At 66.1% G+C, this 55,303-nt stretch carries 56 protein-coding genes, 1 tRNA gene and 1 riboswitch; of the genes, 40 read left to right on the forward strand and 17 right to left on the reverse strand.

Annotation, left to right across the window (positions count from 1 at the left end; genetic code table 11):
- The 7 genes from AC3WRR_RS16255 to AC3WRR_RS16285 all read left to right on the forward strand — a co-directional run.
- Positions 1-491, forward strand: a 491-nt coding sequence (locus AC3WRR_RS16255) for an RDD family protein (RefSeq protein WP_492297451.1), incomplete at its 5' end; no start/stop codon positions are given.
- Positions 488-1,468 (forward strand): esterase/lipase family protein, encoded by a 981-nt coding sequence (locus AC3WRR_RS16260; RefSeq protein WP_492297453.1) that lies wholly within the window; start codon positions 488-490, stop codon positions 1,466-1,468. The genes AC3WRR_RS16255 and AC3WRR_RS16260, both read left to right, overlap by 4 nt.
- 119 nt (positions 1,469-1,587) lie before the next feature.
- Positions 1,588-2,562 (forward strand): UDP-2,3-diacylglucosamine diphosphatase, encoded by a 975-nt coding sequence (locus tag AC3WRR_RS16265; RefSeq protein WP_011614848.1) that lies wholly within the window; start codon positions 1,588-1,590, stop codon positions 2,560-2,562.
- Between the two features lie 61 nt (positions 2,563-2,623).
- A complete protein-coding gene (locus tag AC3WRR_RS16270; RefSeq protein WP_439671469.1) occupies positions 2,624-3,745 on the forward strand; it encodes a glycosyltransferase family 4 protein in 1,122 nt (373 codons plus the stop codon).
- Complete coding sequence (locus AC3WRR_RS16275; RefSeq protein ID WP_010809153.1) at positions 3,672-4,157, forward strand: diacylglycerol kinase; 486 nt, start codon at positions 3,672-3,674, stop codon at positions 4,155-4,157. Before AC3WRR_RS16270 ends, AC3WRR_RS16275 begins: the two co-directional genes overlap by 74 nt.
- Positions 4,158-4,258: 101 nt before the next feature.
- Positions 4,259-4,960 carry a TetR/AcrR family transcriptional regulator gene (locus AC3WRR_RS16280; RefSeq protein ID WP_454749328.1) on the forward strand — a complete coding sequence of 234 codons (702 nt, stop codon included), beginning with the start codon at positions 4,259-4,261 and terminating at the stop codon, positions 4,958-4,960.
- Entirely contained in the window at positions 4,957-5,541 is a 585-nt protein-coding gene (locus tag AC3WRR_RS16285) for an LOG family protein (protein WP_010809155.1), read from the forward strand. Before AC3WRR_RS16280 ends, AC3WRR_RS16285 begins: the two co-directional genes overlap by 4 nt.
- Before the next feature lie 24 nt (positions 5,542-5,565).
- Here AC3WRR_RS16285 and AC3WRR_RS16290 read toward each other — a convergent pair whose 3' ends face one another.
- The 5 genes from AC3WRR_RS16290 to AC3WRR_RS16310 all read right to left on the reverse strand — a co-directional run bounded on the left by AC3WRR_RS16290 (position 5,566) and on the right by AC3WRR_RS16310 (position 11,152).
- Complete coding sequence (locus tag AC3WRR_RS16290; protein WP_454749327.1) at positions 5,566-6,162, reverse strand: DUF924 family protein; 597 nt, start codon at positions 6,160-6,162, stop codon at positions 5,566-5,568.
- Between the two features lie 44 nt (positions 6,163-6,206).
- Complete coding sequence (locus tag AC3WRR_RS16295) at positions 6,207-6,623, reverse strand: group II truncated hemoglobin (protein ID WP_010809157.1); 417 nt, start codon at positions 6,621-6,623, stop codon at positions 6,207-6,209.
- A gap of 24 nt (positions 6,624-6,647) precedes the next feature.
- Positions 6,648-9,254 (reverse strand): ABC transporter permease, encoded by a 2,607-nt coding sequence (locus tag AC3WRR_RS16300; protein WP_492297456.1) that lies wholly within the window; start codon positions 9,252-9,254, stop codon positions 6,648-6,650.
- Between the two features lie 75 nt (positions 9,255-9,329).
- Positions 9,330-9,932 (reverse strand): DUF4126 domain-containing protein, encoded by a 603-nt coding sequence (locus tag AC3WRR_RS16305; protein ID WP_492297458.1) that lies wholly within the window; start codon positions 9,930-9,932, stop codon positions 9,330-9,332.
- Between the two features lie 122 nt (positions 9,933-10,054).
- On the reverse strand, positions 10,055-11,152 hold the full coding sequence (locus AC3WRR_RS16310) for a substrate-binding domain-containing protein (protein WP_492297460.1): 1,098 nt from the start codon (positions 11,150-11,152) through the stop codon (positions 10,055-10,057).
- A 144-nt stretch (positions 11,153-11,296) separates the two neighbouring features.
- On the opposite strand from AC3WRR_RS16310, the gene AC3WRR_RS16315 reads away from it, so the two are divergent.
- Positions 11,297-12,130, forward strand: a complete 834-nt coding sequence (locus tag AC3WRR_RS16315; RefSeq protein ID WP_010809161.1) for an ABC transporter substrate-binding protein — start codon at positions 11,297-11,299, stop codon at positions 12,128-12,130.
- 26 nt (positions 12,131-12,156) lie between these two features.
- On the opposite strand, the gene AC3WRR_RS16320 is transcribed toward AC3WRR_RS16315, so the two are convergent.
- Complete coding sequence (locus tag AC3WRR_RS16320) at positions 12,157-13,104, reverse strand: LysR substrate-binding domain-containing protein (RefSeq protein ID WP_010809162.1); 948 nt, start codon at positions 13,102-13,104, stop codon at positions 12,157-12,159.
- Positions 13,105-13,335: 231 nt separating this feature from the next.
- Here AC3WRR_RS16320 and xdhA point away from each other — a divergent pair, with 231 nt between their 5' ends.
- The 7 genes from xdhA (at position 13,336) to AC3WRR_RS16355 (ending at position 23,151) form a co-directional block, all read left to right on the forward strand.
- Positions 13,336-14,838: a xanthine dehydrogenase small subunit gene (gene xdhA, locus AC3WRR_RS16325; RefSeq protein WP_492297462.1), complete on the forward strand. Its 1,503-nt coding sequence runs from the start codon at positions 13,336-13,338 to the stop codon at positions 14,836-14,838.
- A 25-nt stretch (positions 14,839-14,863) separates the two neighbouring features.
- Positions 14,864-17,212, forward strand: coding sequence for a xanthine dehydrogenase molybdopterin binding subunit (xdhB, locus tag AC3WRR_RS16330; protein WP_010809164.1), 2,349 nt, complete (start codon positions 14,864-14,866; stop codon positions 17,210-17,212).
- Between the two features lie 181 nt (positions 17,213-17,393).
- On the forward strand, positions 17,394-18,383 hold the full coding sequence (xdhC, locus tag AC3WRR_RS16335) for a xanthine dehydrogenase accessory protein XdhC (protein ID WP_454749366.1): 990 nt from the start codon (positions 17,394-17,396) through the stop codon (positions 18,381-18,383).
- A 55-nt stretch (positions 18,384-18,438) separates the two neighbouring features.
- Positions 18,439-19,494: an adenosine deaminase gene (locus AC3WRR_RS16340; RefSeq protein WP_010809166.1), complete on the forward strand. Its 1,056-nt coding sequence runs from the start codon at positions 18,439-18,441 to the stop codon at positions 19,492-19,494.
- A gap of 76 nt (positions 19,495-19,570) precedes the next feature.
- Positions 19,571-20,893 carry a guanine deaminase gene (gene guaD, locus AC3WRR_RS16345; RefSeq protein WP_011614840.1) on the forward strand — a complete coding sequence of 441 codons (1,323 nt, stop codon included), beginning with the start codon at positions 19,571-19,573 and terminating at the stop codon, positions 20,891-20,893.
- Positions 20,894-21,078: 185 nt separating this feature from the next.
- Positions 21,079-22,254, forward strand: a complete 1,176-nt coding sequence (locus AC3WRR_RS16350; RefSeq protein WP_010809168.1) for a fatty acid desaturase — start codon at positions 21,079-21,081, stop codon at positions 22,252-22,254.
- 59 nt (positions 22,255-22,313) lie between these two features.
- Positions 22,314-22,461, forward strand: a riboswitch (yybP-ykoY riboswitch).
- 114 nt (positions 22,462-22,575) lie between these two features.
- Positions 22,576-23,151 (forward strand): TMEM165/GDT1 family protein, encoded by a 576-nt coding sequence (locus AC3WRR_RS16355; RefSeq protein WP_010809169.1) that lies wholly within the window; start codon positions 22,576-22,578, stop codon positions 23,149-23,151.
- Positions 23,152-23,313: 162 nt separating this feature from the next.
- On the opposite strand, the gene AC3WRR_RS16360 is transcribed toward AC3WRR_RS16355, so the two are convergent.
- On the reverse strand, positions 23,314-24,522 hold the full coding sequence (locus tag AC3WRR_RS16360; protein ID WP_010809170.1) for a urate hydroxylase PuuD: 1,209 nt from the start codon (positions 24,520-24,522) through the stop codon (positions 23,314-23,316).
- Positions 24,523-24,553: 31 nt separating this feature from the next.
- A complete protein-coding gene (uraH, locus tag AC3WRR_RS16365) occupies positions 24,554-24,907 on the reverse strand; it encodes a hydroxyisourate hydrolase (protein WP_010809171.1) in 354 nt (117 codons plus the stop codon).
- Positions 24,908-25,204: 297 nt separating this feature from the next.
- On the opposite strand from uraH, the gene AC3WRR_RS16370 reads away from it, so the two are divergent.
- The 6 genes from AC3WRR_RS16370 (at position 25,205) to AC3WRR_RS16395 (ending at position 30,885) form a co-directional block, all read left to right on the forward strand.
- Complete coding sequence (locus AC3WRR_RS16370) at positions 25,205-25,975, forward strand: GntR family transcriptional regulator (RefSeq protein ID WP_011614838.1); 771 nt, start codon at positions 25,205-25,207, stop codon at positions 25,973-25,975.
- A gap of 179 nt (positions 25,976-26,154) precedes the next feature.
- Complete coding sequence (locus AC3WRR_RS16375) at positions 26,155-27,561, forward strand: nucleobase:cation symporter-2 family protein (protein ID WP_010809173.1); 1,407 nt, start codon at positions 26,155-26,157, stop codon at positions 27,559-27,561.
- 125 nt (positions 27,562-27,686) lie between these two features.
- Positions 27,687-28,637 (forward strand): allantoinase PuuE, encoded by a 951-nt coding sequence (puuE, locus tag AC3WRR_RS16380; protein WP_010809175.1) that lies wholly within the window; start codon positions 27,687-27,689, stop codon positions 28,635-28,637.
- A complete protein-coding gene (gene uraD / locus AC3WRR_RS16385; RefSeq protein ID WP_010809176.1) occupies positions 28,634-29,152 on the forward strand; it encodes a 2-oxo-4-hydroxy-4-carboxy-5-ureidoimidazoline decarboxylase in 519 nt (172 codons plus the stop codon). The genes puuE and uraD overlap by 4 nt, the downstream gene beginning before the upstream one ends.
- A gap of 179 nt (positions 29,153-29,331) precedes the next feature.
- Positions 29,332-30,399: a porin gene (locus tag AC3WRR_RS16390; protein ID WP_011614837.1), complete on the forward strand. Its 1,068-nt coding sequence runs from the start codon at positions 29,332-29,334 to the stop codon at positions 30,397-30,399.
- Positions 30,400-30,639: 240 nt separating this feature from the next.
- Positions 30,640-30,885, forward strand: coding sequence for a hypothetical protein (locus AC3WRR_RS16395; RefSeq protein WP_010809178.1), 246 nt, complete (start codon positions 30,640-30,642; stop codon positions 30,883-30,885).
- Positions 30,886-30,991: 106 nt separating this feature from the next.
- Here AC3WRR_RS16395 and AC3WRR_RS16400 read toward each other — a convergent pair whose 3' ends face one another.
- Both AC3WRR_RS16400 and AC3WRR_RS16405 read right to left on the reverse strand, forming a co-directional pair.
- The gene (locus tag AC3WRR_RS16400; RefSeq protein ID WP_010809179.1) at positions 30,992-33,313 is read right to left on the reverse strand and encodes an NADP-dependent malic enzyme; all 2,322 of its coding nucleotides are present in this window, start codon (positions 33,311-33,313) and stop codon (positions 30,992-30,994) included.
- Between the two features lie 342 nt (positions 33,314-33,655).
- Positions 33,656-34,279, reverse strand: a complete 624-nt coding sequence (locus AC3WRR_RS16405) for a DUF4136 domain-containing protein (RefSeq protein WP_010809180.1) — start codon at positions 34,277-34,279, stop codon at positions 33,656-33,658.
- A 282-nt stretch (positions 34,280-34,561) separates the two neighbouring features.
- Between AC3WRR_RS16405 and pepN the strand changes: the two genes are divergently transcribed.
- From pepN to AC3WRR_RS16495, 18 genes are all read left to right on the forward strand, one after another.
- A complete protein-coding gene (pepN, locus tag AC3WRR_RS16410) occupies positions 34,562-37,258 on the forward strand; it encodes an aminopeptidase N (protein WP_010809181.1) in 2,697 nt (898 codons plus the stop codon).
- 97 nt (positions 37,259-37,355) lie between these two features.
- On the forward strand, positions 37,356-38,372 hold the full coding sequence (locus AC3WRR_RS16415) for a class 1 fructose-bisphosphatase (RefSeq protein WP_011614834.1): 1,017 nt from the start codon (positions 37,356-37,358) through the stop codon (positions 38,370-38,372).
- A 150-nt stretch (positions 38,373-38,522) separates the two neighbouring features.
- Positions 38,523-38,598: transfer RNA gene (locus AC3WRR_RS16420), tRNA-Thr, on the forward strand.
- Between the two features lie 58 nt (positions 38,599-38,656).
- Positions 38,657-39,673, forward strand: a complete 1,017-nt coding sequence (locus AC3WRR_RS16425; protein WP_492297465.1) for a tyrosine-type recombinase/integrase — start codon at positions 38,657-38,659, stop codon at positions 39,671-39,673.
- On the forward strand, positions 39,670-40,179 hold the full coding sequence (locus tag AC3WRR_RS16430; RefSeq protein ID WP_492297467.1) for a hypothetical protein: 510 nt from the start codon (positions 39,670-39,672) through the stop codon (positions 40,177-40,179). The genes AC3WRR_RS16425 and AC3WRR_RS16430 overlap by 4 nt, the downstream gene beginning before the upstream one ends.
- A gap of 120 nt (positions 40,180-40,299) precedes the next feature.
- Positions 40,300-40,611 carry a hypothetical protein gene (locus AC3WRR_RS16435; RefSeq protein ID WP_492297469.1) on the forward strand — a complete coding sequence of 104 codons (312 nt, stop codon included), beginning with the start codon at positions 40,300-40,302 and terminating at the stop codon, positions 40,609-40,611.
- Positions 40,612-40,751: 140 nt separating this feature from the next.
- Positions 40,752-41,048, forward strand: coding sequence for a hypothetical protein (locus AC3WRR_RS16440; protein WP_492297471.1), 297 nt, complete (start codon positions 40,752-40,754; stop codon positions 41,046-41,048).
- On the forward strand, positions 41,048-41,707 hold the full coding sequence (locus tag AC3WRR_RS16445) for a YdaU family protein (RefSeq protein WP_492297473.1): 660 nt from the start codon (positions 41,048-41,050) through the stop codon (positions 41,705-41,707). The genes AC3WRR_RS16440 and AC3WRR_RS16445 overlap by 1 nt, the downstream gene beginning before the upstream one ends.
- Before the next feature lie 454 nt (positions 41,708-42,161).
- Positions 42,162-42,551: a hypothetical protein gene (locus tag AC3WRR_RS16450; RefSeq protein ID WP_492297474.1), complete on the forward strand. Its 390-nt coding sequence runs from the start codon at positions 42,162-42,164 to the stop codon at positions 42,549-42,551.
- Between the two features lie 20 nt (positions 42,552-42,571).
- Entirely contained in the window at positions 42,572-43,060 is a 489-nt protein-coding gene (locus AC3WRR_RS16455; RefSeq protein WP_492297476.1) for a hypothetical protein, read from the forward strand.
- A 70-nt stretch (positions 43,061-43,130) separates the two neighbouring features.
- Positions 43,131-43,349, forward strand: a complete 219-nt coding sequence (locus AC3WRR_RS16460) for a hypothetical protein (RefSeq protein WP_492297478.1) — start codon at positions 43,131-43,133, stop codon at positions 43,347-43,349.
- Positions 43,346-43,654, forward strand: coding sequence for a hypothetical protein (locus tag AC3WRR_RS16465; RefSeq protein WP_492297479.1), 309 nt, complete (start codon positions 43,346-43,348; stop codon positions 43,652-43,654). Before AC3WRR_RS16460 ends, AC3WRR_RS16465 begins: the two co-directional genes overlap by 4 nt.
- A 27-nt stretch (positions 43,655-43,681) precedes the next feature.
- Positions 43,682-44,665 (forward strand): phage major capsid family protein, encoded by a 984-nt coding sequence (locus AC3WRR_RS16470; protein WP_492297481.1) that lies wholly within the window; start codon positions 43,682-43,684, stop codon positions 44,663-44,665.
- Positions 44,666-44,675: 10 nt separating this feature from the next.
- Positions 44,676-44,960, forward strand: a complete 285-nt coding sequence (locus AC3WRR_RS16475; RefSeq protein WP_492297483.1) for a hypothetical protein — start codon at positions 44,676-44,678, stop codon at positions 44,958-44,960.
- A complete protein-coding gene (locus tag AC3WRR_RS16480) occupies positions 44,909-45,115 on the forward strand; it encodes a hypothetical protein (protein WP_492297485.1) in 207 nt (68 codons plus the stop codon). Before AC3WRR_RS16475 ends, AC3WRR_RS16480 begins: the two co-directional genes overlap by 52 nt.
- Before the next feature lie 3 nt (positions 45,116-45,118).
- Complete coding sequence (locus tag AC3WRR_RS16485) at positions 45,119-45,511, forward strand: hypothetical protein (RefSeq protein WP_492297486.1); 393 nt, start codon at positions 45,119-45,121, stop codon at positions 45,509-45,511.
- 1 nt (position 45,512) lies between these two features.
- A complete protein-coding gene (locus AC3WRR_RS16490) occupies positions 45,513-45,770 on the forward strand; it encodes an HNH endonuclease (RefSeq protein WP_492297488.1) in 258 nt (85 codons plus the stop codon).
- An 827-nt stretch (positions 45,771-46,597) separates the two neighbouring features.
- A complete protein-coding gene (locus tag AC3WRR_RS16495; RefSeq protein WP_492297489.1) occupies positions 46,598-46,900 on the forward strand; it encodes a hypothetical protein in 303 nt (100 codons plus the stop codon).
- Between the two features lie 99 nt (positions 46,901-46,999).
- Here the strand turns inward: AC3WRR_RS16495 and AC3WRR_RS16500 are convergent, their stop codons facing one another.
- From AC3WRR_RS16500 to AC3WRR_RS16520, 5 genes are all read right to left on the reverse strand, one after another.
- Positions 47,000-47,467 carry a hypothetical protein gene (locus AC3WRR_RS16500; protein WP_492297491.1) on the reverse strand — a complete coding sequence of 156 codons (468 nt, stop codon included), beginning with the start codon at positions 47,465-47,467 and terminating at the stop codon, positions 47,000-47,002.
- A 25-nt stretch (positions 47,468-47,492) separates the two neighbouring features.
- Entirely contained in the window at positions 47,493-47,915 is a 423-nt protein-coding gene (locus AC3WRR_RS16505) for a hypothetical protein (RefSeq protein ID WP_492297492.1), read from the reverse strand.
- A gap of 119 nt (positions 47,916-48,034) precedes the next feature.
- Entirely contained in the window at positions 48,035-48,559 is a 525-nt protein-coding gene (locus AC3WRR_RS16510) for a hypothetical protein (protein ID WP_492297494.1), read from the reverse strand.
- Between the two features lie 756 nt (positions 48,560-49,315).
- A complete protein-coding gene (ppk2, locus tag AC3WRR_RS16515) occupies positions 49,316-50,233 on the reverse strand; it encodes a polyphosphate kinase 2 (RefSeq protein WP_439671441.1) in 918 nt (305 codons plus the stop codon).
- A gap of 130 nt (positions 50,234-50,363) precedes the next feature.
- The gene (locus tag AC3WRR_RS16520) at positions 50,364-51,752 is read right to left on the reverse strand and encodes an FAD-binding oxidoreductase (RefSeq protein WP_010809184.1); all 1,389 of its coding nucleotides are present in this window, start codon (positions 51,750-51,752) and stop codon (positions 50,364-50,366) included.
- A gap of 245 nt (positions 51,753-51,997) precedes the next feature.
- On the opposite strand from AC3WRR_RS16520, the gene AC3WRR_RS16525 reads away from it, so the two are divergent.
- Positions 51,998-53,110: a CapA family protein gene (locus AC3WRR_RS16525; protein WP_167686574.1), complete on the forward strand. Its 1,113-nt coding sequence runs from the start codon at positions 51,998-52,000 to the stop codon at positions 53,108-53,110.
- A 61-nt stretch (positions 53,111-53,171) separates the two neighbouring features.
- Here the strand turns inward: AC3WRR_RS16525 and AC3WRR_RS16530 are convergent, their stop codons facing one another.
- A complete protein-coding gene (locus AC3WRR_RS16530; protein ID WP_010809186.1) occupies positions 53,172-53,327 on the reverse strand; it encodes a hypothetical protein in 156 nt (51 codons plus the stop codon).
- A 255-nt stretch (positions 53,328-53,582) separates the two neighbouring features.
- Complete coding sequence (locus AC3WRR_RS16535; protein WP_010809187.1) at positions 53,583-55,196, reverse strand: flagellar assembly protein A; 1,614 nt, start codon at positions 55,194-55,196, stop codon at positions 53,583-53,585.
- Positions 55,197-55,303 lie beyond the last annotated feature (107 nt).

Genomic DNA, 55,303 nt, shown 5'->3' on the forward strand with positions numbered 1-55,303 from the left:
CCGCCGCCCCGCCCTTGCGCCGACGCATCGCCTGCATGCTCTATGAGGGCGTGCTGCTGTTCGGCGTGCTGAGCGCCTCGACCGCTGCCTACCTGCTGGTGCAACCGCTGCTGCAGAAGCTTGGTGTGGACGGGCCGCTCGTGATCCAGGTGTGGAGCTTCCTGGTGATGGGCCTGTATTTCACCTGGTTCTGGCAACGCAACGGCCAGACCCTGGCCATGCAGACCTGGCGCATGCGCGTCGAGAACGCCGCCGGCGTGCCGCCGCGCTGGCGGCAGGCGGCGCTGCGCTACGTGCTGGCATGGCTGTGGCTGCCGCCATCGGCGGCAGTCGGCCATATGCTGGGGCTGGTCAAGGGGCCGTTTGTAGCGGTGCTGTGCGCCGGCCTGCTGGTCTGGGTCCTGCTGGCGTGGCTGGATCCGCGCCGCCAGTTCCTGCATGACCGCCTGGCCGGCACGCGGCTGACCGACCTGCGCCCGCCCAAGCCATGAGCCTGTCGGCCGCCGGCATCCGCCGCCTTGCGGTGACCTTGCAGGCAGCCGCCGCGCTGGGCATCGCCGCCGGGCTGGTGCAACTGGCCGGATGGCCATGGCCCGGCGCGGTCGCCGCCGGTGTGGCGGCCATCCTCGGCAGCTTCGCCAGCGGCATTGCCTTCGCTTTCGCCCTGAGCGGGCGCGGCCTGTGGGTCGGGCGCGGCAATCACCCGCCCGCACCACCGCTTGAACTCGCCGCCACGCGCCGTCCGCTGCGCCTGCCTGAGGCGTTGCGCTGCTTTGCGGCCGAGTGCGTGGCCGTGCTGCGCATGTTCGACTGGCTGCAGCCATTCCGCGCGCACGCGCCCTTTGCCGCACCGCTCGATGCCCTGCCCGGCCGCGACGCCCCGCCGGTGCTGCTGGTGCACGGCTACGCCTGCGGGCAGGCCATCTGGCTCGACATGCAGCCGGCACTGGCCGCCGCTGGCTACCGCTGCGAGGGGATCGAGCTCAAGCCGGTGTTCGGCGACATCGACGACTACGCGCGCACGCTGCTGGCCGCCATGCGGCGCATCACAGCCGAGGCCGGACGCCCGCCGCTGCTGGTCTGCCACAGCATGGGCGGGCTGGCCGCGCGCGCCGCGCTGCAGCTGGCGGGCGACGAAGACGTCTGCGCCGGCGTGGTGACGCTGGGCAGCCCCCACCACGGCAGCGCGCTGGCGCGCTTTGGCGGCGGCCCCAATGCGCGCCAGATGCGTTGCGGCAGCCCCTGGCTGCGCGCGCTGGCCGCCGCGGAAACCCCGCGCCGCCGCGCGCGCATGATCTCGATCTTCAGCTGGCATGACTCGATCGCCGGGCCGCCCTGCACCGGCTGGCTCGATGGCGCCGGGCATATCCCGCTGGCCGGCATCGGCCACGTCACGCTGCTGCGCCATCCCGCCGCCGTGCGTGCGGTACTCGACGCCCTTGCGGAGCTGTCCGCTCGCGGGCACTGACACCGGCGCCAGCCCGGGCTGTTCCACTTCCGCCACGTTTCATATGTCAGTCATTTCTCCGTCACGGCACCGTCATCGCGGGCTGGCTGAATGCAGCCATCGCCGCAACCGGGACTGCCATGGTGCAAGCAATCCGATCTGCCCGCGGGTATTTGTCGAAGACCGCGCAACTGACGCAATGGCTGCGCCGCAGCCCTGACAGCGACAGCGCCGCGCCGCTGACCGCCTTCATGGCGCCGGCCCTGGATGCCGCGCTGGCACCCCAGCGCGAACAGCAGCAGACCTACCCGCCCGAGCCGCACCCGATCCAGCGCTACCGCGCCATCTGGCTGTCGGACATCCACCTGGGCACGCCCGGCTGCCAGGCCAACTACCTGCTGGACTTCCTCAAGCACAACGAATCCGACCAGCTCTACCTGGTCGGCGACATCATCGACGGCTGGCAGCTGCGCCGCGGCTGGTACTGGCCGCAAAGCCACAACGACGTGGTGCAGAAGCTGCTGCGCAAGGCGCGCAAGGGCACTGAAGTGATCTACGTTCCCGGCAACCACGACGAGGCCGCGCGCCAGTTCGACGGCATGGCCTTCGGCGACATCACCGTGCGCGAAGAGGCGGTGCATGTCACCGCCTCCGGGCGCCGGCTGTGGGTGGTGCACGGCGACCTGTTCGACGGCGTGGTGCAGCACGCGCGCTGGCTGGCCTACCTCGGCGATTCGCTGTACACGGTGATCCTGGCGCTGAACCGCCACTTCAACCGGCTGCGCGCGCGCCTGGGCTTCCCGTACTGGTCGCTGTCGCAGTTCCTCAAGCACCAGGTCAAGAACGCCGTCAACTACATCGGCGCCTTCGAGAGCGCGATGGTCGATGAAGCGCGCCGCCGCGGCTGCGATGGCGTGGTCTGCGGCCATATCCACAAGGCCGAGATCCGCGAGGTCAATGGCCAGCTCTACTGCAACGACGGCGACTGGGTCGAAAGCCTGTCGGCACTGGTCGAGACCATGGAAGGCGAGCTGAAGATCGTCTACTGGACCACGCTGCTGGACGCGCCGGCCCCGGCCACGCGCCGCCGTCGCCGCGCCGCCGTGGCGGGCTGATCCCGGCCTGCCACCGTTTGCCCCAACCACATTGCCCTTCCACCGCGCCCGAGGAGGCTGCATGAAGATCCTGATCGTCACCGATGCCTGGGAACCGCAGGTCAACGGCGTGGTGCGCACGCTCAAGTCCACGCGCCGCGAACTCGAGGCCATGGGCCACACGGTCGACATGATCACGCCGCTGGAATTCCGCACCGTGCCGTGCCCGACCTACCCCGAGATCCGCCTGTCGCTGTTCCCGGCGGCGCGCGTGCAGCGCCGCATCGAGGCCTTCGCTCCGGACGCCCTGCATATCGCCACCGAAGGGCCGCTGGGCCTGGCCGCGCGGCGCCACGCGCTCCGCCGCCGGCTGCCCTTCACCACCGCCTACCACACGCGCTTTCCGGAATACGTGCAGGCGCGCTTCGGCATCCCGCTGGCATGGACGTACCGCTTCCTGCGCTGGTTCCACGGCCCGGCCCAGGCGGTGATGGCGCCCACCCCGGTGGTGCTGGACGACCTGCGGCGCTATGGCATCACCAACGCCGTGCTGTGGACGCGCGGCGTGGACCTGGACGTGTTCACGCTGCAGCGCCCCAACGTGCTCAACACCGCCCACCCGATCTTCCTGTACGTGGGCCGCGTGGCGGTGGAAAAGAACGTCGAGGCCTTCCTGGCGCTGGACCTGCCCGGCTCCAAGTGGGTGGTCGGCGACGGCCCGGCGCTGCCGGCGCTGCGCGCGCGCTATCCGGGCGCCAACTACCTGGGCGTGCTGAGCCAGCCCGAGCTGGCCCGGGTGTATGCTTCGGCTGATGTGTTCGTGTTCCCGAGCCGTACCGACACCTTCGGGCTGGTGCTGCTGGAAGCGCTGGCCAGCGGGCTGCCCGTGGCCGCCTATCCGGTCACCGGCCCGATCGATGTGCTGGGCGACAGCCCCGCCGGCGCGATGCACGAAGACCTGCGCGAAGCCTGCCTGGAAGCGCTGCGCATCGACCGCGCCACGGCACGTGCCCACGCCGAGCGGTTCTCGTGGCGCGCCGCCTCCGAGCAGTTCCTGGCCCATCTTCGGCCGTTCGCTGCCGGCAAGCCAGGCCGCGACAGCGCAGCGGCCCAACCCGCCCCGCAAAACCATGCCCAAACCCCATCCGGAACTGCCGTCCGACCCGCCTCTGCAGAGGCCGCCGCAGGCAGTCCAGAGCGCTGACTATTCGATCGAGCAGAACCCCCACAAGGCCAACCGCGGCCTGACGCGCGCCTGGCATGCGGCCATCAATTCGCTGTCGGGGCTGCGCTATGCGGTGCTCGAGGAAAGCGCGTTCCGCCAGGAGCTGACGCTGGTGGCAATCCTGGCGCCGTGGGCATTCCTGCTGCCGGTGGACGTGGTCGAGCGCATCCTGCTGCTGGGCACGCTGCTGGTGGTGCTGATCGTCGAGTTGCTCAATTCCAGCGTCGAGGCGGCAATCGACCGCATTTCGCTGGAGCGGCACAGCCTGTCCAAGCGTGCCAAGGATTTCGGCAGCGCCGCGGTAATGCTGGCGCTGGTGCTGTGCGGCGGCACCTGGGTCGCCATCGCCGGGCCGCACGTGGTGCGCTGGGTGCGGACGCTGGCGGGCTGATCCGTCACTCGCCGGGGATGCCGGATGGGGTGGCCGGGCCGATTGCTTATAATCGCTACCCTGCCCCCGACTTACTGATCGCACCGATCGCCCGGACGCCCATGGAACCGAAACCGCAAACCGGCCCCCGCCGCACCAGGGACCGCATCCTCGACGTCTCGCTGCGCCTGTTCAACGAAGTCGGCGAACCCAACGTCACCACCACGACGATTGCGGAAGCCATGGAGATCAGCCCCGGCAATCTCTACTACCACTTCCGCAACAAGGACGACATCATCAACTCCATCTTCGTGCGCTTCGAGCAGGAGATGGAGCGGCGCCTGAAGATGCCGGACGACCACAAGGCCACGCTGGACGAAAGCTGGGGCTACCTGCAGTACATGTCCGAGTTCCTGTGGAACTACCGCTTCCTGTACCGCGACATCAACGACCTGCTGGCGCGCAACCGGATGCTGGAGACCAACTTCAAGCGCATCGTCGAGCAGAAGAAGCGCTTTGCGCACGAGATCTGCCGCCAGTTCATCGACGACGGCGAGATGGAAGCCACGGCCGAGCAGGTCGAGGCCATCTGCACCAACATGGTGGTGATCGCCACCTACTGGCTGTCGTTCCAGTTCGTGCAGCATCCGCGCCAGTACAACGACCCCGAGCAGATTCGCGGCTACCTGCACGGATCGAGCTACCACATCTTCTCGATCCTGGCGCCCTACCTGCGCGGCCGGGCCCGGGACGCATTCGACCAGCTGGCGCGCGACTACGCGGCAGCCAAGGCCGCAGCCGACGCGGCAAAGGAAGCAAAGTGAAATCGGTCTGCGTGTATTGCGGCTCCAGCCCCGGCAACCGTCCTGAATACGCCGAAGGCGCGCGCCTGCTAGGCCGCACGCTGGCCGAAAGCGGCCTGGCGCTGGTGTACGGCGGCGGCAAGGTGGGCCTGATGGGCATCGTCGCCGACGCCGTGATGGAACATGGCGGCAGCGCCATCGGCATCATCCCCGACGCGCTGATGCAGAAGGAAGTGGGCCACCGCGGCCTGACCGAGCTGCACGTGGTGCGCAACATGCACGAGCGCAAGCAGATGATGGCGGACCGTGCCGACGCCTTTATCGCCATGCCGGGCGGCGTGGGCACCTTCGAAGAGCTGTTCGAGACCTTCACCTGGCTGCAGCTGGGCTACCACGACAAGCCGGTGGGCCTGCTGAATGTCAACGGGTTCTACGACGGCCTGCTGGGTTTCCTTGCGCACGCAGTGCGGGAAGGCTTCATGAAGCAGGTGCATGCCGACCTGCTGCATGTGGCAGACACGCCCGCCGGCCTGCTGGGCCAGCTGGCGGCCGCTCCGCGCGTGCGCGTCGACAAGTGGCAACAGGCGCGCGACAAGACCTGAGCGCGCCCCTGCTGCCGGCCCGGTTCAGAACGACGAGCCCGGCTGCCGCAGGAACGCCAGTTCCTGCTCTGTGCTCTGCCTGCCCAGCACCGCATTGCGGTGCGGGAAGCGGCCGAAGCGCGCGATGATCGCGCGGTGCTTTTCGGCCCACTCCACCACATCCACCACGCCGCCGCTGGCCTCGCGCAGCTGCGTCATCAGACGCACTGCCTCGTCCTGGTCCTCCAGCGCCTCGGAATGCTCGAACGGCATGTAGCAGAACATGCGGTGGTAGTCCGTCGGCAGCTTGCGGTCCATGCCGGTGGCGACGATGCGCCTGGCCAGTGCCAGCGCCAGCGTATCGCTGCCGAAGCTGCGCGGATCGTTGCGGAACATGTTGCGCGGGAACTGGTCCAGCAGCACCACGCGCGCGCAGGCGCCTTCGGGCGTGACCGACCAGTCGTCCGGGGCCCCGTCGCAGGCGACCTGCCAGTCGGACAGGAAGTTGGTGCGGATCTGCGCATCGAAGGCGTCCGACTTGGTGAACCATTGCGGGCGCTCGGTATTCCAGGCGGCAGAACCGGGCTGGCCGAACCACAAATCGAGCAAACGCACGGCGTCTTCAGGCAGTTGGTCTGTCATGAACTTGCGAAACCTTTCGGTTGAAAGAAGGGAGCGGCGGCGCCTCAGCGCGCCACGTTGCGCATCCAGTCGGCGGTCTGGAAGAACGCCTGCATCAGGCGCAGCTGCAGGTCTTCGGACAGGCCGATGTCCTGCATTGCCAGCGCCATGCAGCGCATCCACTGGTCGCGCTCGCTCACGCCGATCTCGAACGGCATATGGCGCGCGCGCAGGCGCGGGTGGCCGAAGCGCTCGATAAAGTGGTTGGGACCGCCCAGCCAGCCGCACAGGAACCAGAACAGCTTGTCGCGCGAGCCCTCCAGCGAGGGCGGGTGCAGCGCGCGCAGCCCGGCGAACTGGGTCTCCAGGTCCATCAGGTCGTAGAAGCGGTCGACCAGCTCGCGCACGCGCGCTTCGCCGCCCACCAGCTCAAATGCAGTCACCTCGGCCGTGCCGGGCTTGTCGTTGGATTCAGTACTCATCACACACTCAAACAGCGCAGCCACTCAGGCATCACGCAAGGTCGCCAGCGCGGGCTGGCGCAGCACTTCGCGCAGGCCCAGCCAGCCGCCGGCAAAAGCGCACAGCATGCCAGAAACCACGCCCACCGGCACGATCCAGGCATTGAAGCGGTACGGGAAATCGAAGACGAACTGCGACAGGCCCCAGCCCACCGCGATCGCGCCCAGGCTGGCCAGGAATCCGGCCAGGCCGCCCACCACCAGGAACTCGGCGTACTGGGTCTGGCGCACCAGCGCGGCCGAGGCGCCCAGCGCCTTGAGCAGGCCCGCGTCGCGCATGCGCTCGTCACGCGCGCCGGACAGCGCCGCGTACAGCACGGTCACGCCGGCGGCCAGCGTGAACACGAAGAGGAACTCCACCGCCGCGATCACCTGGTCCAGGATGTCCTGGATCTGGCGCAGGATCAGGTCGGTATTGACCACGGTGATGTTGGGGAAGGCCGCGATCAGCCGGTTGCCCAGCGCCGTGCTGGCGGGCGGCAGGTGGAACGACGTGATGTAGGTCTCGGGCAGCCCCTGCATCGCCTGCGGCGGCAGGATCACGAAGAAATTGACCCGCATCGAGCCCCAGTCCAGCTTGCGCAGCGAGGTCACGCGGGCCTGCACCGCCTGGCCGGCCACGTCAAAACGCAGCGTGTCGCCAAGCCGGATGCCCAGCGTCTTGGCGATGCCCTCTTCCACCGAGGCGCCGGCGTCCGGGCCGTTGGACCAGCGCCCGGCAATCACGCGGTTGCCCTCGGGCAGCGCATCGGTATAGGACAGGTTGAATTCGCGCTCGACCAGGTTGCGCGCGCGCCCGTCCTCGAAGCTGTCGCCGCGGATGGCGCGCTCGCCGATATGGGTCAGGCGCCCGCGCACCATCGGGTAGAGCAGGTCGTTGATGCCGGCGCCGGCCAGCATCTGGCGCAACGGTTCGCGCTGGTCCGGCTGGATATTGATGATGAAGCGGTTGGGCGCGTCGGCCGGCGTGGCCTGGCGCCACGAATCGACCAGGTCGTTGCGGGTCATGCCGAGCAGCAGCAGCGCCATCAGCCCCACCGCCAGCGCCACGGTCTGCAGCACCGTGACCGCGCGGCGGCGTTCCAGCACCGCCAGCGCAAAGCGCCAGCCCATCGCCGCGCGCCCGCGCAGGCGCCCGCGCAGCAGGCGCGACAGCAGCGTCAGCAGCCCCAGCGCCAGCACCGCGAAGACCACGCCCGCGGCGACAAAGCCGCCCGCGGTGGTCAGCCCCAGCCGCAGGTCGCGCGCCGCCACCAGCAGCAGCGCGACAAAGGCGCCCAGGCCCAGTGCATAGGCCACCCAGGCCGACACCGGCGGCAACCCGATATCGCGGCGCAGCACCCGCAGCGGCGCCACCCGTGTCAGCGCCAGCAGCGGCGGCAGCGCGAACCCGGCCAGCAGCACCAGCCCCGCCAGCACGCCCACCAGTGCCGGCAGCAGCGACGGCTGCGGCAGCGACACCCGCAGCAGCCCGCCCAGCGACAGCAGCAGGCCATAGTGCGCCAGGTACCCGAGCAGCACCCCGGCGAGCGCGCCCGCGGCCCCCACCAGCAGGAACTCCAGGCCGAAGGCGCGCAGGATCTGCCCGCGCGACAGCCCCAGGCACTTGTAGACCGCGCAGGCATCGGTGTGGCGCTGCATATAGCGGCGCGCCGACATGGCGATGGCCACCGCCGCGATCATCGACGACAGCACTGCCACCAGCGACAGGAAGCGCTCGGCGCGGTCCAGCGTGGCACGCATCTGCGGCTGGCCCGACTCCAGCGACTCGACCCGGGTATTGCGCAGCTTGCGGCGTCCGATCTCGTCCTGCGCCCATTTCTGGAAGGCAGCGCCGGCGGCGTCGGGGCCGGCCACCAGCAGCCGGTAGGTCACGCGGCTGCCCCAGCCGATCAGCCCGGTGCTGTCCAGGTCCGACAGCGGCATCAGCACGCGCGGCGCGAAGTTCATGAAGCCGGTGCCGCGATCAAGCTCCTGCGTGATGATGCGGTCGATGCGGAAGCTGCGGCTGCCCAGTTGCAGGGTGTCGCCCACGGCAACCCCCAGGGCGCCCAGCAGCGCCTCGTCGACCCATACCGTGCCCGGCGCGGGAATGCCTTCGGCGGGCGCATCCGGCGCCCCCGCCGCACTGGCCACCTTGAGCTTGCCCCGCAGCGGATAGCCGTCGGTCACCGCCTTGAGCGCGGCCAGCTGGCTGGGCGCGTCGCCGCCGGCCGGCGCCTTGCCGTTGGCAGTCGCCATGCTCGGGAAGGTGACGGTCTGGGCCACGGCCAGCCCCGCCGCTTGCGCACGCTGCGCGAAGGCGGCATCGAAAGGCTGGTCAGCCACCAGCAGTACGTCGGACGCGATCATCTGGCGCGCGTCGCGCTCCAGGCCCAGCCGCATGCGGTCGGCCATGAAGCCCACGCTGGTCAGCGCGGCCACGGCCAGCACCAGCGCAAACAGCAGCAGGTAGAGCTCGCCGGCAATCCAGTCGCGCCGCGCCATGCGCAGCGCCTGGCCCCAGGCGGAGAAGCGACCGCCATGCGCGGGGCGCGTGCCGGCGGGGTTGGCGGCCGTGGCCGGGGCTTCGATGGCGGACTCGGGAGGCATCGGTTGCTTTGGTTCTTGGTTTCTGGCGGCGGCGCGCCTCGGGTCAGTCGAAAAAAAACGGGAATGGCCGGGAAGCTAGCGGGGTGTGCCAGGCCGCTCGGTCCTGCCGCGCAGGCTCGCATGCAGCCGGCGCACGCCGCGCCACAATTTCGGCAGCAGCCACACCGACACCAGCAGGAAGACCACCAGCAAGACCAGGAACACCACCGGCAGGAAGAACGCCAGCAGCAGGCTGCCGGTCGCGGTCAGGTCTTCAGTGAATGAGGCCGTCCAATTGGAGAACGGTTCCGGCGACACATTGATCAGCGCGCGCGTGCCCGCCTTGACCGCATGCGCGGTGCCGGCCAGCGTGCCGCCGATCAGCCCTGCCGCCACCATCCACTGCGGATCCAGCTGGCCGAAGGCGGCGGCGGCCAGGATCGCGCCGGCGGGAATGCGGATAAAGGTATGGATGCCGTCCCAGACGGTATCGAACGCGGGCACCTTGTCGGCGACGAATTCGGCCACGGCCAGCACGGCGGCCACGCTGATGACCCACCAGGATTCCAGCGGCTGCAGCCCGGGCGGCAGGTCCAGCCAGCCCAGGCGCGCCAGCACGCCGGCGGCCAGCACCGCAAGGTAGAGGCGAAAGCCGCTGGCCCAGGACATGCCCGCGGCCAGCGCGGCGGTTTCCAGCATGGCGCTCCTTGCAAGGGTCTGGCGCAAGCCGATGCAAAACCGCGGTGCGCCTGGCAGGGAGTGTAATACGGACCGGGCCGCGCAGCCGCGCGCCCGTCGGCGTCATGCCGCCCGGCTCGCCCTCAGGCGTCCTCCTTGCCGCCCGGCCCGAACCACGGCAACGCCTCCTGCGGGGTCAGGATGCCGGCCGGCTCGGCCATGTTGTAGCCGGGCAGCGTTTCGATGCGCCGGGCAAAGGCCGGGTCGGCCAGCAGCGCCAGCAGTGCTGCCATCCAGCCGGCGGTCTGGTCGTTCTTGCGCAGCGCCAGGTAGTAGGCCTCGCGCGTCAACGGCACAAAGGCCAGCCCATGGGCCTCGGCATTCATGCGCAGCCCGAAGCCCACCTGCGCGCGGCCGCCGTGCACGGCCTCGGCCACCTTCTCGTTGCTGAACTCGGTCTCGTCGTAGCCGGCGATCTGGTCGGGGTACAGGCCCTGCGCGGCCAGCAGCTGGTCGAACAGCATGCGCGTGCCCGAACTGCGCTGCCGGTTGACGAAGCGCGCCTGGGTGCGCGCCAGATCGCGCAGGTCATGCACCTCGCGCGCCACCTCCGGCGCCAGGATCAGGCCCTGCTCGCGCCAAGCCAGCCGCAGCAGCCGCACCGCGGCCGGCCGCAGCCACTTGCGCAGCGTCACATGCGCGACCGAGCCCGCGGTCTGCACCGGCGAGACATAGAAGCCGGCCAGTTCCGACTGCCGCTCCTGCAGGCAAATCAGCCCCTCCACGCTGCCGCAAAACACCGTATCGAGCTGCAGCGAGGTTCCTGCCTCGCCCAGTGCGGCGGCCAGCACCTCCACCGCCGGGTCATGGCTGCCGGTGAAATGCACCTGCGACTGCGGCTGCTGGGCATCGTCCAGCTCGGCAATGAAGTCCGCCATGGCCTTCTGCACCACCGGGTCGACCGATTCGCGCAGGCGCAGCTCGGCGCGCAGCAGGCGTTCGCCGAAGCGGGTCAGCGAGGCACCGCGGCCGCGCTCCATATCGAGCACGCTGCGCCCGAGCATTTCCTCCCAGGTCCGCATCACGCCCCAGGCATGGCGGTACGACAAGCCGATCTCGCGCGCGGCGCGGTGCAGCGACCCGGTTTCGCGCACGGCCTTGAGCAGCTGGAACACCTTGCCATTCGCGCGCGGATTGTCGTCTGGCGCGATCACCGGAAACAGGTCAAAGCGGAAGATCATATGTCCTCCGCAGCATATTTACTTGTCGATCTCGGCTGGACCACAATGAATACCCCATTCTTATGTTCTTTTGCCGCATTCTCCATGAGATCGAAAGGCAAAAGCAATTATGTCTGGAAAAACATAATACAAAGGAGCCACCGCATGTCGCCTCGCCTTGCCCAACGCCTGCGCCGCCCAGCGCGCCATCTCGTTGCGATGGCCTGCGCAGGCCTGCTGTCGGCGGCCCATGCCGGGGAACTGAAGCTGGCCACCACCACCAGCACCGAGAACTCGGGCCTGCTGAAATACCTGCTGCCGCGCTTCGAGCAAAAGGCGGGCGTCACCGTGAAGGTGATCGCGGTCGGCTCGGGCAAGGCCATGAAGATGGGCGAGATGGGCGACGTCGACGTGCTGCTGGTGCACGCGCGCAAGGTGGAAGACGCCTTTGTCGCGGCCGGCTACGGCGTGAACCGCCGCGACGTGATGTACAACGACTTCATCGTGGTCGGCCCGGCCAGCGACCCGGCAGGCGTCAAGGGCGGCAAGGACGTGCTGGCGGGGTTCCGCAAGCTCGCAGGCAGCAGCAGCAAGTTCATCTCGCGCGGCGACAACTCCGGCACCGACGTGATGGAGAAGGACTACTGGAAGCAGCTCGGCATCGAGCCCAAGGGCCAGCCGTGGTACGTCAACGCCGGCCTGGGCATGGGCGAGGTGCTGACCATGGCCGCGCAGATGCCGGCCTATACGCTGTCGGACCGCGCCACCTACGGCGCCTATCGCGCCAAGACCGGCCTGGCCATCGCCATCGAAGGCGATCCGAAGATGTTCAACCCGTACGGAATCATCGCGGTCAACCCCGCCAGGCATGCGGGTATCAACCACACGGATGCGATCAAGCTGGTGGAGTGGATCACGTCAAAGGAAGGACAGGACGCGATTGCCGGGTACAAGGTGGAAGGCGAGCAGTTGTTCTTCCCGAGCTACAAGGCAAAGTAAGCCCCCTCGCCTGCTGCCCGGCCCGCTCAGCCGGCCTCTGCCTCCAGCCGCGGCAACTGCGGCAGGTCCGCCGCCACCTCGGCGATCATGCGCCGGATCCACATCACATCCGGCGCCGCATGGCAGCGCTCGTGCCACAGCTGGTAGAAGCGCATGCGCGGGAACGACACCGGCGAGGGCACCATGCGGATCGGCAGGTACTGCGCGTAGTGCGCAGCAAACTGGCGGCCGGTGGTAAAGACCATATCCGTCTTCATCAGCACATACGGCACCAGGCCGAAATACGGCAGCGTGACCTGGATATTGCGCTTGTAGCCCTGCTCGGCCAGCGCCTGGTCGATCATGCTGCGCTGCATCGACGCATACGGCGCCGGGGCCAGGTGCGGCATCTCCAGGTAGTGCTTGAGCGTCAGCCCCTTGCGCGCCAGCGGATGCTGCGCGCCCAGCATGCACACCACCTCGTCGTCGAACAGCGGCGAGATATGCAGGTGCTCAGGCGGCGACAGCCAGTTGCCGACCACGATATCGAGCTGCCCCTGCTCCAGGTCGTCCAGGAAGTCCGACGACGACGTCATCGGATGCACGAACAGCTTGGCGCCCGGCGCCAGCCGGCGCACGCGCTCGACGATATTGGGCAGGAAGAACGCGTCCAGGTAGTCCGGCGCGCCCAGGTGGAAGGTGCGCGTGGTGGTGGCCGGGTCGAACTGCTGCGGCGGGCGCGCGATGCGGTCCATCGCCGCCAGGCTCTGCTCGGCCAGCGCCAGCAGTTCGCGGCCGCGCTCGGTCGGCACCATGCCGTTTTTGCCCCGCACCAAAATGGCATCGCCGGTGATCTCCCGCAGGCGCTTCAGGGTATTGCTGATGGCGGGCTGGGACTGGCCCAGGCGCACGGCCGTGCGGGTCACGCTCTGCTCGGTCAGCAGGGTGTGAAGCACCCGCAGCAAATATGTATCGAGATGGTCGCGTCCGTGCATGGCGATGGCGGCCCTCCGGCGGGGGCCAGATGGGTGGCGTGGGGGATGGGAACGGCGCATAGTGTATGACAGGCGCCCCACAAACGGTCAAATCACCTCCTCCAGGGGGGCGCCTGGCGGTGCGGCGGGGCACCAATCGGGCCGCCCGCTGATGGGGCATATCACCTGGGCCGAATATTGCATGAAAGGCCAGGGTGCTATGTTTCCGCCATCACCAAGAGAGAGAAGACCATGGAGACGCAAACCATCCGCTTTTTCCACCGCGGCCAGGTCAAGGAAGTATCCGACGCCCCCATTACCCGCACCGTGCTGCAGTACCTGCGTGAAGACGCGCGCTGCACCGGCACCAAGGAAGGCTGCGCCGAAGGCGACTGCGGCGCCTGCACCGTCGTGGTCGGCGAGCTGCAGGACGGCGGCGATGTCGAATTCAAGGCGGTCAACGCCTGCATCCAGTTCCTGCCCACGCTCGACGGCAAGGCCCTGATCACCGTCGAGGACCTGCGCCAGGCCGACGGCAACCTGCACCCGGTGCAGGAAGCCATGGTCGAGTGCCACGGCTCGCAGTGCGGCTTCTGCACTCCCGGCTTCGTGATGTCGCTGTGGGCGCTGTACCAGCAGCACACCCCGGGCGGCGAAGCGCCCTCGCGCCAGACCATCTGCGACGCGCTGACCGGCAACCTGTGCCGCTGCACCGGCTACCGCCCGATCATCGACGCCGGCGAGCGCATGATGGCCCTGCCCGCCCCTACGGCGGACAAGCTCAACCCCAAGCAGATCGCCGACACCCTGCGCAACCTCAAGCGCGGCGAGACCTTCCGCTACCGCGCCCAGGGCCAGGAGTTCTTTGCCCCGCGCAGCGCGGCCGAGTTCGGCGCGATCAAGGCGGCACAGCCCGATATCCGCATCCTGGCCGGCAGCACCGACGTGGGCCTGTGGGTCACCAAGCAGTTCCGCGAGCTGGGCAACCTGCTCTACGTGGGCCAGGTGGAAGACCTGAACCACATTGAGGAACGCGACGGCATGGTCGAGATCGGCGCCGCCGTGACGCTGGAAAAGGCCTACGCCGCACTCAACGCCGCACACCCCGAGCTGGAAGAGATGTGGAAGCGCTTTGCCTCGCTGCCGATCCGCAATGCCGGCACGCTGGGCGGCAATATCGCCAACGGTTCGCCCATCGGCGACTCGATGCCGGCGCTGATCGCGCTGGGCACGGAAGTGGTGCTGCAGCACGGCGAGACGCGCCGCACGCTGCCGCTGGAAGACCTGTACCTGGCCTACCAGAAGACCGCGATGCAGCCGGGCGAATTCGTCGCCGCGCTGCGCGTGCCGGTGGCCGGCCCGCAGCACTTCCGCACCTACAAGCTGTCCAAACGCTTTGATGAGGATATTTCCGCCGTGTGTGCCGCATTCGGCATCACCGTGCAGGACGGCCTCGTCACGCAGGCGCGCATCGCCTTCGGCGGCATGGCCGCCACGCCCAAGCGCGCCGCCGCCACCGAGGCGGCCCTGACCGGCCAGCCGTGGGATGAAGCCACCGCCCGCGCCGGCATGGCCGCGCTGGCGCAGGACTACACGCCGCTGTCCGACATGCGCGCGACCGCGTCTTACCGCAGCCGCGGTGCCGCCAACCTGCTGTACCGCTTCTGGCTGGAGACCCGCGCCGAAGCGCTGTCCGCGGCAGCCGTCAACGTCCGCGCCATCGGCGCCGGCGCCACTGAAATCGCCACGGCCTGAGCCAGAGAAAAAGGAAAGCATCGGCATGAACAAGCAAACCGAACCCTTTCTGCTCGACGCCACCGCCGAACAGGTCTCGCAGGTCGGCATCTCGCGTCCGCATGAATCCGCCCACCTGCACGTGGCCGGCACCGCCACCTACACGGACGACATCCCCGAGCTGGCCGGCACGCTGCACGCCGCGCTCGGCATGAGCACCCGCGCGCACGCCCGCATCAAGTCGATCTCGCTCGACAAGGTGCGCGCCGCGCCCGGCGTGGTCGACGTGCTGACGGTGGACGACATCCCCGGCACCAACGACTGCGGCCCGATCATCCACGACGACCCGATCCTGGCGCGCGACGTGGTCCAGTTCATCGGCCAGCCGGTCTTTATCGTGGTGGCGACCTCGCATGACGCCGCGCGCCGCGCCGCCCGCCTGGGCACCATCGACTACGAAGACCTGCCCCCGGTGCTGTCGCCACAAGCCGCGCACGAGGCCGGCAGCTATGTGCTGCCGCCGATGCACCTGACGCGCGGCGAGCCCGCTGCGCGCATCGCAAGCGCGGCCCACCAGGACAGCGGCAAGATCCACCTGGGCGGCCAGGAGCAGTTCTACCTGGAAGGCCAGATCTCGTACGCCGCGCCGCGCGAGAACGACGGCATGCAAGTGTGGTGCTCGACCCAGCACCCGACCGAAATGCAGCACGCGGTGTGCCATATGCTCGGCTGGCAGGCGCACCAGGTGCTGGTCGAATGCCGCCGCATGGGCGGCGGCTTCGGCGGCAAGGAGTCGCAGTCGGCGCTGTTCGCCTGCTGCGCCGCGCTGGCCGCCTGGAAGCTGATGTGCCCGGTCAAGCTGCGCCCGGACCGCGACGACGACATGATGATCACCGGCAAGCGCCATGACTTCGTGTTCGACTACACCGTGGGCCACGACGATGAAGGCCATATCGAGGGCGTCAAGGTCGAGATGGTGTCGCGCGCCGGCTTCTCGGCCGACCTGTCGGGCCCGGTGATGACCCGCGCCATCTGCCACTTCGACAATGCCTACTGGCTGCCGAACGTGCAGATCGACGGCTACTGCGGCAAGACCAACACGCAGAGCAATACCGCCTTCCGCGGTTTCGGCGGCCCGCAGGGCGCGTTCGCGGTCGAGTACATCCTGGACAATGTCGCCCGCACGGTCGGCAAGGATTCGCTGGACGTGCGCCGCGCCAACTTCTACGGCAAGACCGAGAACAACGTCACGCCCTACGGCCAGACCGTGGAAGACAACGTCATCCACGAGCTGATCGACGAACTGGTGGCCAGCAGCGAATACCGCGCCCGCCGCGAGGCCACGCGCGCGTTCAACGCCACCAGCCCGGTGCTGAAGAAGGGCATCGCCATCACCCCGGTGAAGTTCGGCATCTCGTTCAACGTGGCCCACTTCAACCAGGCCGGCGCGCTGGTGCACGTCTACAACGACGGCTCGGTGCTGGTGAACCACGGCGGCACCGAGATGGGCCAGGGCCTGAACACCAAGGTGGCGATGGTGGTGGCGCATGAGCTCGGCATCCGCATGGAACGCGTGCGCGTGACCGCGACCGATACCAGCAAGGTGGCCAATACCTCGGCCACCGCAGCTTCCACCGGTGCCGACCTGAACGGCAAGGCCGCGCAGGACGCCGCGCGCCAGATCCGCGAGCGCCTGGCCGTGTTTGCCGCGCGCAAGGCCGGCGTGGAGCCGTCCGAGGTGCGCTTCAACGATGACCTGGTCAGCGCCGGCGAGCTGCGCGTGTCGTTCGGCGAGCTGGCGCGCGAAGCCTACGTGGCGCGCGTGCAGCTGTGGTCCGACGGCTTCTACACCACGCCCAAGCTGCACTGGGACCAGAGCAAGCTGCAGGGCCGCCCGTTCTACTACTTCGCCTACGGTGCCGCGTGCTCTGAGGTCCTGGTCGACACGCTCACCGGCGAATGGAAGCTGCTGCGCGCCGACGCGCTGCACGACGCCGGCCGCTCGCTGAACCCGGCGATCGACATCGGCCAGGTCGAGGGCGCTTTTATCCAGGGAATGGGCTGGCTGACCACCGAGGAATTGTGGTGGAACAAGGACGGCAAGCTGATGACGCACGCCCCGTCCACGTACAAGATCCCGACGGTCAACGACTGCCCGGAGGAATTCAACGTGCGCCTGTTCCAGAACCGCAACGTCGAGGACAGCATCCACCGCTCCAAGGCCGTGGGCGAGCCGCCGCTGCTGCTGCCGTTCTCGGTGTTCTTCGCGATCCGCGACGCCGTGGCTGCCGTTGGCGACTACCGCATCAACCCGCCGCTGAAGGCCCCGGCCACCAGCGAGGCGATCCTGGACGCCGTCGACGCCGTGCGCGAAGCCGCGGCGCAGCCAGCCTGAGCTGGCGGAACGATCGCAGGAAGCGCGCGCCTGCGGGCGCCCCCGGACTTTCCCCCCTTGGCCGCGTTGACGGGCATGGGGCCGGTGGAAGAAGCAGGCGCGCGCCACCCTTGCGATGACACAGCGCAGGCAGCACCACAGCATCAAGCAGCAACCAGGCAACACCGACAAGGCCCCCGACATGCAGGACGCACCGCTCAAACCCTTCCGCTTCGCCGACGCCGCCCGCATGGTGCGCGCCGGCGTGCCGGCGGCGATGGTCACCATCGTCGAGGTCAAGGGCTCGGCCCCGCGCGAGGCCGGCATCCGCATGCTGGTCAGCGCCGACGACCTGGTCGGCACCATCGGCGGCGGCCACCTGGAGTGGCGCGGCATGGATATCGCGCGCGAGATGCTGGTGCGCGGTGAACAACGCCGGATCGAGCGCATCCCGCTCGGGCCGGCACTGGGCCAGTGCTGCGGCGGCGTGGTGCAGCTCGCATTCGAGGTGCTGGGCGAAGCCGACCTGCACTGGCTTGACGCGGTCGAACGCAATTTCACCGCCGGCAAGGCACTGCAGCGCCAGGTGCCGGCCAGCGGCGCGATCACCCATGGCGACAGCCATGCCGTGACCCCCGGCGTAACGCTGCACGCCGACGGCAGCTGGACCGATACGCTGGTGCCCGACACCATGCACGTGGTGCTGTTTGGCGCGGGCCATGTCGGCCATGCACTGGTCAAGGTGCTGGCCACGCTGCCGTGCCGCGTGCACTGGGTCGACGAGCGCGACACGCTGTTCCCCGGCGGGCTGCCCGACAATGTCGAGGCCGAGGCCAGCGACACGCCCGAAGCGGTAGTGGCGCAGGCGCCCGCGGGCAGCTACTTCCTGGTCATGACGCACAGCCATGCGCTGGACCAGACCCTGTGCGAAGAAATCCTCAAGCGCACCGATTTCGCCTACTTCGGCCTGATCGGCTCCAAGACCAAGCGCGCGCGCTTTGAACACCGCATGGCCGAGCACGGCATCGACCCGGCCCGGTTTGCGGAAATGACATGCCCCATGGGGGTTCCCGGGATTACCGACAAGGCTCCGGCTATGATTGCGGTAGCCATCGTCGCCCAGCTGCTCCAGGTCCGCGAACAGCGCCTTGCCGCGCTGCGTCTGGGCCGCCCGGAGGCGGTGCATCCCTGAACCCGTGCCGCCGGCCCCGCCGGCAGGCACAGAAAAGCCCAGAAACGAGGCCCCCATGACCATCGATGCCGCGCTCGCGGAACAGATCCGCCGCACTCCCAAGGCCGAACTGCATGTGCATATCGAAGGCACGCTTGAGCCGGAACTGATCTTCCGGCTCGCGCAGCGCAACCAGGTGGCGCTGCCCTATCCCAGCGTCGAGGCGCTGCGCGCCGCCTACGCCTTCACCGACCTGCAGTCGTTCCTGGACATCTACTACGCCGGCGCCAGCGTGCTGCTGACCGAGGAAGATTTCTTCGACATGACCATGGACTACGTCAAGCGCGCCGTCGCCGACAACGTCCGCCACGCCGAGATCTTCTTCGATCCGCAGACCCATACCGCGCGCGGCGTGCCCATCGGCGTGGTGATCGACGGCATCGCCGATGCCCTGGCCCAGGCGCGCACCGAATATGACTTCTCCAGCAGCCTGATCCTGTGCTTCCTGCGCCATCTGCCGGAGGAAGACGCCTTCGCCACGCTGGAGGCCGCGCTGCCCTACCGCGACCGCTTTGTCGGCGTGGGCCTGGATTCGTCCGAGCGAGGCAACCCGCCCGAGAAGTTCGCGCGCGTGTTCGCCAGGGCGCGCGAGCTGGGCCTGCACCTGGTGGCCCACGCGGGCGAGGAAGGTCCGGCGCAATACGTCACCGACGCGCTCGACATCCTCAAGGCGCAGCGTATCGACCACGGCGTGCGCGCCATCGACGATCCGGCGCTGGTGGAACGCCTGGCGCGCGAGCGCGTGGCGCTGACCGTGTGCCCGCTGTCGAACGTCAAGCTCAAGGTCTACCCGGACCTGCGCGACCACCCGCTCAAGCGCATGCTCGATGCCGGCGTGGTGATCACGCTGCATTCGGACGATCCTGCCTACTTCGGCGGCTATATGAACGCCAACTGGGAAGCCACCTTCGAGGCGCTGCCGCTGGACGCGGCCGATGCCCACAAGCTTGCCCGCAACAGCTTTGAAGCGGCCTTCCTGCCTGCCATGCAGAAGGCCGAATTCCTGGCGGAAGTCGACCACTTCTGGTCGAGCCCGCCCAAGTCCCCGCCCGCAACGGCCCCAGCGGCCTGAGCGCGGCGCATGCCAATAGCCCGGCCCGCTGCTTGAACCATGCCGTTCCGCGCGGGCCGGCCACAAGAGACACACCATGACGACCAACCCCAAGACTGACTCCCTCACCCGTGCCATTCGCGGCCGCGTGCTGCATTTCCTGCGCGATCCGCAATTCCATGAGGATGCATATCAGTATTGGGACGACGGGGTGCTGATCGTCACCAACGGGCGCATCGCCGCTGCCGGCGACTATACGCAGCTGGCTGCGCGCATTCCGGCCGACGCCGAGATCGTCGACCACCGCGGCAAGCTGATCGTGCCCGGCTTTATCGACACCCACGTGCACTACCCGCAGACCGACATGATCGCGTCGCCGTCGCCGGGCCTGCTGCACTGGCTCGAGACCTACACCTTCCCCGAAGAGCGCCGCTTTGCCGATCCCGACTACGCGCGCGGCGTGGCCGGCTTCTTCACCGAGGAACTGCTGCGCAACGGCACCACCAGCGCGGTGGTCTGGAGCACGGTGCACAAGGCCTCGGCCGAGGCCCTCTTTGCCGAAAGCGAGGCGCGCAACCTGCGCATGGTCACGGGCAAGGTGATGATGGACCGCAACTGCCCGGAATTCCTGCGCGATACGGCCGAGACCGGTGCCCGGGACTCCGCCGACCTGCTCTCGCGCTGGCATAACAAGGGACGCCTGGCCTACGCCATCACACCGCGCTTTGCCCCGACCTCGACCGAGGCGCAGCTGGCCGCCTGCGGCGAACTGGCGCGCGCCTACCCGGACGCCTTTATCCAGACCCACGTGGCCGAGAACCGCGACGAGGTCAAATGGGTGGCCGAGCTGTTCCCGGACGCGCGCAGCTACCTGGACGTGTACGACCGCTACGGCCTGCTGCGCCCGGGCGCGATGTACGGCCACGCCATCTACCTGGACCAGGACGACCGCCGGCGCCTGGCCGACAGCGGCGCCGCGGTGGCGCATTGCCCCACCTCCAACCTGTTCCTGGGCAGCGGCTTCTATGACTTCCACCAGTCCGACGCCAACCGCCTGAACGTGACGCTGGCCACCGACGTCGGCGGCGGCACCTCGTTCTCGATGTTCCGCACCATGAACGCGGCGCACAAGGTGGCGCGCATGGGCGGCTACTACCTGACCGCGCTGCGCATGTTCTACCTGGCCACCCGTGCCGCGGCCGAGGCGCTGGGCTGGACCGACCGCGTCGGCAGCTTCAGCGTTGGCTGCGAGGCCGATTTCATCGTGCTGGACCCCAAGGCCACGCCGCTGATCGCCCGCCGCAGCAACCGCTCGGAAACGCTGGAAGAAGAGCTGTTCGCCTTTGCCATGCTGGGCGACGACCGCGTCATCGACAGCGTCTATGTGATGGGCGAGGCCGCCCACGTGCCGGCCGCCTGATCCGTCACCTGGCCAGCAGCCGCCCGCCGTCATGCGGCGGGCGCGCTTTTACCGCTTCGCCCCCGCCTCCGGCTTGACGACCGTCAAGGCCGTCTTCGACAAAGCCTTCTAACCTTGCGGTTCCGCCGCGGCCGTTCTGCGCGCCGTGCGCCCTTACCCATCCGACCGCAATCAGAAGGTTCCGCATGACCGCTTTCCAATCCGCCGCTCACGCCCCTGAGCGCGCCAGTGGCCCGCATGACGTGCCCCATGCCGCGCGCAAGGGCGCGCCCAACCACGCCCCGCTGCCGGAGCCGATTGCGCCGGACGCCCCGCTGCCCTCGCGCAAGATCATCCGCGGCTGGCTGATCCCGCTGGGCCAGCGCAGCACGCCGCGCGCACTGCTGCTGTTCGCCTTCGACTACCTGTTGTTCGGCGCCGTGCTGGCCGGCGTGGTGCTGGCGCAGCACTGGGCCGCCAAGCTGGCGCTGGGCGTGCTGGCCGGGCTGATCATCGCGCGCCTGTTTATCATCGGCCACGATGCCTGCCACCAGAGCCTGACCCCGCGCCGCGGCCTGAACAAGTGGCTGGGCCGGCTCACCTTCCTGCCCTCGCTGACGCCGTACAGCCTGTGGGAAGTCGGCCACAACGTGGTGCACCATGGCTATACCAACCTGAAGGGCTTCGACTTCGTCTGGGCGCCCTACTCACTGGAAGAATTCAACGCGCTGCCGCGCTGGCGCCGCGTGATGGAGCGCATCTACCGCACCGGCTTCGGCCCGGGCCTGTACTACCTGGTGGAAATCTGGTGGTGCAAGATGTTCTTCCCCAGCAAGCGCCAGATGGCTACGCGCCGCCCGATCTTCACCGGCGACTGTGTGCTGGTAGCCGCCTTCGGGCTGGCCTGGATCGGCGCGCTGGCGGGCCTGGCGCTGGCCACGGAGCAATCGGTGTGGTTGCTGACCGGCGCGGGCTTTGTGCTGCCATTCCTGGTCTGGAACGTCACCGTCGGCTTCGTGCTGTATGTGCACCACACCCACACCAGCGTCGCCTGGTATGACACCAAGGCCATGTGGGCCAAGGCACAGCCCTTTGTCTCGACCACCGTGCACCTGCGCTTCCGCCACGGCATCGGCGCGGCGCTGCACCACATCATGGAACACACCGCGCACCACGTCGACATGAGCGTGCCGCTGTACCGCCTCAAGCGCGCCCAGGCACTGCTGGAGCACGCGCTGCCGGGCCGCATCATCATCGAGAACTTCTCCTGGCGCTGGTATTTCGATACCGCGCGCCGCTGCAAGCTCTATGACTTCAAGGCCCTGTGCTGGACCGATTTCCGCGGCCGCCAGACCAGCGACAACGCGCCTGTACCCGGCTGAGGGTGCAGGCCTTGTGGCGGGGGGAGGTGGCCCCCCCCCCCCCCCCCGCCGCTATAATTGCCGCTTCCATTGGGGAGTAGCCGCCCTGCTCTCACCGCGCCGCGCAATGCGGACTCCGGGGGACAGGGGCGTACGTCAACAGACTTGACCGCTTGCGGTTATGGCGTGCGCAGCTCCGGACCCGCCCGGCCGTACTGATACGGACCCGGCAGCGTCCAGCCTGGCGAGACCGATGACCATACCTTTCTGGCCGGGCCGGGAAAGGTGTGCGTCATTGGCATCTCGCGATGCATTGCGGCCCGGTTACCCCACAAGACCAATATGGAAGCCTTCCTCGTCTCCACAGGCATCGTCGCCCTCGCTGAAATGGGCGACAAGACGCAATTGCTGTCGCTGGTGCTGGCCGCGCGCTACCGCAAGCCCGTTCCCATCATCCTTGGCATCCTGATCGCCACGCTGTTCAACCACGGCTTTGCCGGTGCGCTCGGCGGCTGGATCACGCATGTGCTGGGCGAAAGCCTGCTGCGCTGGATCCTGGGCCTGGGCTTTATCGCAATGGCGGCATGGATGCTGATCCCCGACAAGCTCGACGACGCCGAACAAGCCAGGCCGGTCAAGGGCGCCCTTGGCATCCTCGGCACCACCATCGTGGCCTTCTTCTTTGCCGAGATGGGCGACAAGACCCAGATCGCCACCGTGGCGCTGGCCGCGCGCTTCAGCGATGCGGTGATTGCCGTGGTGGCCGGCACCACCTTCGGCATGATGGTCGCCAATGCGCCGGCGGTCCTGCTTGGCGACAAGTTTGCCAACAAGATGCCGATCGGACTGGTGCACAAGATCGCGGCGGGGATTTTCCTGGTGCTGGGGGTGCTGGCGTTGCTGAATATCGGCGGATAAGTCGCCGAAAAAAAACGGGGCACAAGGCCCCGTTCAAACCCTCGCCGGTCCGGTACTGACGGTTGCCAACTGCACAACCCTCCGGACCGTCGATCACCGATGCTCGGAATTCGCGGGCCGGCGGCACGCGCCGGCCCTGATGCTTTTCAGATCAGGCCACCCTCAGTTGGTGGTCTTGGCACCGCCTTCGAACCACTGGCCCAGCAGGGCGCGTTCGTCGTCGGTGATCTGCGTCACGTTGCCCAGCGGCATCGCCTTCTGCTGCACGGCCTGCTGGTAGATCAGCTGCGCGTGGGCCTTGATGTCTTCCGCGGTATCGAGCTTGATGCCCTTGGCTGCGGTCGGCATCATCTTCGGCTGCTCGGCGTGGCACTGCACGCAGCGTGCGTTCATCACTTCCTGCACCTTGGCAAAGCTGACGGCGGTGGCGGCTTCACCACCTTCTGCCTTGGCCACGGCCGGGCGCGGTTGCGGCGCGATCAGCACGGCGACCACGGCCAGCACGGCAACGCCGGCTGCGGGCCAGGCCACGTTGATCTTGCCCTTGTGCTTGAGGATGAAGAACTGGCGGATCAGCACACCGGCGAGCATGATCAGGATCAGCGCGGCCCAGTTGTACTTGTAGCTGTAGGTCATGCTGTAGTGGTTCGACAGCATCGCGAACAGCACCGGCAGCGTGAAGTACGTGTTGTGCACGCTGCGCTGCTTGGCGTTCTTGCCATGGACCGGATCGACCGGCTGGCCCGCGCGCAGCGCGGCAACCACCTTGCGCTGGCCCGGGATGATCCACACCAGCACGTTGGCGCTCATGATGGTGGCGATCATCGCACCGGTCAGCAGGAACGCCGCACGGCCCGAGAACAGGTGGCACGCCACGTAGGCAGCCACGGCCACGTAGATCGCCACCAGCACGCCCACGGTCTTGTCGCTCTTGCCGAACACGCGGCAGATCACGTCATAGACCACCCAGCCCGCGGCCAGGTAGGACAGCGCCAGGCCGACCGCCGCGCCGGGCGACATGTCGTAGACGTTCTTGTCGATCAGGAACGTGCTGGCGTTGAACAGGTACAGCACCACCAGCAGGCCGAAGCCGGTCATCCACGTGGAATACGACTCCCAGTAGAACCAGTGCAGGTTCTCAGGCAGCGTCTTGGGTGCGGTCAGGTATTTCTGCGGGTTGTAGAAACCGCCGCCGTGCACGGCCCACAGCTCGCCGCCGACACCCTTCTCCTGCAGGTCAGGATCGGTGGGACGGGTCAGGCTGTTGTCGAGCCAGACGAAATAGAACGAGGAGCCGATCCACGCGATCGCCGTGATGACGTGCACCCAGCGCAGCAGCAGATTGGCCCAGTCGAGAATGTAGCCTTCCATGTCTTGTCTCCTGTTTCCCTATGCCACCGCTTCAGCTGCCGCGGTAGGTCGAGTACGACCAGGGCGAGACCAGGAGGGGCACGTGGTAGTGCGCGTTGACATCGGCAATGCCGAAGCGCAGGGGCACCACGTCCAGGAAAGCCGGCTCGGGCAGCTGCGTGCCTTGCGCGCGGAAGTAGTCGCCCGCGGCGAATTCCAGCTCATACACGCCAACGGCGAAGTCCGCACCTTCCAGCAGCGGCTGGTCGCAACGGCCGTCGTGGTTCGTCACGACTGTCTTCAGGGTTTCGCGGCGATTGTCGACAATTTTATGAAGAGTAACCGACATGCCCTTGCCGGGCGTGCCGGCAGCGGTGTCGAGTACGTGTGTGGTCAAGCGTCCCATCGTGTTTTTCCTTAGGCGATTGGGTTGTGAGGGGCGCCGCTGCCTTCACTAGCACCATTTGTGGGAATGGTGCCCGCTCGGTACGTCTGGTAACGCATCCCGGCGCTGGGTGGTGCGTGGCGACAATGCGCCTGCACTACCCGGTTGGCAATTCAGGGATTTCCCTGAGTTGTCGAAAACCTGAGTCGGTTTTGTTGACAATATTGGAGCAGCAACCAAATAATTGTCAACAATTTTTGGATCACCGCTGCCTGATGTCCAGGATTTGCGGTGCCCCGCCTGACTGCTGGTGCCACGATGTCCAAGAGCCTGAAGCTGATTGCCGCCAACGCCGAAACCAAGGCCGACGCCGAGCCGACCGAAATCCAGGCGGGCAAGCCCGCCAGGCCCGCACGCAAGGGCTCGGTCGAAGAGCGCATGTATCACGAGATCTACGACGCGATCATGGAGCACCGGCTGCCGCCGCGCACCAAGCTGACCGAGCATTCCCTTTGCGAGATCTATGCCACCGCGCGACACACTGTGCGCAAGGTGCTGTCGCACCTGGCCGCCGACGGCATGGTCGACCTCGAGCCCAACCGCGGCGCCTTTATCGCCAGCCCCTCCACCGACGAAGCGCACGACATGTTCGAGCTGCGCCAGATGCTGGAACGCGCGGTGCTGGAAAAGCTTGCCGGCATGCCCGACGTCAAGGCCGTGATCGCGCCGCTGCGCCAGATGGTGGCCAGCGAGCGCCAGGCCTTCCTCACGCATGACCGGCCCAAATGGATCCGCCTGTCCGCCGAGTTCCATACGGCGCTGGCGGAACTGTCGGGCAATGCGCTGCTGGTCAACATGATGCGCCGGCTGGTGTCGCGCACCACGCTGATGATCGCCAGCGTGGAAGCCCCGGGCAACAACGCCTGCTCGTTCGATGAACACGAAGAGATCCTCGACGCACTCGAACAGGGCAATGCCGCGCTGGCCCAGTCGCGCATGGCGCACCACCTTGGCGCCTGCGCCGACCGCGTGCAGCCGGACGAGCCGGGCAACTTTGATCTTCGCAGCGTGCTAGGCCGCTCCACCTAGCACGGTGTTCCCGCCCCTGCCCCCAACTACAAGGCCAGACCTGATCGGCAAACAGCACCCGGCTCACCGACGAGAGTGCTGAGACGACAGGCAGATAACGGTCCGGAGACCCTCCGGGATCCAGGACCGGGGCCATGGCAGTGGTGTTCCCATCAAACCAAAGGAGAGGAGACGCACCCATGAATTCCGCAAGCACCACGGTCCCGACGGACCTCACCAACGAGCGTTTGCCTTCCGGGCGCCTGCTCGCGCTCGGGTTGCAGCACGTTCTGGTGATGTACGCCGGCACGGTTGCCGTGCCCTTGATCGTTGGTGGCGCGCTCAAGCTGCCCAAGGACCAGCTGGCGTTCCTGATCAACGCCGACCTGTTCGCCGCGGGCCTGGCCACGCTGATCCAGGCCTTTGGTTTCTGGAAGTTCGGCATCCGCCTGCCGGTGATGATGGGCGTGACTTTCGCCTCGGTGGCGCCGATGATCGCCATCGGCACCGATCCCAATGTCGGCCTGCTCGGCATCTATGGCGCGGTGATCGCATCGGGGATATTCGGCATCCTGATCGCGCCGATGATGGGGCGCATGCTGGGACTGTTCCCGCCGGTGGTGACCGGCACGGTGATCACGCTGATCGGCGTGTCGCTGATGCGCGTGGGCATCAACTGGGCGGCCGGCGGCCAGCCCACCACCCGTGCCGTGATCGACGGCGTGGTCAAGGAGGTGCCCAACCTCGCCTACGGCGACCTGGCCAACCTCGGCATTGCCGGCCTGACGCTGCTGATCATCCTGCTGCTGACCAAGTACGGCCGTGGCCTGGTGGCCAACTGCGCAGTGCTGCTGGGCATCATCGCCGGCACGCTGGTGGCGATGGCGATGGGCAAGGTGTCCTTCGAAGGCCTGGATGAAGCCAGCTTCGTTGCCGTCATCACGCCGCTGCACTTCGGCATGCCGACCTTCGAAGTGACCGCTATCCTGTCGATGTGCATCGTCATGCTGATTACGCTGGTGGAGTCCACCGGCATGTTCCTGGCGCTGTCCGACATCACCGGCAAGAAGCTGAGCAACGAGGACCTGACCCGCGGCCTGCGCGCTGACGGCCTGGGCACCGTGATCGGCGGCATCTTCAACACCTTCCCGTATACCTCGTTCTCGCAGAACGTGGGCCTGGTGACGGTGACCGGCGTACGCTCGCGCTACGTGGCGGCTGCCGGCGGCATCATCCTGATCGCCTTCGGCCTGTTCCCCAAGATGGCCCACGTGGTGGCCTCGGTGCCGCAGTTCGTGCTGGGCGGCGCCGGCATCGTGATGTTCGGCATGGTGGCCGCCACCGGCATCCGCATCCTGGGTTCGTGCGATTTCAACCGCAACCGCCACAACCTGTTCATCGTCGCCATCTCGATCGGCGCCGGCATGATCCCGACGCTGGCACCGACCTTCTTCCAGTACCTGCCGAAGTGGACCGGGCCGTTCACCCACAGCGGCATCGTGCTGGGCACGATCGTGGCCGTGGCGCTGAACCTGTTCTACAACGGCATCCAGTCGCGCGAGGAGGCCATGCGCAACGCCGCCGCCAACTCGCACGGCACCGAGTAACTGAAGCAACGGTATCGAAGTATCCGACACCGCCGCCGGCACGACTGGCACGTTCATTGCGTGATGGTCGGCGCTTGCGGGCGGCGCGGCGGTGCCGGGCGTTTTCCTGAAGCAAGCAAAGACACATGACAAAAGATAACTATCCACGCGATCTCATCGGATATGGTGCCCGGCCGCCGCACGCCCGCTGGCCGGGCGGTGCGCGCGTTGCGCTGCAGTTCGTCCTCAACTACGAAGAAGGCGGCGAAAACTGCGTGCTGCACGGCGACGCCGCCTCCGAGCAGTTCCTCTCCGAGATCGTCGGCGCCGCGGCCTACCCCGACCGCCACATGAGCATGGAGGGCATCTACGAATACGGCTCGCGCGCCGGCGTCTGGCGCCTGCTGCGCGAGTTCGAGAAGCGCGGCCTGCCGCTGACCATCTTCGGCGTATCGATGGCGCTGCAACGCCATCCTGAACTGACCCGCGCCTTTGTCGAACTGGGCCACGAGATCGCCTGCCACGGCTGGCGCTGGATCCACTACCAGGGCATCGACGAAGCCACCGAGCGCGAGCACATGCGCATCGGCATGCAGATCATCAAGGACCTGACCGGCGAACTGCCGCTGGGCTGGTACACCGGCCGCGACAGCCCCAACACGCGCCGCCTGGTGGTGGAGCACGGCGGCCTCCTGTACGACTCGGACTACTACGGTGACGACCTGCCCTTCTGGACCGAGGTGGAAGTCACCGGCGGCGAGAAGAAGCCGCACCTGGTGGTGCCGTACACGCTCGACTCCAACGACATGCGCTTTGCCACGCCGCAGGGCTTCAATACCGGCGAACAGTTCTTCCAGTACTTGAAGGATGCGTTCGACGTCTTGTATGAGGAAGGCGACCCGAGCGGCCAGGACAGCCCCAAGATGCTGTCGATCGGCATGCACTGCCGCCTGCTCGGCCGCCCGGGCCGCTTCCGCGCGCTGCAGCGCTTTCTCGACTATGTGCAGGGACACGACAAGGTGTGGATCTGCCGCCGTGTCGACATCGCCCGCCACTGGGCCGATACCCACCCCTACACCCCCCGGAACCAAGCATGAGCCAGACCTGCACCATCGCCCAACTCAACACCATGCCTGTCGCGGAGTTCGTGCAGGTGCTGGGCGGCATCTACGAACACTCGCCGTGGTTTGCCGAGACCGCAGCCGCGCAGCGGCCCTTCGCCGACGGCGCAGCGCTGGCGCAGGCACTGCGCAAGGCGGTCGATGAAGCGGGCGAGGCGGCCCAGCTCAAGCTGGTGCGCGCCCACCCGGAGCTGGCCGGCAAGGCCGCCGTGCGCGGCGAGCTGACCGCCGAATCCACGCGCGAACAAAGCGGCGCCGGCCTGAACCTGTGCACGCCCGAGGAGTTCGACCGCCTGCAGTCGCTCAACGCGGCCTACAACCAGAAGTTCGGCTTCCCGTTCATCCTGGCCGTGCGCGGCTACGACCGCCACGGGATCATCGCGGAGTTCGCGCGCCGACTGGAAAACACGCCGCAGCAAGAGTTGCAAACTTGCATCAACCAGATCCATCGCATTGCGCAGTTCCGGCTTGACGACTTAGTATCCGCCTGAGCAAAAAAGCGTCACCTGTATAACAAAAAACGCTGTACCCGATGCCGCCGGCACCCATGCACCACCCTCACCGAGCCAAGCCAGGCGGCACGAATAAAAGCACCAAGACATTAGAAGAACCCGACAGGGACCCAGTACACAACGTTCCAAGCAGGATCAAAAACCACGGAGGTCTAACAATGCAGAAGCAGTACAAGCCGGCACTAAAGCTGGCGGCAGTAGCGGCTACCCTTTTTTCCGGTGCGGCCATGGCCCAGTCCAGCGTCACGCTGTACGGCCAGGCTGACATGTTCATCGGCGGCGTCAAGAGCCCGGGTTCGGGCGAGCGCGCATGGGTGGCCAACTCGGGCGGTATGCAGACGTCCTACTGGGGCATCAAGGGCACCGAAGACCTGGGCGGCGGCACCAAGGCCATCTTCGACCTGAACGGGTTCTTCCGCACGGACAGCGGCAACAGCGGCCGCTTCACCGGCGACTCGATGTTCAGCCGCAACGCGTACGTCGGCCTGCAGAATGACAAGCTGGGTACGTTGAAGCTGGGCCGCAACACCACCCCGTACTTCATCTCGACCATCCTGTTCAACCCGCTGGTCGACTCGTACGTGTTCTCGCCGACCATCTTCCACACCTACTTCGGTGCGGCCAGCAACGGCGTGGTGGATCCGGGCATCATCGGCGACTCGGGCTGGAGCAACTCGGTGCTGTACTCCACCCCGAACTTCGGCGGCCTGAGCGCGAACCTGATCTACTCGGCAGGCGAGAAGGCAGGTGCCGCGGGCCAGAACAAATGGGGCGGCAACCTGATGTACTTCAACGGGCCGTTCGCCGCGACCGTCGCGTTCCAGCAGGTCCGCTTCAACGCGGTTCCGGACGACCTGTCGGTAGCAGGCCTGAGCCGCCAGGACGCTGTGCTGGGCGGCATCACGTACGACTTCAAGGTGGTCAAGCTGTTCGCCCAGGGCCAGTACATCAAGACCAAGGCCAGCACGGCCGCCAGCGGCGACATCAAGCACACCAACGGTCAGGTCGGGGCCTCGGTGCCGGTCGGTGCCGGCAGCGTACTGGCGTCCTACGCCTATGGCAAGACCGAGAACGCGATCGGTGACTTCAAGCGCAACACGTTTGCCGTCGCCTACGACTACAACCTGTCCAAGCGCACCGACGTCTACGCCGCCTACTACTACGACAAGATCACCGGCATCGAGCACGGCGATACCTTCGGCGTGGGCATGCGTCACAAGTTCTGATGACGTAACCGCCTCACCGGCAGTCCTGGAGCCCGCCCTTCCGGCGGGCTTTTTCATTGCCGCGTTGACATCACACTGCGCCGAGATTAGCCGCCAGAATGCTGCGCCGCGCCATCCCATGCCGTCGGGCAGTATGGATCGGAAGCCGGTATTTCATAGGTGGATTCAATTGGAAGCGCTCTTTGACGCTTCCTAGATTGGTGATCCGGACCTCAAAAACGACATTGAGAGAGGTGATTCATGCGGCGATACCCGAAGACCCGTTCCGAACTGATGGCCATCCTGAACCAGTGCCTCGACAACAACCCCGAGTGCGGCGAATGCGAACTGCACGCGGTGCGAATGCACCAGCCTGACCATACCGGATGCAACTGGAGCGCCGAGGTCGATTTCCCGCAAGAATCCGTCGACAACCTGGGCACGCAGCTCGCCGCGGCCAAGTCGATCATTGTCGTGATGCGCGAGCAGTACAACGTGCTGCAATAGCCACCGATCCCGCAACGCGCCGTGCGCGCTTGCCGCGGGGCAGCATCAAAGAAAAAGCCGGGTCACCAGACCCGGCTTTTTGCATTGGCTCACGCCCGTCGGGACATCAGCGCACCGCGTTGCTCTCCGCCACGGCCACGGCCGTCATGTTGACGATGCGGCGCGTAGTGGCTTGCGGGTTCAGGATGTGCACCGGCTTGGCCGCGCCCAGCAGGATCGGGCCCACCGTGACGCCCTGACCGCCCGTGATCTTGAGCAGGTTGAAGGCGATATTGGCGGCGTCCAGCGTCGGCATCACCAGCAGGTTGGCGCTGCCGGCCAGCTTGGTCGACGGCAGGAAGTGGCGGCGCACGTCTTCGTCCAGGGCAGCGTCGCCCTGCATCTCGCCTTCCACTTCCAGGTGCGGAGCCACCTTGGCAAGGATCCCCGCGGCCTCGCGCATCTTGCGCGCCGACGGACGGGTAGAGGAGCCGAACATCGAGTGCGACATCAGCGCGACCTTGGGAACGAGGCCGAAACGCGCAATTTCCTCAGCGGCCAGTTGCGTGATCGCGGCCAGTTCATCGGCGGTGGGATCGTCGTTGACGAAGGTGTCGGTGATGAACAGCGTATGCTTTTCCAGCATCAGCGCGTTCATCGCGGCGAACACCTTGGCGCCCGGCGCCAGGCCGATAACGTCGCGCACGTGCTCGAGGTGTGCCTCGAAGCGGCCCACCGTGCCGCACAGCAGCGCATCGGCATCGCCCATATGCATCAGCATGGCGCCGATCAGCGTGTTGGAGCGGCGCAGTGCCACCTTGGCCATGTCCGGCGTCACGCCGTCGCGGCCGCGCAGCGCGTGGTAGGCCTCGTGGTAGGCGCGATAGCGTGGGTCTTCTTCCGGATTGACCAGATCGAAGTCCACCCCGGCCTTGAGGCGCAGGCCGGCCTTCTCGATGCGCATCTGGATCACGTGCGGGCGGCCGATCAGGGTGGGGCGGGCCAGCCCTTCGTCGACCACGGTCTGCACGGCACGCAGCACGCGCTCTTCCTCGCCCTCGGCGTAGGCAACGCGCTTGGGCGCAGCCTTGGCGGCCGAGAATACCGGCTTCATGATCAGGCCGGTGTGATAGACATAGGTGGACAGCTGCTGGCGATACGCCTCGAGATCCTTGATCGGGCGCGTGGCCACGCCGGATTCTTCCGCGGCCTTGGCCACCGCCGGCGCGATCTTCTCGATCAGGCGCTGGTCGAACGGCGTCGGGATGATGTAGTCCGGGCCGAACTTCAGCTCGCGGCCGCCGTAGGCGGCGGCAACGGCGTCGTTGAGTTCGGCCTCGGCCAGCTCGGCGATGGCCTTGACGCAGGCCAGCTTCATCGCTTCCGTGATCTTGGTCGCGCCGCAATCCAGCGCGCCGCGGAAGATGTACGGGAAGCACAGCACGTTGTTGACCTGGTTCGGGTAGTCCGAACGGCCAGTGGCGATGATGCAGTCCGGGCGCGCGGCCTTGGCCACTTCCGGGCGGATTTCCGGCTCGGGGTTGGCCAGCGCCAGGATGATGGGCTTGTCGGCCATGGTCTTGACCATCTCGGCGGTCAGCACGCCGGCGGTCGAGCAACCCAGGAAGACGTCGGCGTCCTTGACGATGTCAGCCAGCGTGCGCGCCGAGGTGTCCTGCGCGTAGCGCGCCTTGTTGGCTTCCATGTTGGCGTCGCGGCCAACATAGATCACGCCCTTGGAGTCCACCACCGAGATGTTCTCGCGCTTCACGCCGAGGCTGACCATGGTGTCCAGGCAGGCAATGGCAGCCGCGCCGGCGCCGGACACGGCCAGCTTCACCTTGGCCACGTCCTTGCCGACCACCTTCAGGCCATTGAGCAGCGCCGCGGTGGAAATGATGGCGGTGCCGTGCTGGTCGTCGTGGAAGACGGGGATGTTCATGCGCTCGCGCAGCTTCTGCTCGATGTAGAAGCACTCCGGCGCCTTGATGTCTTCCAGGTTCACGCCGCCCAGCGTGGGCTCGAGCGCGGCAACGATCTCGACGATCTTGTCCGGGTCGCGCGCGTCGAGCTCGATGTCGAACACATCGATGCCGGCGAACTTCTTGAACAGGCAGCCCTTGCCCTCCATCACCGGCTTGCCGGCCAGCGGGCCGATATCGCCCAGGCCCAGCACGGCGGTGCCGTTGGTGACCACGGCCACCAGGTTGGCGCGCGAGGTGTACTCGGCGGCGGTGGCGGGATCCTTGGCGATTTCCTCGCAGGCATAGGCCACGCCCGGCGAATAGGCCAGCGACAGGTCGCGCTGGTTGGACAGCGCCTTGGTCGCGGTTACCTGGATCTTTCCCTTGGTGGGGCTGCGGTGGTATTCCAGCGCGGCGAGGCGCAATTGCGCTTCAGGACTGTTCGGGGCATGTTGCGGTGCATCACCGCTATTCTTGCTGCTCATTGGCTCGTCCGGAAAATGGCCCGGACCGGAAGCGCCCCTCTCCCCGCCAAGATCCGGCTCAGCCCCGATCGAGAAATCTCAGGATACGGGCCGGCAGCGAAGGACAACGCCTGGCAGCGATACTGGCGATCCCGGCAGACAGGCCGGAAAAATCGAGCAACCATTCTAGCCCACGTGTCCGCGCAAAGTACCACCAGAGCCCGCCTGCAGGCCGCTTTTTGGGTGGATTATTCCAGTTAAACAGCTTTTACCATTGCGTATGCAATACAGGTGCAGACGCATGCCCGTGCATGCATCCGCACGCATCGTCTGGCCGGGACCGCGCGGCCGGCCCCGGCGGCCCTACTTTGCGTTCTTCTCGACCTCGAGCGTCACCCGGCGCGGACGGCCGCTCTCGGCCGGGAAGTCGGTAAAGGCGCTGCGGATCAGGTAGGGCATGACCGCAGGCAGGCTGCCGTTCTCGGTCTGGTTCTGCGCGGTGACCTGGTAGACCCGCTTGCCGCTGGCCGCATCCCTGAAATACACCCGCAGGCTGGAGAACGTCACCGAAATGTCGCGCACCACGGTCTGCGGCGGCCAGTAGCCCGGGCCCCATGGGCCCCACGGACCCCAGGGCCCGTACGGGCGGTAGTAGCCAGGCCCCCAGTACGGGCCCCACGGGCCGTACCACGGGTCCGGGTAGACGGTCTCGGCCACGCGCACGATGCCGGGCGCGGCATCGAAATCCATGCTGACGCGATAGCGCGCCTGTTTCGCCGGCACCTGCTCGAAGCCGATCCCCGCCAGCGCCGTGGCCAGCCACTGCTCATAGGTCTGGCGGTCCAGCTGCGCCGCCTGCTCGGCGCTGCGCTCGAAGCTGTAGGTGCGCGGCGCATCGTTCTGCCAACCGGGCTGGCGGAACGCCGTGACATCGGTCACCACGGTGCTGGCGCACCCCGACAGCAGCAGCGCCGCCAGCAACGCCATCGCCCCCCACCACCCGCGCGGCCCCGGCCACGCGCCTGCCGCTCCCGCATTGCCGACACCGCCTGCGCGCTGCCACATAGTGCTACCTCGCTTTCCTCTGAATACCCACGTGTCTCTGAGACCACGCCGCCGGCGCGGAATTCCCCGCAGCATGCCGATGCCGTGCCGCGCCGGGCCGCGCCCCGACCCCTTGGCTACAATGAGGACTTCAGCGCCATGCTTCGCTGCCGCGCGCATGGCCCGCCCCCTTTCCTAACGGTCTTCCGAAGACAGGATCTTTCCATGCTGCGCACCGACACGCCCGTTACCGTCTATCGCAAAGACTATACCCCGCCGCCGTTCGCCATCGACCACGCCGAACTGGTGCTGGACCTCGATCCCCAGCGCACCGTGGTCACCAGCACGCTGCGCTTCGCGCGCCAGGCCGGCGCGCCCGACGCACCGCTGGTGCTGGCCGGCGAGGAACTCGAACTGATCGGCGTCAGCCTGGACGGCAAGCCGGTCGCCGACGCGACCCAGGATGCCGGCACGCTGACCATCCCCGGCCTGCCGGCGCAGGGCACGCTGGAGATCACCACCGCTTGCCAGCCCGCGGCCAATACCACGCTGTCGGGCCTGTATGTGTCCAACGGCAACTTCTTCACCCAGTGCGAAGCCGAGGGCTTCCGCCGCATCACCTACTTCCTGGACCGCCCCGACGTGATGGCGACCTACCGCGTCACGCTGCGCGCCGACCGCGCCGCCTATCCGGTGCTGCTGTCCAACGGCAACCTGGTGGGCCAGCGCGAACTGCCCGACGGCCGCCATGAAGCCGTATGGGAAGACCCGTTCCGCAAGCCGGCCTACCTGTTCGCGCTGGTCGCGGGCAAGCTCGAATGCATCGAGGAACGGATCCAGTCCGCCTCCGGCAAGGACAAGCTGCTGCAGGTCTGGGTCGAGGCGCGCGACCTCGACAAGACCCGCCACGCCATGGATTCGCTGATCCATTCGATCCGCTGGGACGAGCGCCGCTTCGGGCTGGAACTGGACCTGGACCGCTTCATGATCGTCGCCGTGGGCGACTTCAACATGGGCGCGATGGAGAACAAGGGCCTGAACATCTTCAACACCAAGTACGTGCTGGCCAACGCGCAGACCGCCACCGACACCGACTTCGCCAATATCGAGGCGGTGGTCGGCCACGAGTACTTCCACAACTGGACCGGCAACCGCGTGACCTGCCGCGACTGGTTCCAGCTTTCGCTCAAGGAAGGCCTGACGGTGTTCCGCGACCAGGAGTTCTCGGCCGACATGATGGGCTCGGAATCCGGCCGCGCGGTCAAGCGCATCGAGGACGTGCGCGTGCTGCGCCAGGTGCAGTTCCCCGAGGACGCCGGCCCGATGGCGCACCCGGTGCGCCCCGACAGCTACGAAGAGATCAACAACTTCTACACGGTCACCGTGTACGAGAAAGGCGCCGAAGTCGTGCGCATGTACCAGACCCTGCTCGGCCGCGAGGGCTTCCGCAAGGGCATGGACCTGTACTTCCAGCGCCATGACGGCCAGGCTGTCACCTGCGACGACTTCCGCGCGGCCATGGCCGATGCCAACGGCCGCGACCTGACGCAGTTCGGCCTGTGGTACAGCCAGGCCGGCACCCCGGTGGTGACGGCGCGCACGGACTGGAACGGCGACGACGGCAGCCTGACCCTGACGCTGTCGCAGCGCTGCCCCAAGGTCGGCATCGAGACCCGCGCCGGCACGCCCGAGAAGCAGCCCTTCCATATCCCGTTCGCGCTCGGACTGCTTGGCGCAGACGGCAAGGACCTGCCGCTGCAGCTCGAAGGCGAAAGCACGCCCGGGGCGACCACGCGCGTGCTCGACTTCACGCAGGCCGAGCAGAGCTTCCGCTTCATCAACCTGCCGCGCGGCGCCAGTGCCCCGCTGCCCTCGCTGCTGCGCAACTTCTCGGCGCCGGTGATCGTCGATGCCGAGTACACCGACGCGCAGCTGACCTTCCAGCTGTCGCACGACAGCGATGCCTTCAACCGCTGGGAAGCCGGCCAGCGCCTGGCCACGCGCGCGCTGCTGCAGCTGGTGGCCGAGGTCCAGGCCGGGCGCGAGCTCAAGCTCGATCCCGCGCTGGTGCAGGCCATGCGCGCCGTGCTCACCGACGACACGCTCAACCCCGCCTTCCGCGAACAGGCGCTGGTGCTGCCCGCCGAGGCCTACCTGGCCGAGCGCATGGGCGTGGCCGATCCCGCCGCCATCCACCGCGCCCGCCAGTTCATGCGCGAAGGCCTGGCGCGCGCGCTGCAGGCCGACTGGCTCGCCGCCTACGAGGGCAACGCCACGCCGGGCGCCTACTCGCCCGATGCCACCTCCGCCGCCAGGCGCGCACTGCGCAACCTGGCGCTCGGCTACCTGGCCGACGGCGGCGATGCCGCAATGCAGGCGCTGGCCGAGCAGCAGTACCAGAACGCCGACAACATGACCGACCGCTTCGCCGCGCTGTCGGCGCTGGTCAACAGCTTCGCCCCCGGCCGCGAGCACGCGCTGGCGGACTTCTACGAGCGCTTCGAGGACGACCCGCTGGTGATCGACAAATGGTTCTCGCTGCAAGGCATGCAGCGCGGTGAAGTCGGCCCGCACGCCGGCAAGCGCACCATCGACACCGTGCTCGCGCTGATGGAGCACCCCGCCTTCAACCTGCGCAACCCCAACCGCGCGCGTTCGCTGATCTTCAGCTTCTGCTCCGGCAACCCGGCCCAGTTCCACGCCCAGGACGGCTCAGGCTACCGCTTCTGGGCCGACCAGGTGCTGGCGCTCGACGCCATCAACCCGCAAGTGGCGGCGCGCCTGGCGCGGGTGATGGACCGCTGGCAGAAGTACGAACTGGCGCTGCGCGACCGCATGCGCGCCGAACTGGAACGCGTCGCCGCCAGCAGCACGCTGTCGCGCGACGTGCGCGAGATCGTGGGCAAGGCGCTGGCCGCCTGAGCGGCGGGAACGACACAAGGAGGCCCGCCAACGCCCCCTTTGCCCGGCCAAGCGCGGCCGGGCATGTAGAATTGCGGCCATCCAAGGAGAACCAACCATGACTCGCATCAGCCTCACCCGCTACCTGGTCGAGGAGCAGCGCAAGCACAACACGATCCAGCCCGAACTGCGGCTGCTGATCGAAGTGGTCGCGCGCGCCTGCAAGGCCATTTCCAACGCTGTCAGCAAGGGCGCCCTCGCCGGCGTGCTGGGCTCGGCCGGCACCGGCAATGTCCAGGGCGAAACCCAGCAGAAGCTGGACGTGATCGCCAATGAAGTGCTGCTCGACGCCAACGAATGGGGCGGCCACCTCGCCGCGATGGCGTCGGAAGAAATGGAATCGTTCTACGAGATTCCCAACCGCTACCCGAAGGGCGAATACCTGCTGATGTTCGACCCGCTGGACGGCTCGTCGAACATTGACGTCAACGTCTCGATCGGCACCATCTTCTCGGTGCTGCACATGCCCAAGCCGGGCCAGACCGTGACCGAGGCCGACTTCATGCAGCCCGGCACCCACCAGGTCGCCGCCGGCTACGCTGTCTACGGCCCGCAGACCACCCTGGTGCTGACCGTCGGCAACGGCGTGCACATGTTCACGCTCGACCGCGAGGCAGGCAGCTTCGTGCTGACGCACTCCAATGTGACGATCCCGGACGACACCAAGGAATTCGCCATCAACATGTCGAACATGCGCCACTGGGCCCCGCCCGTGCGCCGCTATATCGACGAATGCCTGGCCGGCGAAGAAGGCCCGCGCGGCAAGAACTTCAACATGCGCTGGGTCGCCTCGATGGTCGCCGACGTGCACCGCATCCTGACCCGCGGCGGCGTCTTCATGTACCCGTGGGACAAGCGCGAGCCGGAAAAACCCGGCAAGCTGCGCCTGATGTACGAAGCCAACCCGATGGCCATGCTGGTTGAACAGGCCGGCGGCGCCGCCACCAACGGCCACCAGCGCATCATGGACGTGCAGCCCGAAAAACTGCACCAGCGCGTCTCCGTGATCCTGGGCTCCAAGAACGAAGTGGAACGCGTCACCCGCTACCACCTGGAAGCCGAAGACAAGGCCTGATTCCGGCCGAGCGGCAACAGGACGGGGCGCCCAGGTGGCGCCCCGTTTTCTTTTGGCCCCGGCCGGATGGCACGGGCGACACACAAGGGGTTCACAAGGCGGAAAAACGCTGCTACTATTGCGGGCTGTTCCAGTTCACCGGAACATGTTGCCGAAGTAGCTCAGTCGGTAGAGCAGCTCATTCGTAATGAGAAGGTCGGGGGTTCGATTCCTCTCTTCGGCACCAAAGCCAATACCGGCGCGGTTTTCCGGTTCGTCACACCTTACAACGAATGAGGTGCTCTATGACGATCCAGACTTCCACCCAAAGCCGTAAAGTTGTGCTGCCGGCTGCCCATCCGGCATATCCCACCGCCAAGGTGCACGCCCTACGCGATGCCCCTTCGCGCCAACGCCTGACGGTCCGCGAACTTGCGGACGCGTACATGGCGGCCTACGCCGGTCGTGACGCGACCCGCGCCCCCGTACTTGCCCGCTGGACCAGTTACCTAGGCGACGAAATTGCCTCGGAATTGGATGCCGACGTCATCCACAACGTGCTGGACGACATCGCCGCCACGCCGGTGATGAAATACCTTGGCAAGCACGAAGACGGCACGCCCCGATACAAGGAATGCGGCTTGCCCAAGCCCGCCACCGTCAACCGGGCCAAGGTCGTGTTGTCTGCCCTGCTGACGTGGGCACAACAGCGCCGCATGATGCCACGCGGCTGGACCAATCCATGCCGTGAAATCCCGGGCCTGCCGACCAACAACGCTCGCACCCGGTTCCTGTCCGAAGACGAACGCCGCCGCTTGCTCGCCATGTGCCGCGCTTCGACATGGCCGCGCCTCTATCTGCTGGTCCTGCTGGCCCTGACCACGGGGGCGCGCAAGTCCGAAATGCTCAATCTGCGCTACCGGGACTTGGACTTGGATGCCGGCACCGCCCACCTGCACGCGACTAAGAACGGGCACCAACGCGTCTTGCCGTTAGTGCCTGCTGTCATCACCGAAATCAAACGTTTCGGCAAGGGCAAGCCGGATGCCTACCTGTTCCCCGCCACCACAGGGGACGGCGCAAAGCCGTTCCAGCCCAACAAGGCGTGGGCCGTGACCATGAAATCCGCTCGCATCGAGAACTTCCGCTTCCATGATCTGCGGCATTCCTGCGCATCGTATTTGGCGCAGTCCGGCGCGTCTTTATTGGAAATCGCGGACGTGCTAGGCCACAAGACTTTGGACGTGACGCGGAGATACAGCCACCTGACGACAGACACGAAGGCCGCACTGGTTGGCCGCGTACTCGGAAATATCGCATGACAACGAATAAGCCAAAGCGGGGGGCGGATGGACACTATCACCTAGTCAATGTGCTGGCGAATGACGCTACGGTGGTAGTAGGCGAACCCATCCAACAAATGCATCGAGGACTGGAATGCGCGTTGCATCTTGCCGCCGCTGACGCGCTGCACCGTTCTGCAGGCCTACCGGAAGACACACGCCGAGGACTTCTGCGCGTTGCAATTTCCGAAGAACTGGCATCGTTTTTTCGAGGGCCGGCCGGCGAGTTGATGCGGCAAGGATTGGACAAGCGCGTGGATGCACGCAAGACGCGCAACGACAAGGCAGCTAGCGAGGACGAAAAGCGCCGGATCGCCAGCTTGTTTGATCAACTATACGGCCGGGAATTGCTCATTGCACCAGACAGACAGCCGAAGGTGACGGCACTGTATGCAGATGTCATGGCGCAACATGTACCCAAACGCGGCCTTACCGTCATCAAACAGGCTGTAGCCGCCTACAGCCAGCGTCGCCCATCACCCTAAAATTGATATAGCCGAGTTTTCGAGGTCGCCACATTGTGGCGACCTTTTTTGTTTCCTTTGATGGATTGCAGGCGCACCGGGCCGCGCCGGTACTGGCAACCATCAACAGGGACATACACCATGGAGAACAACGGCAAGGTAACACCCCCTCCCCAAGTCAAGCCCGTCATGGGTGACGGCGAAACGTGGCGCAATACCACGGGCAGCGTTCTATTTGCGTCTGACCACGGATTCGAATGGCACCTGCGGGACCGCGAATTCAAGACGGAACTATTGGAGCGCGGACTGATTTTCCGCATCCGACAACGCTACTACACCACCGACGAATCCGGCCTGTTTGCGGCAGTCGTTGAACAGATTCGGCGCCGCTCGCAGAAACAGGCTACGCGCGAAGCCGCCTACCGCGCAGCGCGCGAACAAGCCAACGCGTAGCGACACCACACTGAGCGCGACCCAGAACGCGCCAGCGCAGCAACACGAAAACGGAACGAACCAAGTGCGATAGACCCGCCCGGCATTGGCCGGGCGGAATGGGCGGAGCTTTGCCCAAAACTCTTTACATGGTTCTAGACATGGCACAACCGGACATCTTGAACAAGGTACGCAATGCAGTGCGGCGCAACTACTGCGAATGGGTGGCGGACTGTCCCGTGTGTGAGTCCGATATGTTGATCCGCACGAATGGCGACGGCCAGACGGGATTGCACTGCATTAAGTGTTGCCCGTTATCCGACATCCTGCACGCGCTTGGCCTGACCCATGCCGCACTGTTCCCGGCGCACGGGAAGGCCGCGCCCCTCGCGCCGGGGTGGTGGAAGGTAGAACCACGCTATGCCCATGGCCCGGTGCGGCCTGTTGGGGAGCAGTGATGAACTACTACCTGTGGTTCCACCGTGACTATGCGGCCACCACGCGCGGCCTGTCATGGACCGAAGACCTTGCCCTAAGACGCCTACTAGAAATTCACTACGACACCGAACACCCGCTGGAACTAGACATACGTAGTTTGTGCAAGCGCATTGGCGCCACAACCAACTTGCAGCGCCGCGCGGTGGCGGATGTCCTTGAACGGTACTTCGTCCAGACCCCGGAAGGATGGGTCAATCCGCGTGTCATCGACCAAGTTGCGACCCAGCGCGCCTACCGGGAAACCAAGCGGGCCAACGGAAAGAAGGGTGGCCGGCCACGCAAGGAAAAAAACCTACAGGTTTTCGATGGCAACGGCGCGGACGGCGGCGCGGGAAAAGCTACCGGTTTTGATGACGCCGGGTTTGAGGAAAACCTACAGCAAACCTATAGCTTTCCGCCTGAAAAACCTACAGCAAAGCTAACTACAAACTACAAACAAAACATAGGGGTTTCAGATACGTCTGTGGTCGCGCGCGAGGCCGCGACCGTTGCAAATTCCGCTTCACCGCCAACCCCTGGCGCGCCGGGCGACGATAGGCACAAGCGGCTTGCAGAGAAGGGTTCGCCTGCCGCATCGCAGGACGACGCGGCGCCGCAGTCGGGCGGCATGGTGGGCTGACCATGGACCGCCTACCTCCCCCCGAAGACGTGCGCCTGTGGCTGTCGCAGTGCCAGCAGTGGGCCAGCGAACTGGCGGACCTTGAAGCATGGCCGGCTGACCTGCGGTCGGACATTCTCGACCGATTGCGCCGCGCACCCGCTGTTTCCCTGCAAGCCCAAGCCGAGCATTTCGGTGCGCGCATCCACGAAGCGCGGGCGCGTGCCGGGATCGTTCCCGAAGTCCAGCGCATGGAACGCCCACCCCCACCAGTACCACCGCGACCACCACCGAAGTGGCAGCGCGAGTGGCAAGCAACACGCGGCATTGCCAAGGCACTAACGGGCGTGGCGACACCCGCGAAGCCTCACAAGCGCAGTACTCGCAAATCGCTATCCGATTTCCCCGAAGACCGTGCGCGATACGAACGCCTTGTAGCTGGCGAAGCCGACCACCCCCCAAAGGAGAACCAACCATGACGCATCAAAGCGAAGCCGCGCGCGCGCCAGCGTGGCCCAACACTGGCGGCGAATTGTTGCGGCACATCGAACAGGCCGGGCAAGCCGGGCAATGGGTCGTATCGACCGATCCTGCGGACGTGCGCGACCTGTGCTGCCCGCTGCGCCGCACCTTTCGACTGGCCGCACTTGGCGATGCCGAAGCCGGCTTGGTTTGCGAATACGGCCACGTCTTCGTGGTGCTTGGCCAGGATTTCCATTGCCTGTTGCCGGACCTGTGGCGGCCGGTGCCGCTGTCGGAAGTCCTTGCAGAGAAGCAATGGTGCGATCCGTCCACCATGGTTTTCATGCAGGCAATCGAAGCCTTGTTCCCGCGCGGAGTGTTCGCACCCACCACCAGAGTTTGACCACTACCGGAGACACCACCATGACGATGACCACATTCCCCGTCCCCCCCGAGGCCAAGCCGCACATTGATGCCATCGTTTCGATGGTGCGCAAGTGGCTGGAAAAAGGGCAAGAGATTGACCCGGTGGCGTTCCTTTTCTCGGACAACGGAATGCACATCTTTCCCGTGCCCGAGGACGATGGCGATGCGACACGCGGCCATATCCAACATGCAGCACGCATCGTTGGGGCGCACTTCGTCTTCTTCGTGTCCGAAGCATGGCACGCAACAGCGGAGTCCGGCACCCCATATTCTGGCAGCGTCAAAGACATGCCGGGAAGCTGTGAAGTCGTGGCCATGGTGTTGGAGACGCAGCAAGGGTGCTGGCTTGCGACGCCGGAGATTCGCAAACATCCGATTTCGAAGTTTCGCCGCACGATGGCGGAACCTGTCTTTGAGTTTGAAGAATCGGTGGGAGGCCGGTTGGCCGGCATGTTGCCAACCGCGAGCGATGGGCCTGCCAGCTAGGTTTTCCATGGCCGACTTGTAAACGGTAAACCGACCCCCTACGCTGAATTACAGACACGGAGACATGCGCATGGCAACACAAACAACATTTGGCGGGCTGACGCAACAAGACCGCGATTGGTTCGCGGTGTACGAGTCCGCCAACCCCGCGCAAGCCGCAGACATAGCGACCGCATTTGATGCGCTGGTAATCGTGATGCAGGTAGCCGGCTACACCTGCCCCATGGACGACCGGGCAGACAAACTGCGTGCCGCGATTGCGCGCTACATGGTGGAGGGCCAGCAATGACGGTCAGCACTCACGACGACGAAGAGGCCCCGCGCATCGTGGTCTATCCCTGTGGCCGTGACGCTTACTGGCTCCATGTTGAAGCCGGGCGCTATCGGTGGGACGCGGAAGCACTGACGGAACAACAGCTAATGGTTATCGCGCAGGTGGCCGGTATGGCGCTGTTCTCAGAAGGCTGCACGCCCTGCCCTGTGGAAGTGCTGATGCCGGAAGACTTCGAGGACGCAGCGGAGGAAATGCAATTGCGTATCGGCGTGGCAGTGCGCGCCGGCTTTGACCAAGCGTGCCGCGAGGCCAAGCAATAAAACCAAATCAATTTTGGAGTACGGAAAATGCAACTCAACATCACCAAAGGCCGCAACGGTTCCCCCTTCGCTGTCGTGTTGGCCGCCACCGTGCGCGCATACGCTGCGGGTGACACCGGATGTACCGATGTGGGCGCGATGCTCAAGGCCGCGCAGGCGCCGGCCGATACCGTGACGCCGGGATGGGCGCAAGAACTGGTGCGCGAAGCCGTGGCCGCATACGTGACATCGTTGCCCGATAGCGTCCTTGGCCAACTGCTGGCCAACGCCATCAAGATAGACGCAGGTCCAGGCATCCGGGTGCCCACTCGCACCGATGACACGGCGGCCGCGTTCGTCGGTGAAGGCCAACCCATTCCCGTGATGGCCGGCGCCTTCGGTGGCCCGAATTTCCGCACACAGAAATTGGCTGTCATCGCGGCCTACTCGCAGGAACTGGCCAACGTCCCCGGTGCCTCGCCGCTGGTGGAAGCCATCACGCGCGAGGTCATTAGCGCGGGCGGTGATCTGGTGTTGCTGTCCGACGATGCCGGCACCGATGCCGCACCGGGCGGCCTGTTCGCAGGCGTGACCGCAATTGCCGGCAGTGCAGACGCAGCGGCCGACCTTGCCAAATTGGTGGGCAACGTGCCCAACGCAATCCGGCCGGTGTTCCTGATAAACGATGTGCAAAGCATTGGCGCGGCGGCGGCCAACATCCTGCAAGGCGGCGTCATCGGGCGCGCGCAAGTCATCTTGAGCGGGCACGTGCCAGCCGGCACTGTCGCGTATCTGGACGGGCAAGACCTTGTGTTCTCTGTTGGCGATGCCGTGGAAATCAGCCGCACGGAAGAAGGCGTGGTGCATATGAACGATGCCCCGACCGCCACCGTGGATGGTGCCGGCGCTGCGGCATCGCCTGTCACATCCCTGTGGCAAATCGGCGCCTTCGGTGTCCGCATGGTGCTGCCGCTGTCGTGGATGCAGCGCCGCGCCGGCCGCGTGGCCCTGCTGACTGGCGCCACGTGGTGATGCGATAGGTATGTCCGCAAAGGAAAAGGAAGCTATCGCTGGCTTGATGGCGTCCTATGCCGAACGACTGCGCGAAGTAGAGGCCCGTCAGAAGCAACTGGCGGACCTACTCGCGCAGCAAGGCAAGGCACTGCGCGAAGTCGTGGGCCATGTCACGGAAGTCATGACCATACTGCGCAGTGCCGCCGAACGCGGCCATCCAACTGGGGAAATTCCCCAACTGGAATTTAAGGGGTACGGAAAATGTCCTTCGAAACTGACACCTTTAAAACTGACAAGATTCTTTCCGGCCTGACGCCAAAGCAATGGCGTGCATTGGGACCGCTAATTGACGTGTTGGTGGAACGCATCACGGACGCGGAAGACCGCATCGCCGCCTTGGAGACAGCGGCCAAATCAGTCAAGCCGCGCGTGCGCGCCGCTGGTGTGGTTGGCGCGGTGGAGTCCTGAGCCATGGAAATGTTCACCGCTGCCGCTACAAGCGGCGATGGCCCGGCATCGCGCATGGACGCCAAGAACGGCCGCGCGTTGCAATGGCGCGAGTACGAACGGCGCGGCCCCGGCCTGTTTGTGTGCGTGGCCGAGCGGCACGGCCACAGGGGCTTCCAATTGAGCGTGGAGCAACGCCACACCACGCTGGCGGGTCGGGTGAAGTGCGTTCGGTGCCGCGATGCCTGCGCGCTGCTAGCCGCTGTTGCCGACCTCGCGCAGCGCATCGCCGCCACGCCGCCGCCGTCCCTGCGCATCACGATGGCCAACCACCTGGACAACGGTGTGACATGCCGCTGCGCGCTGGTGCTGCTGGCCGCCATGCAATCCGACGACGAACAACAGGAGGCCGCCTGACATGACACCCGATGCCGATTTCTACCAGTCCGAGGCGTGGCGCAAGGTACGGCGCGCCGTCATGAGGCGCGATGCGTTCACGTGTCTGTGCTGCGGCGCGGACGTGCGGCACGCTGGCGGCAGGCTGATCCACGTCAAGCCGCGCGCCACCCACCCGGAACTTGGGTTGGTCATGTCCAACCTGCGGTTGCTGTGCTGGCACTGCTACAGCACGAGCAAGCGCCCGGCCGATGTTGCGACCCATGCGGCTGCCGCTTGAATCCTACCCCGTGGCGCCACGAACGCCGCAAGCCAGTGGCTACCGGTCAACGACAGAAAAATCGCCCACAGCGCGTTCTGGCGCGTCCTGCGAGTCGCGCGGGCATCACGCGGCGGGGGGGGCGGTGGCGAAAGCGCCACGCAAGTGCGCCAGCGGGCCTCGCTCAGCAACGCGAAAAAAGTCCGAAAAATCGCCCCCCAAATCGGCCGACCATGCAATCTTCGTGAACTATCGCTATGGATCGCGCAATTTATACTAACTATCCTTGATAGTCGTTTGCAGAGTCTGCGAACGTATCCGATTTTTGAACAATTTTCTGCATTACTGAGGCAAGTCCGGTCTGAATCCGGGTAATTCTCCTGTTCGTCATTGAAACAATCTTCTTGCGGCAACAGTGTAGACACTATGGCGGATGCTTATCCAGGGACCATCGTCCAGCATGGAATACGCGGGGAGCTGATGTTCGCCCCGCATTTACAGCCCCCGGGGTATCCCCCGGTCCCCGGGGGCTTTTTTTTATGGTGACTGTCCAACGTACCGCAGTAATGACGGGTAAGCCTAGGCGCCGCCCACACGTGGAATATCGGCGCCGGCATCCATTGCCACCACGGCAACCAGCACCACCGCCGCAACAGCCGCTAACCCTAATCCGTGAACGTGGATGGGCCGGTAGAATCGGCCGTGCATCCTGACGAAGCCCGGCACCCCGTCGGGCGGGTACGCGGCAAGGCTTGGCACGGGGCGCATCTGCGCCACGATGCGAAGGCAACGGCTCGGGATGTGTTGCCCTTCGCGTCCTTCAATCGGTTCAATCGAATGGAGGATTTATGCGAGCCATCACGTTGTTTGTGGAAGACGGTTTTCCGCTGTCGCGCAAAGCTGCCAAGCATGTGGCAGGGGCAGTGCTGGACATGCTCGAAGCGCAGAAGCGGCAAGGGCTGGAAATCGAAGACCCGGTACAGGTCCAGTTCTACGCCAAGGCGTCCAAGCTGTTGTGCGGCGTCATGGCGGACGATGCCTTATGCCTTGGTGTCTTTGAATTGCAGCAAGTGCCGGGCGGGCATCGGCTCCGGCCGTTGTCCGAAGCGGAATTCTGGATGATTCACCGCGACAGCGGAACCATGCAATAACGGGAAGGGGCGACGGCTTGGGGCCGTCGCCCCTTTTTTCATGACATCGGGATTGCATGACGAAGGACGAACGCCGCGCCCCTGAACGCGAGCGTCACGCTACGACCACTTAGAGAAATCGAGATACTTTCCGAACACGCCCTTTGCGTCAGTCAATTGAGCACGAAGCCATTCGTCTTTCTTCGTGATTTCCTTTACCGCCCCGTCGGGATCGCCGGGTGTCAATTTTCGCTGCATTTGAGCCATTTCCAAGTAGGTCTTGCGTACCGTCTCAACATACGTCGCAACTTCAGGGCCAAACAGAAATCTTGCCGCCGCCGTGTCGTTGTTGAACGTGACGCAGTAGGGCGCCGGGTTGTGGAGGTTCTGGCCCCCTTTCTCAATGAAGAAAATCACCGCGTCGTAGATGGCAAGTCGTCTTTCGAAGAGATCGAAGTTCAGTTTCGCCTTGGCGACTCGGTACTGGCGCCATGCGATGAACCCGGCAACGCCACCGATGACCAGCGTAATGAACGCGACCGGCGCCCCTTTCAAAAGCTCGAAACACAGCGAATTTGGCTCGCACACGTTCTTTCCCCGGAATATTTGGTGTTCAAGACGCAAAGCCGGCAACGATCCACCCAAGCCCCCAAACAAAACCAAATCCTATAAGCCCTGCCGCGAGGAAAACGCCAGCCGCAACCCAGTCGGCTTCCCGCATTTCTGGCTTTGTTCCGCCGAAGTGTTTTTCCAGAATCTGAGTCTTTTGCTCCTCTGCTGCCAGGACGCGGCTTCCACCCATAAACCGTGTAAAAGCATCGTCTTTGTCTGTTGCGGTCGGCAGATTGCGCAGGTCATTTTCGATGCTATGGCCGACCTGCCTTTCATAGAGTGCGATTTGTTCGTCGCGGGTCAACGACCGTCGCTCCCCGCCCCAAGCGAATATCGCAGCGCCGACAATGCAGAACAACATCCAGACAACACCAAGCCCCCGCAGCGCCTTTGCAACGCGTGACAACCCTTCGTGCTTGCTCATGCTTATCTTTGGCTATTTTCGTAGTACAGATATTCTAAGGCTGGTGGCGAGCATGGGGGAGCGACACCGCAGGACCGCCGCTCGGCAAGCGGCCCGTGATGCCGGCGCCCGGCGCGCTGCTAAATCACAAGACCCCGATACAGCGCCCACACCGCGCAAAACGTGATGGCCGACTGCACCAGCGTGAGAACTGATTGAAGCTGCAAGGCTTTGCCGGCAAGCCGTCCGGTGCAAGCGAAATCCCCTTGGCGCATCCGCTTGACCGCCCACCGGATACCCCATTTGTTCAAGCCCCACGCGGACTTTTCCAACTCTGCCAGCAACACGTCTAGGTTAAGGGGCACACCGCCCATTGATTTAACGGCGCTGTCCCCTGCTTCGGCGCCGCCGTTCAGGGAACTTATAAACAGGGACACAAACTTTGTGACGATGGCGCAGACCATCGCGGCGAGGAACAGACGCACCAGCATGGGAAGCGTCGTCGGGGCAAGGTAGTCGGCCAACTCCCCAATCTTGCCGAGCATGAACGCCAGCACCGCAGCGTAAGCGGCCAGCATCCAGCCCGCGAACGCATCGATTTTTTCCGATCCTTTTGCGGACGACCGGACCATGAGTTTCCCAATCAGGATTATTTCTTGTGCCATGTTGTTTTTGCGGTGAACGCGTGGACCCGGGCAGCAATATATCAGCCCGGGCATGTCGCACCGTCAAAAAAGAACCGGGCCGCGCCGCGAGGCTGAACGACGGCCACGGTGTGCCCCGGGTCGGTAGCTGCGCCGTTGCGGCGCTGTGGCACGGGCAGACCCGGCAGGACAAAAAAGTGGGCGGTGTTACCCGCCCATGCTTTGGTGAAACGGCCACCGCGTGGCAGTGGCATTTTCAGTGTAGACGACCGACGCGTCGGCGCGCCGCCCCAGTACCGTAGCAGCCACATTAGCGAAACGGAGTAGAACCGTAGTAGAAGCGGAGTAGAACCGTAGTAGAATCGGCGCCGTGGCGTACCGGTTCCGTGCTTCGTAATGAGAAGGTCGGGGGTTCGATTCCTCTCTTCGGCACCACAGAATTCCAGGGCATCGCCCACACAAGCAAACCCGGACAGCATCACGCTCTCCGGGTTTTTTGTTGCCTGTGATCGGGCAAAGTCGGCGGTGGCAGCGGGCGCCCCAGCCGATGCGCCCACCAGTAACGGAAAGGATGGTCGAAATCGGGATAAAGCACCGGCTGGCTGAAGCAGCCGGCACGCTTCATCAGGAGGTAGGCAGCAACCATGGCCGCCCAAAAAACTAGCAGTTCCACGATAACGGCCACCCTTGGATTTACAGGTGGCTGTTTTCATTATAGGTAGCCGCCTACCCCAGGGGGACGATGGCGCACCCGTGCAAACCCTAGGGGCTGTTCCCTCAATACACATCCGGAACGATCATCTCCTTCGGCACCGGTTGCCGCACATAGTCCTCATGCCGTTCGCGCCCCGGCAGCACCACGCTGGGCGCCTCCACTTCCGCATAGGGCACCTGGCTCAGCAGGTGATGGATGCAGTTCAGCCGTGCGCGCTTCTTGTCGTCGGCCTGCACCACCCACCACGGCGCCTCGGCAATATGCGTGCGCTCGAGCATGATTTCCTTGGCCTTGGTGTAGTCCTCCCAGCGGCGCTGCGATTCCAGGTCCATCGGGCTCAGCTTCCACTGCTTGAGCGGATCGTGGATGCGGCTGAGGAAGCGCAGGCGCTGTTCGTCGTGCGTGATCGAGAACCAGTACTTGATCACCCGGATGCCGGAGCGCACCAGCATCCTTTCGAACTCGGGCACTGAGCGGAAGAACTCCTCGTACTGGTCGTCGGAGCAGAAGCCCATCACGCGCTCGACGCCGGCGCGGTTGTACCAGCTGCGGTCGAACAGCACGATCTCGCCGGCGGCGGGCAAGTGTGCCACGTAGCGCTGGAAGTACCACTGGGTGCGTTCGCGGTCGTTGGGCGCTGGCAGCGCCGCCACGCGGCAGACGCGCGGGTTCAGGCGCTGCGTGATGCGCTTGATCACGCCGCCCTTGCCGGCGGCGTCGCGTCCTTCGAAGATGATGACGATCTTGTGTCCGGTGGCTGCCACCCAGCTCTGCAGCCGCACCAGTTCGCCCTGCAGGCGGAACAGCTCGCGGAAATAGTGGCGGCGGCTGTCCTGCTCGGCCTCGTCGTCCAGGTGCACCGGATCGCCGAAGGCCTCGCTGGCTTCGCGGTCGTCCAGTTCCAGTTCGATCTCTTCGTCGTAGTAGTCGGCCACCTCGTTGTGGATGCGCCGCACCAGCTCTGCTTCGCCCGGTCTCATCTGATCTGCTCTCCCTGTGGATACAACGCGGTCGCGCCGATACTCGCATGCCGGTATTGCAGCCGCGTGAAAGCGGGGCAGGCCACCCGCCCTGCCCCGCCTTCCTGCCTGTCCCTGCAGATTACGCCAGTTACGCCGCCGGATTGATGTTGTGGTTGTGGCGGAACAGGTTGCCCGGGTCATAGCGCCGCTTCACCTCGACCAGCCGGTCGTAGTTGGGCCCGTAGGCCGCGCCGATGCGGTCGGTTTCTTCCTGCGTCAGGAAGTTCACATAGACGCTGCCCAGCGCGAAGGGCGCTGCCGCGCGGAACACTTCACGGGCCCAGCTGATGCACTTGTCGTCGTCAGCGGGCGCGTCCCAGCGCCCGTGCAGGTTCATGATGAAGTTGGCATCGCGGCTGGCATAGGCGGTCGCATCGGGCGCGACGCGGTTGGTCTGCCCGCCCATGGCGCCGATAAAGACCTCGCATTGCGGCGAGGGCAGCTTGCCGATCTGTTCGATCAGCATCGTGATCAGGCCGTCGTCCAGCCCGGCGAAGTTGTGCGATTTCCAGTAGTTGCGAGCGCCCGGTGTCAGCAATGGATCGAAGGCCTGCTGCCATGCCGTGAGCGGCATCGGGCCGAGATGCTCGCCATAGGGCGTGCCGAGCTTGCGCAACGGCTCGACCAGTTCGGGGCCTTTGTCAGGCGGGCCGATATAGCAGATCGCCAGTGCCGCGACCGGCTTGCCGTGCGTCTCGGGCGGCAGGAACGGCAGCGGCGGCGCCTGGCGCAGCACTACCCAGACGGTCAGCTCGTCAGGCATCGACTTGAACAGTTCACGGTAGGCCGGCAACACCGCGGCGGCCTGTTCCAGCGGATAGACGATCAGCCCGCCATAGATCTCGGGGCCGACCGGGTGCAGCCGGAACTCGAACATCGTCACCACGCCGAAGTTGCCGCCGCCGCCGCGCAGCGCCCAGAACAGGTCGGCGTTCTCGTCGGCGCTGGCGCGCACCAGCTTGCCGTCGGCGGTCACGACCTGTGCCGATACCAGGTTGTCGACGGTGGTACCGAACTTGCGGCTGAGCCAGCCGAAGCCGCCGCCGAGCGTCAGCCCGGCCACGCCGGTGGTGGAGTTGATGCCCAGTGGCGTGGCGAGGCCGAAGGCCTGCGCCTCATGGTCGAAATCGCGCAGCGTGGCGCCGGGCTCCACATAGCCGCGTTGCGCGTGGGGATCGATGCGCACGGATTTCATCTGCGACAGATCCAGCACCATGCCGTCCTCGCAGATCGCCAGCCCGCCGATATTGTGGCCGCCGCCGCGTATCGACAGCAGCACGCCATGGTCGCGCGCGAAGTTGACCGCGGCGATCACGTCGGCAGCGCCCGCGGCCTGCACGATCAGTGGCGGACGGCGGTCGATCATCGCGTTCCAGATGCGGCGCGCTTCGTCGTAGCCGCTGTCGTCCGGCTGCAGCAGGCGCCCGCGCAGCTGCGCCTTGAGTGCCTCAATGTGTTCCTGCGATGGCTGGGCCATAGTGTGCCTCCCGATGCTGGTTGGAAACATCGGACGGCGCGCGGCGTCTGGGTGCAGGGAAATGGCCACGAGGACCGATGACTAGATCATTTAAGGCAGTCACCGCTTGAATGTAAATGGGGCTCTGGCCCCACGCGCACAATCCCCATGGCAAGTGCCGCAACGCGTTCATGCCGCCCCGCCACCCTGCCGGCCTATCATGAATGAACAGCCGGGACGGCGCCCTCGCGCCGTCCGTCCGCACCATGAACACAGCCAGCCACCCTCCCCTGTTCCTGTGCGGCGACGTGATGACCGGGCGCGGCATCGACCAGATCCTCGCGCATCCGAGCCAGCCGCTGCTGCATGAATCGTATGTACATTCAGCGCTCGACTACGTGCGCCTGGCCGAGCATAAGGCCGGCCCGATCGCACGCCCCGCCGCGCCGGAATACCCCTGGGGCGATGCCCTGGCGGAACTGGAAAGCCGCGCTGCGCGGCCGCGCATCGTCAACCTGGAAACCGCCATCACCACCAGCGACGATGTCTGGCCCGGCAAGGCGGTGCACTATCGCATGCATCCGGGCAATGTCGCCTGCCTGCAGGCCGCCGGCATCGACTGCGCGGTGCTGGCCAACAACCATGTGATGGACTGGGGACGCGCGGGCCTGACGGATACGCTGGCAGCGCTGGACGGCGCGCATATCGCGCATGCCGGCGCCGGCCCCGACGAGGCAAGCGCGGCGCACGCCGCACTGCTGCCGCGGCCCGGCGGCGGCCGCGTGCTGGTGCTGGCCCTTGCCATGGAAAATGCCGGCACCCCCGCGGCCTGGCGCGCCAGCGCCGGACATTCCGGCGTGAACCTGCTGGAAGACTGGTCGGTGGCATCGCGCGAACGCATTGCCGCGCAGGTGCGCAAGTTCAGGCGTGCCGGCGACATCGTGGTGGTATCGATCCACTGGGGCCCGAACTGGGGCTACCACATCGACCCCGCGCAACGCTCCTTCGCCCGCGCGCTGGTAGAGGGCGGCGAAATCGACATCGTGCACGGGCATTCCTCGCATCATCCGCTCGGGATTGAGCTGCATGCCGGCAAGCCGATCCTGTACGGCTGCGGCGATTTCATCAACGACTACGAAGGCATCGGTGGCTACGACGAATATCGGCCGGACCTGGCGCTGATGGCCTTTGTCAGCTTCGATGCCGGCGGCAGCGCCGACCTGCGGCTGGTGCCGTTGCGGCGCAGCCATTTCCGTCTGGCCTACGCGCGCGAAGTGGATATGGCGTGGCTGCAGGCCATGTTTGAAGACGAGGGACGGGCACTCGGCACCCGGGTGGAGCGCAGCGGCTTGCATGAACTGCGTTTGCGGGCGGCATAAACCCCAGCCCATGAAAAAGCCCGCCGTTGCGGCGGGCTGCACGAAAGCCAATCGCCAGGCGTCAGTGGCGATGGATCATGTGATCAAACCATGTGCGCACTGACTGCTCCTGCTGCTGCAGCAGCGTCGGGTTCTTTTCCCGCAACATCCAGATGGCAAATGCGGCGCACGCAACGAGGGCGATCAGGACCAGCGCGGTAATCAAGGTCGCGGCCATAGCAACCTCCTTTGGGTAATGGTTGCACCTTCAGTGTAGTTCGCCTGGCAGCTGTCACGGAAAGCAGAAAGGCCAGCCTTGCTGGCTGGCCTTCCGGTTATTCCAGTGCCACGTGAGTTGGTTCCGTGTAACGCTTCCGCAGAGTGCTGATCCGCTTCTTCATTCACTGCCCGACTCTAGCTCTCTCGCCCATCCTGCGGCACCCCAGGACATAACTGCAGCATAGTACAAATCCCCGCGGATAACAGCGCGCGTTCAGTTGACGGCGATGCGGTCGTCGACCAGGCGGATCTGGCCGCCAGGCTTGTCTTCCATCACTTTGAGCACGCGGCTGCCTACCTGCAGCGTGACGCCGCCATGGATGCGGCGCGCGGCGTCGATCACGGCCTCGGCGGCCGGCTGCATCTGCTGCCCCAGTTCGGTCAAGCGTGCCTCCAGCTCGAACAGGTCACGCGACAGCTTGAACAGTGTCGCGCGCGCCTTCTCGCGCAGGTCGCCAACGGCCTTCTCGGGATGCTTGGCAAAGAAATCCACCAGCTGTTTGACCTTGTTCTGCTCTGCCAGCATGCCGCGGCGCTCGGCTTCCAGCGCGGCGCGCTGTGCGTCGGCAAATGGATTCAGGCCGACCTGGATGCTGGTGGCGGTGCCGGCCGGTGCGCCCAGCACCGCGGCGCGCACCGCCAGCAAGGCACGGCTGCGGCCGCCGCTGATGCTGCCCTGCGCGCCGGTGCCGCCCACCACGATGCGCTCGCCGGCAGCAACATCGCTCTGCCGGATGCCGCTTTCGACGTTGACCTCGGTGCCGGCCTCGACCACGGCGTTTTCGATAAAGCGCGCCTTCACCGCGCCCTTGCAGCGCACGCTGGCGCGGCTGATGCCGCCTTCGGTGCGGCCGGTGTCGGCCTTGCCGATGATGCCGCCCTTGACGATGACATTGCCGCCGGCCTCGACATTGGCGGCTTCGATGGTGCCCTCGACCACCACGTCGCCGCTGACGTTGACCGACATGCCGGTGCGGATGTCGCCCGACACGCGCAGCGTGCCGTCGAACGCCACGTTGCCTGAGTGCAGGTCGACCGATTCCACCTGCACCACGGGGCTGACCGAGATGCCGTGCACGCCCACCACCGGCGATCCTGCGATCACCGCGCGCAGCAGCTCCGCATCGTCGGCATCGGCGGCAGCGCCGGTCAGGCCTTCGGCAAAGGGCGGGTCATCGACCGGATCGGCGGCGACGGGCTTGCCAAATACGTCGACGCCGTCATTGCCGCGCACCGCCGGAACGCGCCGCATCAGCGGCGTGCCGGGGCTGACCAGCAGCAGGTTGCCCAGGTCGCGCAGGTCGACCTTGCCGGCCTCGTCGTCAGGCTGCGCCGGCTTGCGCGGTTCGAGCAGGTTGATGAAGCGCGCCGGCTCACCCTGGCGCGGCGCGACGCCGGCGGCAATGGTGCGCAGCTCGCAACGGCCTTCGGCCAGCGCGGCGTCCAGTGCCAGGGTCTGGATCGGCGCCACCACGCCGCGCGCCGCCGCGGCGCAGCGGATGTCCTCCGCGCCGACCGGACGGCCGCCTTCGGCTGGCAGCAGCGTCAGCCGCACGGCCAGGCCGTCGGCGGTGATGTCGAGCTCGAACGCGCCGTCGATCAGCGCACCGATGGTGGCATCGATCTCATGCTCGGCGCGCTGGCATTGCGCCAGGAACTGCGCCACCGCGCGCGCATCCAGCCGCGCCCCGGCCCAGCCCAGGCTGTCCAGGCATTGGCGCAGGCTGGCCTGGTCCGGCGGCAGCCTGCCTGGCTGCGGCGTGTAGCGCGCATGCACCTGCTCGCCTGGCTCGGCAAGCTCCAGGCGCAAACCCGACTCATGCGTCATGCGTCCCCTGAATCGTCTTGTGCAGCCGCGCGGCGGGTGCCGGCGCTCCGCTTGTTATCGATCCATAAACCAACGGCAGCAGCGCGGAGAACTTTAGCGCACACCTT

It is taken from the genome of Cupriavidus sp. FW305-3-2-15-C-LB2 (assembly GCF_058787575.1).

Bases quoted from the DNA above. Each gene is read 5' to 3' on its own strand.
- AC3WRR_RS16260 (WP_492297453.1), top strand. From the start codon at position 488: ATGAGCCTGTCGGCCGCCGGCATCCGCCGCCTTGCGGTGACCTTGCAG.
- AC3WRR_RS16265 (WP_011614848.1), top strand. From the start codon at position 1,588: ATGGTGCAAGCAATCCGATCTGCCCGCGGGTATTTGTCGAAGACCGCG.
- AC3WRR_RS16270 (WP_439671469.1), top strand. From the start codon at position 2,624: ATGAAGATCCTGATCGTCACCGATGCCTGGGAACCGCAGGTCAACGGC.
- AC3WRR_RS16275 (WP_010809153.1), top strand. From the start codon at position 3,672: ATGCCCAAACCCCATCCGGAACTGCCGTCCGACCCGCCTCTGCAGAGG.
- AC3WRR_RS16280 (WP_454749328.1), top strand. From the start codon at position 4,259: ATGGAACCGAAACCGCAAACCGGCCCCCGCCGCACCAGGGACCGCATC.
- AC3WRR_RS16290 (WP_454749327.1), bottom strand. From the start codon at position 6,162: ATGACAGACCAACTGCCTGAAGACGCCGTGCGTTTGCTCGATTTGTGG.
- AC3WRR_RS16295 (WP_010809157.1), bottom strand. From the start codon at position 6,623: ATGAGTACTGAATCCAACGACAAGCCCGGCACGGCCGAGGTGACTGCA.
- AC3WRR_RS16300 (WP_492297456.1), bottom strand. From the start codon at position 9,254: ATGCCTCCCGAGTCCGCCATCGAAGCCCCGGCCACGGCCGCCAACCCC.
- AC3WRR_RS16305 (WP_492297458.1), bottom strand. From the start codon at position 9,932: ATGCTGGAAACCGCCGCGCTGGCCGCGGGCATGTCCTGGGCCAGCGGC.
- AC3WRR_RS16310 (WP_492297460.1), bottom strand. From the start codon at position 11,152: ATGATCTTCCGCTTTGACCTGTTTCCGGTGATCGCGCCAGACGACAAT.
- AC3WRR_RS16315 (WP_010809161.1), top strand. From the start codon at position 11,297: ATGTCGCCTCGCCTTGCCCAACGCCTGCGCCGCCCAGCGCGCCATCTC.
- AC3WRR_RS16320 (WP_010809162.1), bottom strand. From the start codon at position 13,104: ATGCACGGACGCGACCATCTCGATACATATTTGCTGCGGGTGCTTCAC.
- xdhA (WP_492297462.1), top strand. From the start codon at position 13,336: ATGGAGACGCAAACCATCCGCTTTTTCCACCGCGGCCAGGTCAAGGAA.
- xdhB (WP_010809164.1), top strand. From the start codon at position 14,864: ATGAACAAGCAAACCGAACCCTTTCTGCTCGACGCCACCGCCGAACAG.
- xdhC (WP_454749366.1), top strand. From the start codon at position 17,394: ATGCAGGACGCACCGCTCAAACCCTTCCGCTTCGCCGACGCCGCCCGC.
- AC3WRR_RS16340 (WP_010809166.1), top strand. From the start codon at position 18,439: ATGACCATCGATGCCGCGCTCGCGGAACAGATCCGCCGCACTCCCAAG.
- guaD (WP_011614840.1), top strand. From the start codon at position 19,571: ATGACGACCAACCCCAAGACTGACTCCCTCACCCGTGCCATTCGCGGC.
- AC3WRR_RS16350 (WP_010809168.1), top strand. From the start codon at position 21,079: ATGACCGCTTTCCAATCCGCCGCTCACGCCCCTGAGCGCGCCAGTGGC.
- AC3WRR_RS16355 (WP_010809169.1), top strand. From the start codon at position 22,576: ATGGAAGCCTTCCTCGTCTCCACAGGCATCGTCGCCCTCGCTGAAATG.
- AC3WRR_RS16360 (WP_010809170.1), bottom strand. From the start codon at position 24,522: ATGGAAGGCTACATTCTCGACTGGGCCAATCTGCTGCTGCGCTGGGTG.
- uraH (WP_010809171.1), bottom strand. From the start codon at position 24,907: ATGGGACGCTTGACCACACACGTACTCGACACCGCTGCCGGCACGCCC.
- AC3WRR_RS16370 (WP_011614838.1), top strand. From the start codon at position 25,205: ATGTCCAAGAGCCTGAAGCTGATTGCCGCCAACGCCGAAACCAAGGCC.
- AC3WRR_RS16375 (WP_010809173.1), top strand. From the start codon at position 26,155: ATGAATTCCGCAAGCACCACGGTCCCGACGGACCTCACCAACGAGCGT.
- puuE (WP_010809175.1), top strand. From the start codon at position 27,687: ATGACAAAAGATAACTATCCACGCGATCTCATCGGATATGGTGCCCGG.
- uraD (WP_010809176.1), top strand. From the start codon at position 28,634: ATGAGCCAGACCTGCACCATCGCCCAACTCAACACCATGCCTGTCGCG.
- AC3WRR_RS16390 (WP_011614837.1), top strand. From the start codon at position 29,332: ATGCAGAAGCAGTACAAGCCGGCACTAAAGCTGGCGGCAGTAGCGGCT.
- AC3WRR_RS16395 (WP_010809178.1), top strand. From the start codon at position 30,640: ATGCGGCGATACCCGAAGACCCGTTCCGAACTGATGGCCATCCTGAAC.
- AC3WRR_RS16400 (WP_010809179.1), bottom strand. From the start codon at position 33,313: ATGAGCAGCAAGAATAGCGGTGATGCACCGCAACATGCCCCGAACAGT.
- AC3WRR_RS16405 (WP_010809180.1), bottom strand. From the start codon at position 34,279: ATGGCGTTGCTGGCGGCGCTGCTGCTGTCGGGGTGCGCCAGCACCGTG.
- pepN (WP_010809181.1), top strand. From the start codon at position 34,562: ATGCTGCGCACCGACACGCCCGTTACCGTCTATCGCAAAGACTATACC.
- AC3WRR_RS16415 (WP_011614834.1), top strand. From the start codon at position 37,356: ATGACTCGCATCAGCCTCACCCGCTACCTGGTCGAGGAGCAGCGCAAG.
- AC3WRR_RS16425 (WP_492297465.1), top strand. From the start codon at position 38,657: ATGACGATCCAGACTTCCACCCAAAGCCGTAAAGTTGTGCTGCCGGCT.
- AC3WRR_RS16430 (WP_492297467.1), top strand. From the start codon at position 39,670: ATGACAACGAATAAGCCAAAGCGGGGGGCGGATGGACACTATCACCTA.
- AC3WRR_RS16435 (WP_492297469.1), top strand. From the start codon at position 40,300: ATGGAGAACAACGGCAAGGTAACACCCCCTCCCCAAGTCAAGCCCGTC.
- AC3WRR_RS16440 (WP_492297471.1), top strand. From the start codon at position 40,752: ATGGCACAACCGGACATCTTGAACAAGGTACGCAATGCAGTGCGGCGC.
- AC3WRR_RS16445 (WP_492297473.1), top strand. From the start codon at position 41,048: ATGAACTACTACCTGTGGTTCCACCGTGACTATGCGGCCACCACGCGC.
- AC3WRR_RS16450 (WP_492297474.1), top strand. From the start codon at position 42,162: ATGACGCATCAAAGCGAAGCCGCGCGCGCGCCAGCGTGGCCCAACACT.
- AC3WRR_RS16455 (WP_492297476.1), top strand. From the start codon at position 42,572: ATGACGATGACCACATTCCCCGTCCCCCCCGAGGCCAAGCCGCACATT.
- AC3WRR_RS16460 (WP_492297478.1), top strand. From the start codon at position 43,131: ATGGCAACACAAACAACATTTGGCGGGCTGACGCAACAAGACCGCGAT.
- AC3WRR_RS16465 (WP_492297479.1), top strand. From the start codon at position 43,346: ATGACGGTCAGCACTCACGACGACGAAGAGGCCCCGCGCATCGTGGTC.
- AC3WRR_RS16470 (WP_492297481.1), top strand. From the start codon at position 43,682: ATGCAACTCAACATCACCAAAGGCCGCAACGGTTCCCCCTTCGCTGTC.
- AC3WRR_RS16475 (WP_492297483.1), top strand. From the start codon at position 44,676: ATGTCCGCAAAGGAAAAGGAAGCTATCGCTGGCTTGATGGCGTCCTAT.
- AC3WRR_RS16480 (WP_492297485.1), top strand. From the start codon at position 44,909: ATGTCCTTCGAAACTGACACCTTTAAAACTGACAAGATTCTTTCCGGC.
- AC3WRR_RS16485 (WP_492297486.1), top strand. From the start codon at position 45,119: ATGGAAATGTTCACCGCTGCCGCTACAAGCGGCGATGGCCCGGCATCG.
- AC3WRR_RS16490 (WP_492297488.1), top strand. From the start codon at position 45,513: ATGACACCCGATGCCGATTTCTACCAGTCCGAGGCGTGGCGCAAGGTA.
- AC3WRR_RS16495 (WP_492297489.1), top strand. From the start codon at position 46,598: ATGCGAGCCATCACGTTGTTTGTGGAAGACGGTTTTCCGCTGTCGCGC.
- AC3WRR_RS16505 (WP_492297492.1), bottom strand. From the start codon at position 47,915: ATGAGCAAGCACGAAGGGTTGTCACGCGTTGCAAAGGCGCTGCGGGGG.
- AC3WRR_RS16510 (WP_492297494.1), bottom strand. From the start codon at position 48,559: ATGGCACAAGAAATAATCCTGATTGGGAAACTCATGGTCCGGTCGTCC.
- ppk2 (WP_439671441.1), bottom strand. From the start codon at position 50,233: ATGAGACCGGGCGAAGCAGAGCTGGTGCGGCGCATCCACAACGAGGTG.
- AC3WRR_RS16520 (WP_010809184.1), bottom strand. From the start codon at position 51,752: ATGGCCCAGCCATCGCAGGAACACATTGAGGCACTCAAGGCGCAGCTG.
- AC3WRR_RS16525 (WP_167686574.1), top strand. From the start codon at position 51,998: ATGAACACAGCCAGCCACCCTCCCCTGTTCCTGTGCGGCGACGTGATG.
- AC3WRR_RS16530 (WP_010809186.1), bottom strand. From the start codon at position 53,327: ATGGCCGCGACCTTGATTACCGCGCTGGTCCTGATCGCCCTCGTTGCG.
- AC3WRR_RS16535 (WP_010809187.1), bottom strand. From the start codon at position 55,196: ATGACGCATGAGTCGGGTTTGCGCCTGGAGCTTGCCGAGCCAGGCGAG.